47 protein-coding genes and 1 tRNA gene (1 of these 48 cut by a window edge) are annotated in these 54,246 nt (G+C 63.9%); 22 read left to right on the top strand and 26 right to left on the bottom strand.

The features are described 5' to 3' along the window. The 3 genes from OJB03_RS14510 to OJB03_RS14520 all read left to right on the top strand — a co-directional run. Positions 1-1,068 carry the 3' portion of a class II fumarate hydratase gene (locus tag OJB03_RS14510; RefSeq protein ID WP_263788711.1) on the top strand. The gene continues 342 nt to the left of window position 1, outside the view, so the window shows 1,068 of its 1,410 coding nt (coding positions 343-1,410); its start codon lies off the left edge, out of view; the stop codon is at positions 1,066-1,068. A 196-nt stretch (positions 1,069-1,264) separates the two neighbouring features. After that, a complete protein-coding gene (locus tag OJB03_RS14515; protein WP_263788713.1) occupies positions 1,265-2,824 on the top strand; it encodes a trypsin-like peptidase domain-containing protein in 1,560 nt (519 codons plus the stop codon). A 115-nt stretch (positions 2,825-2,939) separates the two neighbouring features. Continuing rightward, positions 2,940-3,179, top strand: coding sequence for a hypothetical protein (locus OJB03_RS14520; protein ID WP_263788715.1), 240 nt, complete (start codon positions 2,940-2,942; stop codon positions 3,177-3,179). Positions 3,180-3,717: 538 nt separating this feature from the next. Here OJB03_RS14520 and OJB03_RS14525 read toward each other — a convergent pair. Then, positions 3,718-4,017: an isoamylase early set domain-containing protein gene (locus OJB03_RS14525; protein WP_263788717.1), complete on the bottom strand. Its 300-nt coding sequence runs from the start codon at positions 4,015-4,017 to the stop codon at positions 3,718-3,720. A gap of 359 nt (positions 4,018-4,376) precedes the next feature. Here OJB03_RS14525 and OJB03_RS14530 point away from each other — a divergent pair, with 359 nt between their 5' ends. The 7 genes from OJB03_RS14530 to OJB03_RS14560 all read left to right on the top strand — a co-directional run bounded on the left by OJB03_RS14530 (position 4,377) and on the right by OJB03_RS14560 (position 14,384). Then, entirely contained in the window at positions 4,377-5,489 is a 1,113-nt protein-coding gene (locus OJB03_RS14530; RefSeq protein ID WP_263788718.1) for a prephenate dehydrogenase, read from the top strand. Between the two features lie 125 nt (positions 5,490-5,614). After that, entirely contained in the window at positions 5,615-6,739 is a 1,125-nt protein-coding gene (gcvT, locus tag OJB03_RS14535; protein ID WP_263788720.1) for a glycine cleavage system aminomethyltransferase GcvT, read from the top strand. A 52-nt stretch (positions 6,740-6,791) separates the two neighbouring features. Continuing rightward, complete coding sequence (locus tag OJB03_RS14540; protein WP_263788722.1) at positions 6,792-7,529, top strand: 2-phosphosulfolactate phosphatase; 738 nt, start codon at positions 6,792-6,794, stop codon at positions 7,527-7,529. A gap of 174 nt (positions 7,530-7,703) precedes the next feature. Continuing rightward, positions 7,704-10,448, top strand: a complete 2,745-nt coding sequence (locus OJB03_RS14545; RefSeq protein WP_263788724.1) for a DNA translocase FtsK 4TM domain-containing protein — start codon at positions 7,704-7,706, stop codon at positions 10,446-10,448. Between the two features lie 70 nt (positions 10,449-10,518). Then, the gene (locus OJB03_RS14550; RefSeq protein ID WP_263788726.1) at positions 10,519-11,658 is read left to right on the top strand and encodes a 5-(carboxyamino)imidazole ribonucleotide synthase; all 1,140 of its coding nucleotides are present in this window, start codon (positions 10,519-10,521) and stop codon (positions 11,656-11,658) included. Between the two features lie 135 nt (positions 11,659-11,793). After that, positions 11,794-12,306 (top strand): 5-(carboxyamino)imidazole ribonucleotide mutase, encoded by a 513-nt coding sequence (gene purE / locus OJB03_RS14555; RefSeq protein ID WP_263788728.1) that lies wholly within the window; start codon positions 11,794-11,796, stop codon positions 12,304-12,306. Positions 12,307-12,365: 59 nt separating this feature from the next. Then, positions 12,366-14,384 (top strand): trypsin-like serine peptidase, encoded by a 2,019-nt coding sequence (locus OJB03_RS14560; protein ID WP_263788730.1) that lies wholly within the window; start codon positions 12,366-12,368, stop codon positions 14,382-14,384. A 22-nt stretch (positions 14,385-14,406) separates the two neighbouring features. On the opposite strand, the gene tyrS is transcribed toward OJB03_RS14560, so the two are convergent. The 8 genes from tyrS to ffh form a co-directional block, all read right to left on the bottom strand. After that, a complete protein-coding gene (tyrS, locus tag OJB03_RS14565) occupies positions 14,407-15,636 on the bottom strand; it encodes a tyrosine--tRNA ligase (protein WP_263788732.1) in 1,230 nt (409 codons plus the stop codon). 57 nt (positions 15,637-15,693) lie between these two features. Then, on the bottom strand, positions 15,694-16,158 hold the full coding sequence (gene smpB / locus OJB03_RS14570) for an SsrA-binding protein SmpB (RefSeq protein WP_263788735.1): 465 nt from the start codon (positions 16,156-16,158) through the stop codon (positions 15,694-15,696). Between the two features lie 96 nt (positions 16,159-16,254). Further along, positions 16,255-17,067 (bottom strand): MqnA/MqnD/SBP family protein, encoded by an 813-nt coding sequence (locus OJB03_RS14575; protein ID WP_263788738.1) that lies wholly within the window; start codon positions 17,065-17,067, stop codon positions 16,255-16,257. Between the two features lie 66 nt (positions 17,068-17,133). Beyond that, positions 17,134-17,490 carry a 50S ribosomal protein L19 gene (gene rplS / locus OJB03_RS14580; RefSeq protein ID WP_263788739.1) on the bottom strand — a complete coding sequence of 119 codons (357 nt, stop codon included), beginning with the start codon at positions 17,488-17,490 and terminating at the stop codon, positions 17,134-17,136. 59 nt (positions 17,491-17,549) lie between these two features. Beyond that, the gene (trmD, locus tag OJB03_RS14585) at positions 17,550-18,272 is read right to left on the bottom strand and encodes a tRNA (guanosine(37)-N1)-methyltransferase TrmD (protein WP_263788740.1); all 723 of its coding nucleotides are present in this window, start codon (positions 18,270-18,272) and stop codon (positions 17,550-17,552) included. A gap of 45 nt (positions 18,273-18,317) precedes the next feature. Next, the gene (gene rimM, locus OJB03_RS14590; RefSeq protein WP_263788741.1) at positions 18,318-18,914 is read right to left on the bottom strand and encodes a ribosome maturation factor RimM; all 597 of its coding nucleotides are present in this window, start codon (positions 18,912-18,914) and stop codon (positions 18,318-18,320) included. 30 nt (positions 18,915-18,944) lie between these two features. Beyond that, a complete protein-coding gene (gene rpsP / locus OJB03_RS15665) occupies positions 18,945-19,547 on the bottom strand; it encodes a 30S ribosomal protein S16 (RefSeq protein WP_263788742.1) in 603 nt (200 codons plus the stop codon). 71 nt (positions 19,548-19,618) lie between these two features. Beyond that, entirely contained in the window at positions 19,619-21,004 is a 1,386-nt protein-coding gene (ffh, locus tag OJB03_RS14600; protein WP_272507365.1) for a signal recognition particle protein, read from the bottom strand. 362 nt (positions 21,005-21,366) lie between these two features. On the opposite strand from ffh, the gene OJB03_RS14605 reads away from it, so the two are divergent. After that, entirely contained in the window at positions 21,367-21,945 is a 579-nt protein-coding gene (locus tag OJB03_RS14605; RefSeq protein WP_263788744.1) for a 5-formyltetrahydrofolate cyclo-ligase, read from the top strand. 40 nt (positions 21,946-21,985) lie between these two features. Next, complete coding sequence (locus OJB03_RS14610) at positions 21,986-22,663, top strand: PspC domain-containing protein (protein WP_263788745.1); 678 nt, start codon at positions 21,986-21,988, stop codon at positions 22,661-22,663. A gap of 10 nt (positions 22,664-22,673) precedes the next feature. On the opposite strand, the gene OJB03_RS14615 is transcribed toward OJB03_RS14610, so the two are convergent. From OJB03_RS14615 to polA, 3 genes are all read right to left on the bottom strand, one after another. Continuing rightward, complete coding sequence (locus tag OJB03_RS14615; protein ID WP_263788746.1) at positions 22,674-23,993, bottom strand: M16 family metallopeptidase; 1,320 nt, start codon at positions 23,991-23,993, stop codon at positions 22,674-22,676. 78 nt (positions 23,994-24,071) lie between these two features. Then, positions 24,072-25,385, bottom strand: a complete 1,314-nt coding sequence (locus OJB03_RS14620; protein WP_263788747.1) for a M16 family metallopeptidase — start codon at positions 25,383-25,385, stop codon at positions 24,072-24,074. A 118-nt stretch (positions 25,386-25,503) separates the two neighbouring features. Continuing rightward, entirely contained in the window at positions 25,504-28,284 is a 2,781-nt protein-coding gene (gene polA / locus OJB03_RS14625; protein WP_263788748.1) for a DNA polymerase I, read from the bottom strand. 258 nt (positions 28,285-28,542) lie between these two features. Here polA and OJB03_RS14630 point away from each other — a divergent pair, with 258 nt between their 5' ends. Beyond that, positions 28,543-29,226 (top strand): HAD hydrolase-like protein, encoded by a 684-nt coding sequence (locus tag OJB03_RS14630; protein WP_263788749.1) that lies wholly within the window; start codon positions 28,543-28,545, stop codon positions 29,224-29,226. A gap of 15 nt (positions 29,227-29,241) precedes the next feature. Here OJB03_RS14630 and OJB03_RS14635 read toward each other — a convergent pair whose 3' ends face one another. Further along, positions 29,242-32,052, bottom strand: coding sequence for a PAS domain-containing sensor histidine kinase (locus tag OJB03_RS14635; RefSeq protein WP_263788750.1), 2,811 nt, complete (start codon positions 32,050-32,052; stop codon positions 29,242-29,244). A gap of 584 nt (positions 32,053-32,636) precedes the next feature. On the opposite strand from OJB03_RS14635, the gene purN reads away from it, so the two are divergent. The 8 genes from purN to OJB03_RS14675 all read left to right on the top strand — a co-directional run bounded on the left by purN (position 32,637) and on the right by OJB03_RS14675 (position 40,820). Then, positions 32,637-33,290, top strand: a complete 654-nt coding sequence (gene purN, locus OJB03_RS14640; RefSeq protein ID WP_263788751.1) for a phosphoribosylglycinamide formyltransferase — start codon at positions 32,637-32,639, stop codon at positions 33,288-33,290. A 19-nt stretch (positions 33,291-33,309) separates the two neighbouring features. Beyond that, entirely contained in the window at positions 33,310-34,896 is a 1,587-nt protein-coding gene (purH, locus tag OJB03_RS14645; protein WP_263788752.1) for a bifunctional phosphoribosylaminoimidazolecarboxamide formyltransferase/IMP cyclohydrolase, read from the top strand. Positions 34,897-35,056: 160 nt separating this feature from the next. Next, positions 35,057-36,064 (top strand): rod shape-determining protein, encoded by a 1,008-nt coding sequence (locus OJB03_RS14650; protein WP_263788753.1) that lies wholly within the window; start codon positions 35,057-35,059, stop codon positions 36,062-36,064. A gap of 55 nt (positions 36,065-36,119) precedes the next feature. After that, positions 36,120-36,941 carry a rod shape-determining protein MreC gene (mreC, locus tag OJB03_RS14655; RefSeq protein WP_263788754.1) on the top strand — a complete coding sequence of 274 codons (822 nt, stop codon included), beginning with the start codon at positions 36,120-36,122 and terminating at the stop codon, positions 36,939-36,941. 223 nt (positions 36,942-37,164) lie between these two features. Continuing rightward, positions 37,165-37,728 carry an ATP-dependent protease subunit HslV gene (hslV, locus tag OJB03_RS14660; RefSeq protein WP_263788755.1) on the top strand — a complete coding sequence of 188 codons (564 nt, stop codon included), beginning with the start codon at positions 37,165-37,167 and terminating at the stop codon, positions 37,726-37,728. Between the two features lie 102 nt (positions 37,729-37,830). Continuing rightward, positions 37,831-38,928 (top strand): NYN domain-containing protein, encoded by a 1,098-nt coding sequence (locus tag OJB03_RS14665; RefSeq protein ID WP_263788756.1) that lies wholly within the window; start codon positions 37,831-37,833, stop codon positions 38,926-38,928. Positions 38,929-38,983: 55 nt separating this feature from the next. Beyond that, positions 38,984-40,432 (top strand): ATP-dependent protease ATPase subunit HslU, encoded by a 1,449-nt coding sequence (gene hslU, locus OJB03_RS14670; RefSeq protein ID WP_263788757.1) that lies wholly within the window; start codon positions 38,984-38,986, stop codon positions 40,430-40,432. 28 nt (positions 40,433-40,460) lie between these two features. Then, positions 40,461-40,820 (top strand): phosphoribosylaminoimidazole carboxylase, encoded by a 360-nt coding sequence (locus OJB03_RS14675; RefSeq protein ID WP_263788758.1) that lies wholly within the window; start codon positions 40,461-40,463, stop codon positions 40,818-40,820. 28 nt (positions 40,821-40,848) lie between these two features. Here OJB03_RS14675 and OJB03_RS14680 read toward each other — a convergent pair whose 3' ends face one another. Further along, positions 40,849-41,700, bottom strand: coding sequence for an alpha/beta hydrolase (locus tag OJB03_RS14680; protein WP_263788759.1), 852 nt, complete (start codon positions 41,698-41,700; stop codon positions 40,849-40,851). 101 nt (positions 41,701-41,801) lie between these two features. After that, positions 41,802-42,347 carry a gamma carbonic anhydrase family protein gene (locus tag OJB03_RS14685; protein WP_263788760.1) on the bottom strand — a complete coding sequence of 182 codons (546 nt, stop codon included), beginning with the start codon at positions 42,345-42,347 and terminating at the stop codon, positions 41,802-41,804. Positions 42,348-42,431: 84 nt separating this feature from the next. Between OJB03_RS14685 and OJB03_RS14690 the strand changes: the two genes are divergently transcribed. Then, positions 42,432-43,487, top strand: a complete 1,056-nt coding sequence (locus OJB03_RS14690; RefSeq protein WP_263788761.1) for an AI-2E family transporter — start codon at positions 42,432-42,434, stop codon at positions 43,485-43,487. A 22-nt stretch (positions 43,488-43,509) separates the two neighbouring features. Here the strand turns inward: OJB03_RS14690 and OJB03_RS14695 are convergent, their stop codons facing one another. The 11 genes from OJB03_RS14695 to OJB03_RS14745 all read right to left on the bottom strand — a co-directional run. Beyond that, positions 43,510-44,997 (bottom strand): SLC13 family permease, encoded by a 1,488-nt coding sequence (locus OJB03_RS14695; protein ID WP_263788762.1) that lies wholly within the window; start codon positions 44,995-44,997, stop codon positions 43,510-43,512. A 130-nt stretch (positions 44,998-45,127) separates the two neighbouring features. After that, positions 45,128-45,200: transfer RNA gene (locus OJB03_RS14700), tRNA-Thr, on the bottom strand. A 62-nt stretch (positions 45,201-45,262) separates the two neighbouring features. After that, complete coding sequence (locus OJB03_RS14705; protein WP_263788763.1) at positions 45,263-45,922, bottom strand: DedA family protein; 660 nt, start codon at positions 45,920-45,922, stop codon at positions 45,263-45,265. A gap of 42 nt (positions 45,923-45,964) precedes the next feature. Further along, positions 45,965-46,438 (bottom strand): 2-C-methyl-D-erythritol 2,4-cyclodiphosphate synthase, encoded by a 474-nt coding sequence (ispF, locus tag OJB03_RS14710; RefSeq protein WP_263788764.1) that lies wholly within the window; start codon positions 46,436-46,438, stop codon positions 45,965-45,967. Between the two features lie 28 nt (positions 46,439-46,466). Next, complete coding sequence (gene ispD / locus OJB03_RS14715; RefSeq protein WP_263788765.1) at positions 46,467-47,219, bottom strand: 2-C-methyl-D-erythritol 4-phosphate cytidylyltransferase; 753 nt, start codon at positions 47,217-47,219, stop codon at positions 46,467-46,469. A gap of 54 nt (positions 47,220-47,273) precedes the next feature. Further along, the gene (gene queA / locus OJB03_RS14720; RefSeq protein WP_263788766.1) at positions 47,274-48,323 is read right to left on the bottom strand and encodes a tRNA preQ1(34) S-adenosylmethionine ribosyltransferase-isomerase QueA; all 1,050 of its coding nucleotides are present in this window, start codon (positions 48,321-48,323) and stop codon (positions 47,274-47,276) included. A 149-nt stretch (positions 48,324-48,472) separates the two neighbouring features. Continuing rightward, positions 48,473-49,429, bottom strand: coding sequence for a cobalamin-binding protein (locus OJB03_RS14725; protein WP_263788767.1), 957 nt, complete (start codon positions 49,427-49,429; stop codon positions 48,473-48,475). A 60-nt stretch (positions 49,430-49,489) separates the two neighbouring features. Continuing rightward, the gene (locus OJB03_RS14730) at positions 49,490-51,202 is read right to left on the bottom strand and encodes an amidase (RefSeq protein ID WP_263788768.1); all 1,713 of its coding nucleotides are present in this window, start codon (positions 51,200-51,202) and stop codon (positions 49,490-49,492) included. Between the two features lie 228 nt (positions 51,203-51,430). Then, positions 51,431-51,967 (bottom strand): hypothetical protein, encoded by a 537-nt coding sequence (locus tag OJB03_RS14735; RefSeq protein WP_263788769.1) that lies wholly within the window; start codon positions 51,965-51,967, stop codon positions 51,431-51,433. A 48-nt stretch (positions 51,968-52,015) separates the two neighbouring features. After that, entirely contained in the window at positions 52,016-53,269 is a 1,254-nt protein-coding gene (locus tag OJB03_RS14740) for an inorganic phosphate transporter (protein WP_263788770.1), read from the bottom strand. A 254-nt stretch (positions 53,270-53,523) separates the two neighbouring features. Beyond that, on the bottom strand, positions 53,524-54,246 hold a 723-nt coding region (locus OJB03_RS14745; protein ID WP_263788771.1), incomplete at its 5' end, for an EF-Tu/IF-2/RF-3 family GTPase.

Raw genomic sequence — 54,246 nt, forward strand, 5'->3', positions numbered from 1 at the left:
GCGTCGGTGCTCCTGGGGGCCGACCGGGGCAGCAAGGCGGTCCACCCCAACGACGACGTCAACATGTCGCAGTCGTCGAACGACACCATCCCGACCACGCTCCACGTTGCCGCCCGGATGGGGATTGAGCACGACCTACTGCCGGCCCTGGAGGCCCTTCAGGGGGCGCTCGAGGAGAAGGCCGATGCCTTCGACGACGTTCTCAAGAGCGGCCGGACGCATCTGATGGACGCTACCCCGGTACGGCTGGGCCAGGAGTTCGGCGGGTACGCGGCCCAGATCGAACATGCAATCCAGCGGATTGAGCTGGCGTCGAACCGCCTCTCAGAGGTAACCCTCGGCGGCACCGCTACCGGCACAGGCCTCAACTGTCCGGAGGACTTTCCCGAAACGGCCCTCCAGCACCTCAGCGCCGCCACCGAGCTCTCGTTCTACAAGACGGACAACCACTTTGCCCAGCAGGCCGGCAAGGAGCTCTACGTGGACGCCCACGGCGCTCTGAACACGCTCGCCACAGCCCTGCTCAAGATCGCAAACGACCTGCGCCTCCTCTCCAGCGGGCCCACGAGCGGCATCGGCGAAATCAAACTTCCGGTCATCCAGCCCGGCTCCTCCATCATGCCCGGGAAGGTCAACCCGGTACAGAGCGAGCAGGTCATGATGGTCGCCACGCAGGTGACAGGCAACCATCAGACCATCACCGTCGCCAACACGCACGGCAACTTTGAGCTCAACGTGATGATGCCGGTGATGGCTCACGCCATGCTGCAGAGCATCGACCTGCTCGCAAACAGCGTGGACGCCTTTCGCAGCAAGTGCGTGGAGGGCATCGAGGCCGATCGGGAGCGCTGCCGGGAGCTTCTGGAGCTGAACCCCTCCGTTGCGACGGCCCTCAACACGGCCATCGGTTACGACAAGGCCAGTGACGTGGCCAAGACCGCCGCCAAGAACCGCGAAAGCGTCCGAACGGTCGTGAAGCGGATGGGGCTGCTCGACGAGGACGAACTCGACGAGTACCTGGACATTCGACGCATGACGGAACCGGGCGTGCCCGGAGACGAGTCGTAAGGCGCTCTCGTCGAGCGTCCGTCCGCCGCCGTGGCACTTCCCGGGGCGCACCCGCGTTGTTACAACTCCCACACAGAGAGCGGTACGAAACGCCGGGGGCCGTCCGTTCAAGGAAGGTGAAAAACACGGTCGAGGCGATTTAAGAAAGACCTCGCTCCTTCATCGCGTTCTTTCCCTACGACTGTCCGTACGTCTAATGAGCACGCAAGGCAAAGTCTCTCTCGCCGTCGTTGTTGGTGGCGCTTTTCTGGCCGGCATCCTGTTCGCCACCGCGGGGGCCAACCTGTTCGGGGTGGGCGACGCCGTCGGCACCTCTAGCCAGGCCGCAGACCTCGATGGGTCAACACAGATCGAGCAATCCACCCCCAGCACGCTGGACGGGTTCGAGACGGCGTTCTCGGAGGTCGCCCAGTCCGTCAACCCGGCCGTCGTCCAGATCCGTGCGGCCAAGGTGGTCGACCGCCGGATGCAAAACCCGTTCGAGGGCACGCCGTTCGAGCGGTTCTTTGGCCAGCGCGGGCCGTCGGGGCCCGAAGTCCGACAGGGACTGGGCTCCGGGGTCGTCGTGCGCTCCGACGGGCACATTGTCACCAATAACCACGTGATTGAGGGCGCCGAGCGGTTGAGCGTCCAGACGCTCGGCGGGGAGCAGTACGAGGCCGAGGTCGTGGGGACCGACCAGTACAAGGACCTGGCCGTGTTGAAGGTCGACGCGTCCGACATGACAGCCATCAGCTTCGGCAACTCGGAACAGGTCAGCGTGGGGCAGTGGGTAATGGCGTTTGGCTCGCCACTCGACCCCCAGCTCAACAACAGCGTCACGGCCGGCATCATCAGTGCCCTCGGGCGCCTTCAGTCCAGCCCACAGCGGGGTCGGGGCTCCAATCAGGGCGGTGGGGTTCAGAACTTCATCCAGACCGACGCAGCCATTAACCCCGGCAACTCCGGCGGTCCCCTCGTGAACCTGCAAGGGGAGCTCGTGGGCATCAACACGGCCATCGTGTCCCGGTCCGGCGGCAATCAGGGCATCGGGTTCGCCATTCCATCCAGTACCGTTGAGCGCATCGCCACCCAGATTATTGAGGAAGGCGACGTGCGGCGGGCCTACCTCGGCATCCGCTACAGGGAGGCGCCCGAGACCCTGGTCGACAACGAGAATCTTCCGAAGGGATCGGCGGTCGTTTCGCAGGTCGAAGAGGGGGCCCCCGCAGATGAGGCCAGCATTCAGTCTGGTGACATCATCACGGGAATCAACGGGACGCCACTAGAAAACTACCTCCAGCTGGGCAACCAGATCGCCAGCATGCGGCCCGGGGAGGAAGCCGAACTCCAGATCAATCGTGACGGGGACGCCCGCACCTTTACGGTCACGCTGGGTGCCCGCGGCGAGAGCATGACGGCGTCGTCTGAGGACAGTGGAGAGAGCGATGGCCCCTCGTCCGCCGAGGCACTTCAGGAGGAGCTGGGCCTCCAACTGGAGGACGTCACGCCCGGAATGGCACGGCGCCTCGGGCTTGATGAGGCCCAAGGGGTCGTCATCACGGGCGTGGACCAGTCCAACCGGATGATTCGGGAATCGGGCCTCCAGCCCCGGCAGATCATCTTCAAGATGGCCGGGGAGCAGATCTCGGACATGGACACCTTCATGGAGGTGTATCAGAGCGTCGAGCCCGGCGATGCGTTCCGAATGGCAGTTCGGAATCCCGACGGGTTTGTCTTCGTCACGAGCCTCCGTCGCCCTGCCGACACCGAATAGTCCAGGGCTCACTTTGCTCCACAGGCGCCCCATCCTCGCCAGAGGGTGGGGCGTTCGTGTGAACTCCGTATTCTTCTCCGCATCTCGTTCCGTTCACCACTCGACTGCTTCTGCGATGACCGACTCTGCCCCCTCCCTCGACGCGCCCCCCGACGCCGCCCGTATTGCGGACCTGCGCGAGCAGGCCGCCGACGAAGATCGCTCGGTTGAGGTCACCTTTCCGGGGCCCGACGGCGAGTCCAAACAGTTCGTCGTCTCCCCACGCGGCACGTGTGTCGTGCTGACGAACCTACGCGAGGACTCATTCAACCCGTCGGAGGCAGCGGAGGACATCGCCTCCGCTCTTCAGACCTGACACCTTTACCGGCGAAGCCCAAACCCTCCCGCCCTGTCAGCTAGAGGAATACATTATCGCGTTTTCCCTAGAGTTTGGGCCGCCGGTCACGCTTACTGACGTCGGGCCAGAAGACCCTACGGGCCAGCCCTCGACACCGTCGCCGAAGCAGCCAGCGAGGATGCAGAGACGATCCACAATCAGCCGTTCGGGGGACCGTCTCAGTGGGTCGGGATGCATTGAGGACGGTTGGCGAGATGGCCGGCCGAGTCCGATAGGTGACCGACCACCGATCCCGGTCTTCTCCGTGAACTGACCCGATTGCCCCGAAGCAGATACTCTAGGAGGACACTGATGCCCAGGAATGGGTCCGGAAGCGCCGTCGTTAAGGGCGGTCGACGCCCGCAGACGGGATTCCGGAAAATTCAGCGGCGGTGCTACCGGGCCCCCATAGAGTGGGCGCCGTGAGGAGAGCACACGCAACGTGGCTCGTGGGCAACTTACCAGCCGCCCGTCTCATGCCTCAGCGGCGACATTTTCCGTCACCGAGGCGGGACCGTTACGTCGCCACCACGCAGTTTGTCGTCCCGAAGCCGTTGGGCTCAAAGTCGTCGGCCTCCTCCTCGTTGATCCACCCGTCCTTCTCGCTGTAGTAGCGGAAGGCATAGTGGGCGTCTTCCGGAAGGAGAACATTTGTGCTGTAGGTTTGGTTGCTGCGGCGCACAAAGCGGTGCTCACCGGGTTCCCAGTCGTTGAAGTCCCCCACGACCGAGACTTCATCCCCGTACGGATGGTTCTCCGGAAGGACGAACGTGACCTTGACGCGATCGCTTGACTGCTTGTTTACCTTCTTGATCATGGTATCGTGCGGGGAAGTGTCATAAACGGGCGTGTCGAAATTCCTGCCCAGCCCCGCTAGTAGGGGCCAGGGCCTCCGCTGAGCCAGCGGAAGACTAGGGGCCCCAACGCCGGGAGGACGTCTTTGTGGCATTTTACAGCAACAAAAAGCGCTTCCTTCGCCTGTTCTTTGTCAACCGATGATCTCGTGGAAGGGCTTTCTCTTCACATGGGAGGCCGTTAACCCGCAATTCGGGCTCACGCCCTCTCTCCCCGCCGAACATCCGTTGCGGCCCCGGCGTGCATTCTCTTCCCTGATTGGGTCCGGTCGGACGGCCCGACAGGGATGTCTCGTCTTTTTCGCCACTCCCTCCCCCGCGCATGATCGAACGTCTTACCATTATCGGAACGGGTCTCATCGGCGGCTCCCTCGGGCTCGCCTGGGCCCAGCGTCAACCCGAGATCACGATCGTCGGACACGACCAGCCGGAGGTTTTGGAGCAGGCCGAGGACCGCGGGGCCATCGACGAGAAAGCGGCCGATCCCATATCCGCCGTGACGGAGACCGACCTCGTCGTCCTCGCCACGCCCCTCGCCACGACAGTCCGGCTGCTCGACACCATTGCCGACGCACTTCCGGACGGGTGCTTCGTGACCGACGTGGCCTCGGTGAAAGCACCCGTGCTCGAGCAGGCCGAGGACGTGCTCCCCGACCACGTCACATTCTTGGGAGGCCACCCGATGGCCGGCGCCGAGAACAGCGGCATTGATCACGCCGACCCGTTGCTCTTCGAGAACGCAGTCTACAGCCTCTGTCTCCCGGAGGGAAGCGACGAGTCGGCCCTGGACGGAGCGCTGGCCCCCGTTGTTGAGTTAATTGAAGCCACTGGCAGCCGGCCGCTCGTGCTGGATGCCCCCCGCCACGACCGCCTCGTCGCTGCCACCAGCCACGTGCCGCAGCTCCTGTCCGTGGCCCTTGTCAACCTCGTGGCCACCACCGAAGACGACACGGACCGCGATCTCGCCCTGCAACTCGCAGGGGGCGGGTTCCGCGACATGACCCGCATTGCGTCGTCTCCCTTCGACATGTGGCGGGACGTGTTGGTGGGGAATGAGCGTGAGATCCACGACGCCCTGAGCCGGCTGCGCCGGGGCCTGCGCACCCTCCGCAACCGACTCATCGAGGAGGACCTGGATGCCCTCGAAGACACCTTCGAGGAGGCGCGCACGGCCCGTGACGCCATGCCCCGGGACAACAAGGGCTTTCTCCACCCGCTGTCCGACGTTTACGTCCGCGCCCCCGACGAGGAGGGCGTCATCCACGAACTTTCGGGACACCTCCTCGACGCGGACCTCAACATCAAAGACATTGAGCTTCAGACCATTCGGGAGGGGACCGGGGGCACCTTTCGACTGGCGTTCGAGAAGACGGAAGACGCCGAGGAGGCCGTCGCGGTGCTGTCGGAGGCCGGCTACGACGCCCGGCGCCCGTAGCGGTGTCCGCAAAATCATTCCTCCTTCGTTGACTAAACTGACGCCATCGGGTATCATAACGACCTGTAGGCCTCCACCTCCGCCTGCGCCCGTTCCTGCTCTCTCGTAGCTTCTCATCTTTTCCGATGGCCGACTCCGCTCCGTCCCTTCAGGTTACCCCCCTCCACGGCGTCCACGAGGAACGTGGCGCGCGCATGATGGCGTTCGGGGGGTTCGAGATGCCTGTGCAGTACGACAGCATTATCGACGAGCACCTGGCCGTCCGTAACGACGCCGGGCTGTTCGACGTGAGTCACATGGGCGAGGTGCTCGTTCAGGGGGAGCAGGCCCTTGCCCTGGTCCAGCATCTCGTGACCAACGACGCCGAAAAACTCTATGACGGGCGGGCGATGTACACGGTCATGTGCACCCCCGACGGCGGCATCATTGACGACGGCATCGTGTACCGCCGCGCCGAGGACGAGTACCTGATGGTTCTCAATGCCGCCAACAAAGAGCGAGACCTGGCGTGGATGCACGACCATAACCCCGTGGGCGCTACACTTCAGGACATCTCCGCCGAGACCGCCCTCCTCGCCCTTCAGGGCCCAAAGGCCCTCGACATCGCCCAGCCGTTCCTCGACGACGACCTCGACGACCTATCGTTCTATCACTTTTGGGAACGGACCGACGGGGCCTTCCTCGACTGTGAGACCGCCCTCATCTCCCGCACCGGTTATACCGGCGAACCCGGCCTCGAACTTTACGTGCCCGCCGACCGGGCCCAGCACGTGTGGACGACCCTGCTGGAGGCGGGTGCGGACCGCGGCCTGAAGCCGGCCGGCCTCGGCGCCCGCGACACACTCCGCCTCGAGGCGGGGCTCTGCCTGCACGGCAACGACATCACGGAAGAGGTGAACCCCTACGAGGCACGGATGGGGTGGCTCGTGAAGCTGGACAAGGGCGACTTCATCGGGCGGGAGGCCCTGCGGGACGTGCACGAACGCGGCCCGGAGCGCAAACTCGTGGGCTTCGTGGCCACGGAGCGGGGCATCCCGCGCCACGACAACATTCTCCAGTCATCGGAGGGCGACGCCATTGGGGTGGTGACCAGCGGTACGCAATCGCCCATCCTCGATGCGGGCATCGGCCTCGGCTACGTTCCCAATGAGCCGGCCTACACCGAGCCGGGCCGGTCGCTACAGATCGCAAGCCGGCGCCGCACGTTCGACGTGGAGGTGATGGAGCCTCCGTTCCACGAGGACGCGTGAACTCGTCGCACCCGCATTTCCGCCCTTCCTCTCCCTGACTCTCGCTGGTCCGATGGACGCTGAAGTTTTCTTGACGCACTCGAACATTTCGGAAGGCGATGTCCAAGACCGGACGGTCATTGTTATCGACGTGCTCCGGGCCTGCTCCACCATCGTAACGGCCCTGGACCGGGGCGCTCGCGCCGTGATGCCGGTTGCCGACATGGCCCAGGCCGGCAAGATCGCCAGCAACCTCGACCCCGATATGTATCGGCTCGGGGGCGAGCGCAACGGGGAGCAGATCGAAGGGTATCACCTTGGCAACTCGCCGGGCGAGTACACGCACGATGTTGTGCAGGGGCGGGACATCATCCTGAACACCTCCAACGGGACGCAGGCCCTGGAGCAGACGAAAGAGGCCGACACCCTCGTTGTGGCCTGCTTCCTAAACGCGGAGCGCGTCGTCGACTTTGTCCGTCAGACGGCCGACGCCGTGACCATCGTCTGTGCGGGCCGACAGAACCGCCTCGCCCTCGAGGACGCCCTCTGTGCAGGCCTTCTTCTCGATCGCCTCTGGGATGGGGACGAGCCATACCCGGTTACGGACTCGGCCCACACGGCCTACACGCTCTACCACACCGATCGGGACAACCTCGACAATGCCCTTCGTGGCGCCAACCACGCTGAATGGCTCGCCGATCAGGACCGCGAGGCAGACCTGGACTACTGCTTCCGGATTGATGCGTTGTCGGTACTGCCGTACTACACAGAAAACCGGCTTCTTCTGTACGAGGATGTCGTGTCGGCGTAGCCTGCCCTCTCCCTCACACGTGCACAGAGCGGTTGCAGTTGCGCCGGTCCGTTGCATTTGTGCCGCATTGGGCCCACCTTACGACCGTGTGGGCACTGTCTAGACAGTGGATACACATATACACTACGCGCCCCATCGCCGCCCCTCTTTTCTCCGCCTCGCCTGTTCGGCTGTATGGCTGCCTCGGGTTCCGACACGAATACGGAGGAGGCCTTTCTGATCTCTCCGCGTCGAAAGGTAGAGATTCTTGGGCTCGTGCTGATGGTGTTCGCCCTGCTGGTGTCGCTTGCCTTCGCTAGCTACCATCCCAACGATGCCGGTGTCCTTCGATCCGCGGAATGGGCCGAGGTCCTCCTCAACCCGCAGAGCGCCCAGGCCGACGGGCCCGTTCAGAACGTGCTCGGGCTGCTCGGCGCTCAGCTTGCAGACACATTTGTGCCCGGCTTCATCGGCTACGGCGTACTGCTGTTGAGCGGCCTGCTCATGGTGTGGGGCTACGCCGTCTTTCGCCACGCCTCGCTGCACCGGCTCCTCTACCCGTCGCTTCTGACGGCCTTCTCCGCCTTCATTCTGTCCTGCTTCGTCGGCTGGGTCCACCACACGGTGGACGCCTCCCTCCAGGCCTGGGCGGGGCTCATTGGCATCGGGACTGCGGGCTGGATGCAGAATGTATTCGGTGAGGTTGGCTCCTTCATCCTTCTGCTCCTTGCAGGGGCGGTCCTGCTCCTGCTGGTGGTCGACCACGACATTCAGCGCACAGTGGATCGCGTCATCGAGGCGGCTCACGCGATCGTAGCGGGCGTCTCGGCCGCCGGGGCCTACATCGGTGACCAGTGGACCCGGGCCCGCGCACATGACAAGCGGCCGAAGGGGACCTCTCCCTCGTCCGATCGGGCTTCATCCACGTCCACCTCGGCTTCTCCGTCTACATCTTCCACGGATCCCTCCTCATCCTCCCCCACGGAACAGGACGCTTCCGCCTCCCCTTCGCCAGCCTCCCCACCGACCCGCCCCGACGACTCGGGCCTGCAAGACCCATCCGTTCGCCGGAACGACCTCTTTCGGCCGGGGAGTGACCCGGCCCTGTCCGCCGCCGAGGACAGCACGGCGTCTCCGGAGCCGTCCCCCGATGCCTCTGCCCATCCGTCCGACGACGATCCCGCCGAGGACGTGTCCGACGAGACTGCGGCGTCGGCGTCTGCGGAGGAGGTGCGGACAGCGGAGTCTTCCCCGGAACCCGACCCGCCGTCTCCTTCCTCCGACGAGGATCCCCCCCGCGAGGAGCCAGAAGCACCCGCCCCCGACGACTCCCCGGGCCCGGACGCCCCCGACGACGATGTTTCGATGACCATCCAGGAGCAGGTCGAGGAGGAAACGACCGACGAGATGAAGCGGACCGCGGAACTGCCCGAGGACTTCGAGTACGAGCCCCCCTCCCTCGACCTCCTCGACGAGTCGGTGGACACCGACCCCACCATCAACCGGGAAGAACTCGAGGAGAACAAACGGGTGCTCCTGGACAAGCTCGACATGTATAACATTGAGATCGAGGAGATCAACGCCGTGGTGGGTCCGACCGTCACGCGCTACGAGCTCACGCCCGCCCCCGGGATCAAGGTCAGCCGCATCAAGTCGCTCGAAGACGACCTGGCGATGGCGATGGCGGCGCCCGGCATCCGCATGATCGCCCCCATCCCGGGCAAGTCGGCCGTGGGGGTTGAAATCCCCAATCGGAACCGCGAGCTCGTCCGTCTTCGTAACGTAATCGGGACCCGAAAATTCCAGGATACCGATCTCAAACTCCCCCTTCCCCTCGGCAAAAACATCGAGGGGGAGGTCCACGTGGGCGACCTGGCAACGATGCCCCACCTGCTCATCGCCGGGGCCACCGGGTCTGGCAAGTCCGTGGGCCTGAACTCCATCATCACGGGCCTCATCTACGCCTGCCACCCGGCGAACCTGCGGTTCGTCATCATCGACCCGAAGAAGATTGAGCTGCAGCAGTACACGGCCCTCGAAACGCAGTTCGTGGCCGTGCCGGAGGACATCGATCAGACGGTCATCACCGACATCGACGAGGCGTCCGGCGTCCTCAAGAGCGTGGAGCGCGAGATGGAGACCCGGTACGATCTTCTCTCAGACGCCAGCGTGCGCAACATCACCGGGTACAACGAGAAGTTTCAGGCCGGGGAGCTCGACCCCACCGACGGGCACCGGCACATGCCCTACCTCGTGGTGGTGGTCGACGAGCTGGCCGACCTGATGATGGCGGCCGGCGATGACGTGGAGGGGCCGATCTCACGACTCGCCCAGATGGCCCGAGCCGTTGGCATCCATCTCATTCTCGCGACCCAGCGGCCGTCGGTCGACGTGGTAACCGGGGTCATCAAGGCCAACTTCCCGTCCCGCATTGCTTTTGAGGTGGCGTCCCGGGTCGACTCGCGAACCATTCTGGATCAGGGCGGCGCCGAGGACCTCGTCGGGAACGGCGACATGCTCTTCCTCAGCGGCAGCGACCTGAAGCGCCTGCAGGGCCCGTTCGTGAGCGTGGAGGAGGTGGAGGAGGTCGTGGATCACGTTGCCGACCAGCCCGGGGTCACCCCCTACACGTTGCCCTCCTTACAGGACGCCGGCCACGGCCCGGACGAGACCCTGGGCGTGGAGGACACCGACGAGAAATTCGAGGAGGCGGCCCGTGTCATCGTGCGCCGCCAGCAGGGCTCCGTGTCGCTCCTCCAGCGCAAGCTGGCGGTCGGGTACACGCGCGCCGCCCGCATCGTCGATCAACTGGAGGAGGCCGGCATCGTAGGCCCCTTCAATGGCACCAAGGCTCGCGACGTGCTCGTCGACACCGAACAAGAACTCGACGGGCTTCTGCACGGCGAGGACGCGGAAGAGGCCGGTCCGGAAGAGGCGTAGTGCTGTGCGCCTCAGCTCTCTAGGCCTGCCCCCATTTACACGCAATTTCGTTCCGACTGAATTTTCTCGCATGAGCTCAACGTTTCCGACAATCGGCATTCTTGGCGGTGGACAGCTCGGCAAGATGATGGCGGCCGAGGCCGTCCGCATGAGCATAGATGTCCGGCTGTTGTCTCCGAAGGAGGCCGGCCCGATGCAGTCCTACGCCAGAACCCAGGTCGGCGACTGGACCGACCCGGACGTACTTCGCCCCTTCACGGCCGACTGCGACGTGGTAACGGTCGAGAGCGAGTGGGCGCCCGCCGACGCCGCCGCCAAGGTGTTGCCGGACGACGCTGCCCTCTGGCCCTCCACCAAAACCCTTTCCCTCATCAAGGACAAGGGCGTACAGAAACAGCACCTCGCCGACGCCGGGTGCCCGGTGCCGGCGTTTGCACGCTGCGAGACCCTCGACGAGGCCTTTGACGCCGCGGACGAGCTCGGCTACCCGGTGGTTCTCAAACAGTATCGCGGGGCCTACGATGGCTACGGAAACGCCACGGCCGCTTCCGAAGACGAGCTCCGCGAGGCCTGGCCCGACTTGGCCACCGAGGATGGCGCGATGGTCGAAACGTTCGCGGACTTTGCCCGCGAGCTCGCGGTGCAGGTGGCCCGGCGGCCGGGCGGGAACCAGGTCGTGTATCCGGTCGCCTACACCGAGCAGCGCGACCACCGGTGCCACGCCGTGGAGGTGCCCGCGGACATCGACGCTGAGATTGCCGAAAAGGCCCGACACATCGCCCAAAAGTCCGTCGATGCGGTCGAGGGCGTTGGGCTTATCGCCGTCGAGCTTTTCGAAATGCCGGATGGGCGTGTGCTCGTCAACGAACTCGCCCCGCGCCCCCACAATACCGGACACTACTCGATTGAGGGCGCCGCCACCTCTCAGTTCGAAAACCATGTGCGGGCCGTTCTAGACTGGCCCTTGGGGGATCCCTCACTTCGAACCCGCGTGGCCGTAATGGTGAATGTGCTGGGCCGCCGCGAGGGCACGCCCCCACGGACGACGGGCCTCCCGCGTGCCCTCGACACCGAGGGCGTTACTCCACACATCTACGGCAAGCCCGACGTGCGTCCCGGCCGCAAGATGGGCCATGTGACCGCCCTCGGCACCGACCGCGCCGACACGCGAAAGCGAGCCGAAATGGCTGCCAGCGCGATTGAATTATAGTCGCTTGTGGATGCTCCTCGACGGCGTGATGGGCCTTTTCCCACACACAATCCGCTCCGTCGCCTGAGCCTTGCCACGCCCCGAGCAGTCTCCACGAATCTATGTCGTTTCTCTCCACATCCACCTCGACCGACCATGTCTACTTCCCCCGCACCGCCCGTCGGCATCGCCATGGGCAGCGACTCTGATCTTCCCGTCATGGAGGACGCCGCCGAGGTGCTCGACGAGTTTGACGTGTCCTACGAGATGCGGGTCCTCTCCGCCCACCGCACTCCAGGCGTCATGAAGGAGTACGCCGAGGCGGCCCACGAGCGCGGCGTGGAGGTCATTATCGCCGGCGCCGGCGGGGCGGCCCACCTGCCCGGCATGCTCGCCGCCACCACGCCCCTCCCCGTCATCGGCGTGCCCGTAAAAACCAGTACCATGAACGGCATCGACTCGCTGCTGTCCATCGTCCAGATGCCAGGCGGCGTGCCCGTCGGGTCCGTCGCCATCAACGCCGCCGACAATGCCGCCCTGCTGGCTGTTCAAATTCTCGGCGTTGAGAACCCCGACCTCCGGTCCAAAATGACCGCGTACAAGGACGACTTGACGGAGAAGGTGGGGGAGATGGACGAGCGCGTGTCCGACCGCTCGAGCAGCACTTAACCTGGATCTTCCCTAAGTCCCCAATGTCTTTTCGGAGATACACACTCGCTATAATCGGGGTGCTGGTGGGGTACGCGTGGGTGACAGGTGCCGCTACCGCCCAGGAGCGGACGGCGCTTCCGTCGCGCCAGCACGCCACGGCTCGATCGACGGCGGATATCGCCATCCAGACGCTGCCGACCGTCGATGTAGAGGCGCTCCGAGCCAAGGCTGAAAAACGAGCGGATAAGGGAGAGCCATACCGCTTCGGAAAAGCATTTGATACCGACTATTCGCTTCACAAAAATGGCACTTGGGAGCAGCTCCCGTCGGGTTCCTGGCTCTGGCGTCTTCGTATCCGCTCCGAAAATGCAGTTTCTCTCAACTTTGGGTTTAAGAATTTCCTACTACCCAGAGGTGCCAAGCTATATGTTCATGATCCAAGAGGTGAAGTTATACATGGCCCTTACACCCGAGAGGATGCCACGAAAGGGCAACTCTGGACACCCATCGTGCCCGGCAATCAGGCAATTATTGAACTTGAAGTGCCCGAAGGGAAACGGGAAAGAACATCTGTTCTCGTATCAAGAGCTAATCACGGCTTCCGCCCCTTAAGCCCAAAACCTACTAAGAAGGCCGATGTAGGTTCACGATCCTGTAACATTGACGTTGCATGTCCTGAAGCCGATCCCTGGCGGAATCAGATCCGCTCTGTGGGACTCTATTCCATCAACGGTACCGACCTCTGTTCAGGATCACTCATCAACAATACAAGCGAAGATGGAACGCCGTACTTCCTCACTGCTGAGCACTGTTTGGAAGGAAGTGAAGAGAAGGTTACCTCGATGGTTTTTTACTGGAACTACCAGCATCCAACGTGTCGTCCACAAGGAGGAGAAGAAGAAATACCTCCTACTACTGACGACAAAACCGACCAGACATCATCCGGTGCCCTTCTCCGAATGAGCTACGGAAACTGCGAAAATACTAATGGCTTCTGTTCTTCGAATGACATAGCAGGTAAGCCGGATATTACTCTTGTCGAAATCGACGAGCCAATTCCAGCAAGCTATAATCTTTTTCTGAACGGGTGGAATCGAGAGGAAGAATTTGCCCCATCAGAGGCTGTAAGCATCCACCACCCGAGCACTTACGGAAAGCGAATCACCTTCGAATTCGACCAGACCGCTATTACGGGCTTGTCGAACTCTTCCAATGACACTCACATCCGCGTCAACTGGGATAAGGGCACTACGGAAAGGGGCTCATCAGGTGGGCCACTATTCGATTCTTCTCAAAGAACTGTCGGGGTACTCTCGAGCGGCGGCCTGGGGTGTGAAGTTCAAGACTGGTACGGACGAATTTACAATGCCTGGGAAACGGGAGGTCCGATTGGTGCGCAACTCCAAGGTTGGCTAGACCCCAGAAATACAGGCTCGAAGACTCTAAGCGGTAGGCCTTTGAATGGAGAAACTGATGTCGCTCCGCCTGCGCCCGTTCAGGACTTCCAGATCAGCGAGGTTGACACTCGTGAGCCATCCGTGACACTGCGCTGGACAGCCACCGGCGACGATGGGCGGACTGGATCAGCCCAGCGGTATCTGCTCCGTTACGACACGACTCGCATCGAATCTGCGGCCGACTTCGAGCAGGCCCGGCCTGTGAACGTGCCGCTACTTCCTGCCCCCGCGGGTCGAACGGAGATCGCCACCGTGACGTCGTCGGACGGACTCGAAACGGGTCGCACCTACTACTTCGCGCTCGTCGCCGAGGACGACGCCGGCAACCGATCGTCTCAAGCATCCCCCGGCCGCGAGGCCGTACTGACGCGAGAGATTCGAATCGATGAGGGGGGCGTTGCCTCCGGGCCTACGTCTTCTTCAACGACCCGATTCGTCCTCGACAAAACCCAGGAAGTGCGCGTCGAGCTCTATGATCTGCTTGGGCGGCGCCTCCGGATTCTGCTCGATAGAGAAATTCCGGAAGGCTTTCGGCAGAGCGTGCGCATTTCAACAGGCTCCCTCTCCAGCGGTCCCTACTTTCTGCGATTCAACGGAGAGACCTTCACGGAGACGCGGAAGATCACAGTCGTGAATTGAGGGCGCTTCTCTCCAGCCAAGGTTATTCCTGCCCGTTCCAGACCACGCGCGCGAACCGGCGCTTTCCCACCTGGAGCACGAACGGCGCCTCCTCCGACACGTCGATGTAGCGACCGGTATCGGTGACCTTCTCCTCGTCGATCGTGACGGCCCCCTGCTCGATCATGCGGCGGCCCTCGCTGTTCGAGTCTGTGAGGCCAGCGTGGCGCATCAGGTTCAGAAGGCCAACCTCCTCCCCGTCCTCTGGCGCCGGGGTGTATTCCGGCATGTCGTCCGGCACACCGCCCTTCACCACGGTCTGTTCGAAGTGCTCCTCGGCCTGATCCGCGGCCTCTTCCCCGTGGTACATGGCCACAATGCGGCGCGCGAGCTGGGCCTTGGCCGCCCGCGGGTTGCTCTCGGCGAACTGCTTCACCTTCGGAAGCTGCTCGGTCGGGATGTCGGTGACGAGCTCCACGTAGCGGTAGATCAAATCGTCGGGCACCGACATGGTCTTGCCGTACATGTCCTCCGGCGCCTCGGCGATGCCGATGGCGTTGTCGAGCGACTTCGACATCTTGTCGGAGCCATCCGTGCCCTCCAGAAGCGGAAGCATCATGCAGACCTGGGCCTCCTGGTCATTGGCCTCCTGCAGGCGCCGCGCCAGGAGCAGGTTGAAGCGCTGATCGGTGCCGCCCAACTCCACGTCCGCCTCGATGTGGACGGAGTCGCGCGCCTGCGCCAGCGGGTACAGAAACTCGTGCAGGCTGATGGGCTGGCCGGCCTCGTAGCGCTTCTTGAAATCATCGCGCTTCAGCATCTGCGCGACCGTCTGCTGGGCCGCCAGCTCGATGACGTCGCTGAAGCTCATCTCGTCGAGCCACTCCGAGTTGTACCGGATCTCCGTCTTGTCCGGGTCGAGCACACGGGTCGCCTGCTCGTAGTAGCTCTGGCCGTGCTCGCGCGTCTCTTTGAGGGTGAGCTGGGGGCGTGTCTTGGAGCGGCCGGACGGATCGCCGATCATTCCCGTGAAGTCGCCCACAATCAGGATCGCCCGGTGGCCGAAGTCCTGAAACTGGCGCAGCTTGCGGAGGACCACCGTGTGCCCGAGGTGAAGGTCGGGGCGACTCGGGTCGCACCCCAGCTTTACGATTAGGGGCGTGTCCGTCTCCCGCGACGTGCGAAGCTTCTCGGCTAGCTCGTCTTCTGGGACAATCTCCTCCACCCCACGGCGGAGAACTGTCATCTGCTCGTCGACCGGCGGAAATGCCATGCGTACGTCCTCGTCGTCAATGATACAACGCGCTTCGATTCCCCCGTTTGGGCTGACCTAGAAGTTGTAGTCACTCTGCTCCCGCTCCAGTCGACGCTCCATCTCCCGCTCCTTGATGGCCTGGCGCTTGTCGTGCTTCTGGCGACCCTTCGCGATCCCAACCTTCAGCTTTGCCCATCCATCGCGGAAGTAGAGCGACAGCGGGACAATCGTGTAGCCCTCCTGCTCGGCCATCTGGCCCCACTTCCCAATCTGCTGGTCGTGGAGCAGGAGCTTCCGGTTGCGCCGCGGCTCGTGCCCAAACGGCCCGGCTTCCTCGTAGGGCTTGATGTACATCCCGTGGACCTTCATCTCCCCCTCCCGGTCAACCTGACAGTACGCGCCGTCCAGGCTTGCCTTGCCCTGGCGCACCGACTTTACTTCGGACCCCTCCAGAACGAGCCCCGCCTCCAGGGTCTCCTCGATGTCGTACTCGAACTGCGCCTTCTTATTGCGCGCAACGACCTCGGTGCCTTCAGCCATGGCAACATGAGACTTGAATTCGACAGTGGGTCCGGCGATCAGCTTTGCGTGGACCGGATCGGACTGCTCCGCGACCCCGCAGCAAGGCGTCCCGTGTTACGATTCCTCCTTTTCCTCCTCCTCGTCCTCATCGAGGTAGACGAGTGGGAGGTCGGGGACATCCTCCGTCACGTCGTAGTAGAAGAGGTATTTCCGGAACTCCGTCAGGCTCGCGATGGCGAGCTTGTCCAGCCCGGTGCGGAGGTCCTCGCGGTAAAACTCGTTCAGCGAGGCGGTGGTCTCCTGTGCCTGCACCCACACGTCACGGTTGTCGTCGGCCGCCTCGCCCGAGGCGATGAGCGCCTCGATCATCTCGTCGGTCGACTGGTCCCGTTTGGTGACGTACATCCCCCACACCATCGGGTAGTTGGAAAGCTCGTACCACTCGCGCCCGATGTCCATCGTAAAGGGCTCGGGCTGGAGCGAGGGCACGTTGGGGCCGACCAGCAGTGCCGCGTCCTCCTCCGTATCAAGCAGGGCCCGTGGGGGCCGGCCGTCGTAGGGGACGAACGTGGGGTCGACCTGATAGTGTTCGTGCAGGATGATCCGGGTGGCGATGCGCTCCTGCGCGACACGCCGGTCGTAGGCGATCGTCTCCGGAAAGTCATGCAGCCCTCCCTGCCAGACGAGCCGTGCGTACGGGTACCGCCACGAGACCATCCCCACACTCGGAAGCACGTCGATGGCGTTGCTCGCCTGCAGGGCGAGCATCGTGGGCATCAGGGCCACGTCGACCTCGTCCTCGACCAGCATCGCCGCACACTGTTCGGGACGATGCCGCGTAATCCGAAATGGATTTTCAACGGCACCGGACGTAAAGCCCGACGCCAAAAACTCAGCGGGCGGATAGTCCCAAATTGCGAGATCCATGGGGACGCAAAACGAGTCCGAAGTCTACGAGCAGGAGGACGCGTGCAGGCGCTTCGCAGCCCGCGACTAGTTCCCCCGAATCTGCTCCTGAATCCGGGCGTCCTTACCCGACAGGCCACGGAGGTACGAGAGCTTCGACCGGTTCACGGACCCGCGACGGACGACGTCAATCTGCGCCACGCGCGGGGAGTGGACTGGGAAAATGCGCTCGACGCCCACGCCTTCGGACACCTTGCGGACCGTGAACGTCTCGTTTGGCCCAGAGCCGCGACGCGCGAGGCATACCCCCTCGAACTGCTGGATGCGCTCCTTCTCGCCCTCAACCACTCGAAGATGAACGTTTACCGTATCGCCGGAGTCAAAGTCCGGCACGTCGTCGCGAAGCTGCGTCGCCTCGACGACGCTCATAAGATCAGTAGCCATGTCACTATTGCGTTGTTGGGTGGAACAAACAATGGTCGGTCAATGCCAGGGGCGTGCACTTATTGCGAGGACGCCCCGGTCGAATCGTTGGGGTCTGGAAGGAGGTCTGGCCGGCGGTCGCGGGTTTTCTCGAGCCGCTTCTCGTCTCGCCAGCGGGCAACGGCCTGATGGTCTCCGGACCGGAGGACGGATGGCACCTTTTGCCCCCGAAACTCCGCCGGCCGTGTGTACACCGGCGCGCCCAGAAGCCCATCCTGAAACGCATCCGTGAGGGCCGAGGAGCTGTCGCCCAGTGCGCCCGGCACAAGGCGGACCACCGCGTCGACCAGCACTAGTGCCGGCAGCTCTCCGCCGCTGAGAACCACGTCGCCAATTGACAGCTCACGCGTGACGAGGGCATCTCGAACCCGCTGGTCGATGCCCTTGTAGTGCCCCGCAATCAGAATCAGATGGCTCTCCATTGAGAGGCGGTTGGCCATCGACTGGTCGAGTTCCTCCCCATCGGGCGTGAGATAGATGATGTCGTCCGCCTTTCCGGCCGCCTCTTCGATCGCCTCCACGGCCCGAAACAGCGGCTCCGGCTTTAGCACCATGCCGGCGCCCCCACCGAACGGGCGATCATCAATCTGACGATGCTTATCGGTCGCATGCTCCCGGAGGTTGTGAACCTGGAGGGTGGCCACGTCCGACTCCTGTGCCCGCTTCAAGATGCTGTGCTGCAGGGGCTCCTCCACGAGCGACGGGAGGGCCGTTACAATGTCAATGCGAATGTGCCCAGGCATGCCGGTAAACAACGGTCGTCAAAGTGTGCCGCGGACTGCAGTGCCCTACGCGTCCATCAGTCCATCGATGGGGCGCACGACAATTCGCTCCGCTTCTTCGTCGATCTCGACAATAAAGTCGTCTATGGCCGGAATCATTGCTTCCGTGTCGTCGGGGGCCCGAACCACGAAGAGATCCTGTGCGGGCATCTCCATGAAGTTGACGACGGTGCCCTGTGCCGCCCCCTCCTCCGTCACGACGGTCCAGCCGACCAGGTCGTCGGCAAAAAGCTCGTCGTCGTCCAGTCCCAGGGCCTCTTCCGTGGCGAACACGTCCATCTTGGCGACCGTCTCGGCGTCGTCCCGGTCCGCAATGCCATCGAGCCCCAAAATCACCGTGGTGCCCCGTTTCGTCTTCTGGTAGCGGACCGAAACGATGTCGTGCCGGACGACGCGACGCGGGTGCGGCCCCACAAAAACTGTAGGCAGCACCTCAAATCGCGCCGGATTGTCAGTCGCGGACGGATCAATCTTGAGCTCTCCATCCAGCCCATGGGGGCGGAAGATGAACCCCACCTTCACAAGGTCGGTCGGCGGGACGTCCGTGAAGTCGGGACTCGGGTCCGTCGAATCGTCGGGCGCAGAAGCCATTGGGGGAGACATAGGGGGAGGAATCAGGGGACCCGCTCAAGACTACTCGTCCTCAGGCTCCTCTTCGTCGTCGGCGTCGGCCGACGCGTCCGTATCTTCCTCCTCATCCGCAGCGGCCTCCGGCTCGTCCGCCTCGGGGGCGGCGTCTTCATCTTCCTCCGCCTCGGCGTCTTCGGCCGCCGTCTCCTCCTGCACGTCCGACAGCGGAGTGGCCTGGGCGCGCAGGCGGGCTTCTTCGTCGATCTCTTCGGCCCGTTCGCGCTCGCGCTCCAAGGGGTCTTTGCCGCGTGTGCCCACGGCAATCTTCACCTCCTCGTCCTGCTCGGCTATGCGCTCGCGGAACTCCTCGACGGCCGATTCAATCTCGTCCGGCGACTCGCCCTTCTTCTTCAGGTGGTGATGAAGCAGGAGGCCCCGGCGACGCAGAATGGACCGTACCGTGTCACTCGGCTGCGCCCCATTTTCGAGCCAGTAGAGGGCCCGGTCTTCCTCCAGGTGCACCTCGGCAGGTTCACGGAGCGGGAAGTAGCGACCGATGTCCTCGATGTAGCGGCCGTCCCGCGCGTTGCGCTGGTCGGCGGCGACAATCGAATAGACCGGAATCTTTTTGCGCCCAATGCGGCGCAGTCGAAGCTTAACAGACACGTGTTCGTTCGGGTGTGTTCAGTTCAACAATCGTGAAAGGTGTACAAGCAATCGTACCAATGGGTCTCAGTCTAGCGTGGGCTGCGACTCTGGCCGCCACCGCCCCCGGTAATCTTATCCATGAGGCTTGAGATGTCTACATCCTGCCCCTTGCTCGTCATCTTCTGCATCGTCTTCATCATGTCCTTCATCTCCTCAAACTGGCTGACCAGCTGATTCACGTCGCGAACCTCGTTGCCGCTCCCCCGGGCGATACGGCGCCGACGGGTGCCGTTCAGAATGTCGGGGTGGGCCCGCTCTTCCGGGGTCATCGACTGGATGATTGCCTCGATGTGCGTAAAGGCTTCTTCGTCGATGTCGAGGTCGCTGATCTTGTTGCCAACCCCCGGGATCATGCCCATGAGCTCTTTAATCGAGCCCATTTTCTGAATGCGCTGGAGCTGGTCATAGAAGTCCTGGAGATCGAACTCCTCGGAGCGGATTTTCTCCTGCAGGCGCTCGGCCTCCTGCTCGTCGTACTGCTCCTGGGCGCGCTCCACGAACGAGACCACGTCGCCCATGCCTAGGATGCGCTGGGCCATGCGGTCCGGGTAGAACGGCGTGAGCGCATCAAGCTTCTCCCCGGTGGAGGCAAACTTGATCGGCTTGTTGACCACCGTCCGGATCGAGAGCGCCGCCCCGCCGCGCGTGTCCCCGTCCAGCTTGGACAAGACAACCCCGTCGTAGTCGATGCGCTCGTTGAACTCCTTGGCCGTGTTCACTGCGTCCTGCCCCGTCATGCTGTCGACGACGAACAGGGTTTCGTTCGGCTCCACCGTCGTCTTGATGTCCTCCACTTCCTGCATCATCGACTCGTCGATGTGCATGCGTCCCGCCGTGTCGATGATGACGATGTCGCGGGCCGTGTTCTGAGCCTCCGTGACGGCCTCGTCGGCGACGCGCACGGCGTCCTCGACGATCTCGCCGTCTTCTTCGACCGAATACGCGGGCACATTCACCTGGTCGGCCAGCGTCTTGAGCTGGTCGACGGCGGCCGGCCGGTACACGTCCGACGCAGCCAGGAGCGGCGCATGCCCTTCCTTGCGGAAATGGCGGGCCAGCTTGGCGCAGAAGGTCGTCTTCCCGGAGCCCTGCAGGCCAGCGACGAGGATCACGGTGGGCGGCGTTTCCGCCATCGCAACCCCCTCGTGCTCGCCACCCAGCACCTGAGTCAGCTCATCATGCATGATCTTCGTCAGCTGCTCCCCCGGGGTGACCGAGGTGAGAACATCCTCTCCCGTAGCCGCCTCCTTGACGTTCGCAGTGAACTCCTTCGCAACCTGGTAATTGACGTCCGCGTTCAGCAACGCACGACGGATCTCCCGCATCGTCTCGGCGACGTTCACCTCGTCGATGCGGCCCTGGCCCGTGACGGACTGCAGGGCGCCCTCGAGTTTTTGGGACAATCCTTCAAACATGATGGTGTGCGTTAACTCGTCTCGCCAATGTTGGGACCCGCCGCCGAGAGAAGCAGAACAGCGGGGCGGGTTGTCAAGCCAATGCCTAGTGCCAAATTTGCATCAGAGATTGGTCCCCTGAATTCTTGACTCAACCGGTCCCTATACGGGTTGGACGCCACGATTCGATCCATTCCTGAAGGGGTGTTCATCCATAATTCGCCACCCCATCTTCGGGACGCGGAGGCCTCTGTAACAATCCCCTCGCGGCGTCCGCTACACCGCACCCAAAAACAGGGATCGTTTTTAGATGGCAGCGCGTAGCTTTACACAAGATCTTGACCGAATCAATCGCTGGCCTTTTTCGACCATTGACGGGCTCGATGGGCACCCAAACCAAAGCCTCATGGCGCCGCCAGTTTCGGACCTATCGGCGTTCGCTGTCGGCCCGATCGTATCATGCCCGCAGCAGCCTGATCGTGCACCGGGCCTTGACCACGGCGGCTGCGGCCTCGGCACGCGTCGTGCACGTGTACTGGCCGATCACGACCCAACGCGAAGTAGACACGCGTCCCCTCATCGCATTGCTTCGAGGCCGGGACGTGGAGGTAGTGCTGCCGGTCGTCACGAGCTTCGAGGCGGATACCCCCACGCTGGAGCATCGCCGGTACGACGGGCCGGGATCACTGACGCCCAACCGGTGGGACATTCGAGAGCCTGAGAACACAAAACGGGTCCTCCCAGACGTGATTGACGTGGTGTTCGTTCCGGCCCTCGGCGTTGGCCGAAATGGACACCGGATCGGCCACGGGTCGGGATACTACGACGCGTTCCTCCAGTCGGTCACCTGTCCGCGCGTCGCACTGACGTACGAAGCCTGCCTGGTTCCCTCCCTGCCAAACGCCTCGCACGACGTGCCGGTGACCACGATCGTTACCGAACAACAGGTTCTCGCCCCGTAGGCGCATCTCACAGGCCTTCCCTCACAACGACTTCTCTGACATGTCTTCTCAACACTCCCGGTCTCGACGCTCCTCCGACACGACCGACGGGTCTTTTGAGCAGCCATCGGCCTTCGAGGTGGGCGAAACCACGCTCGACCTGGACGACATCTCCGAGGAGGAGTTGGACACCCTGTACTTCAAGGACGACACGGACGAGGCGGGCCTCTTCAGCCTACCCACCGTGACCGGGCTGACGCTGATCCTGGCCGGGACCATTTACCTGCTAAGCGAGCTTGGGGCGTGGACCGGCCTGGCCTTTTCCAGCCTCATCCTCCCCTGGCTGGTGGGAATCGGGGTCATCCTGCTCGGGTTCGGCCTTCTGACGTGGCGATCGTCGGGTGGAGACGACGACGCCGACTCCACGACGACCAAAAAGAAGGCAGTGGAGGCGAACACCGGGCAGACGAAGGTGGTGGAGGAGCCGAAAAAGTCAAGCAGCAAGAAGTTGACGCGCTCCCGCACCGACAAGAAGCTGTTCGGCGTGTGCGGCGGGATTGCGGAGTACCTGAGCCTGGATTCCACCCTCGTCCGCATCGCGTTCGTCGTTGGGGTGATTGGATCCGGGGGGCCGTTCGTGTTTGGCTACTTCGCCCTGGCCTTCATTATGCCAAAGGAGTCTCCTCTTACCCCGGAGGAACGACTCTCGATCATCCGGGACGAGGTGGACGAGTCGTAGCAGTGTCCGCTCACGCGCCCGCTGCTGCCTCCACGGGGTTGGGACGGGTCCCCGCGAGGGCCTCTTGAATCGACGCCGGATCGAGGTAGTCCTGAATCGCGGCGTTCACCTCGTCCAGCGTCAGCGCCCGAATCTCCTCCGGAAAGTCGTCGAGGTAGGCGACGTCGAAGCCCCGCTCGGCATTGGTCAAGATGGACTGGGCGAGGCGTTGGGTGGTAGCGAGGCCGACAGAGTACGAGCCGGTGATCGTCGTCTTCTTCGCGTCGAGTTCCTCTGCCGTCGCCCCGTCCGCGACAAACTCACGGATAACGTCCTTCGTCGCCGCGATGCCCTCGTCCAGGGTGTCGTGGCTAAGGGTGACGCTCGTCTGCCACGACCCGGCGTAGCGGGTGCTCACCCCAGACAGGCTCGACCGGATGCTGTAGGTAAGGCCCATCTCATCGCGGACGGTGGACATGAGACGCGCCGCAAAATTGCCCCCGAGGATGTAGTTGCCGACGTAGAATGCGGGGTAATCGTCATGGTCCCGTCGGATGGGCACCGCATGGCCGAGGCGCACATCCACGTTCGACTTGTCCGGCATCGGAACGGTGGTGCGGCCGACCTCCGCGGACACCGCGTCGGTGTCGTGGGTGGCCGGGGTATCGTGCGGCGCCCATCCGGAGAACGTCTCGTCGACGACCGAGGCGACTTCGTCGTGCTGAAGGTCCCCCACCACGGCGAGGGTCCACTCGTTGGCCCCGAAGTGGGCCTCGTGGTAGTCCCGCACGTCCTGTACCGTGAGGCCCTGCAGCCACTCCAGCACCGTTTCCGGGGCGGGCGAGTAGTTCGGGTGCCCTTCTGGGAAAAGGCGCTGCGAGAGGGCCGTGGAGGCCTGTGCCGACGTCTTCTCCATGCGGCGCTGCAGGTCGGCGGCCACCTGAGCCCGGGCCTTCCGAAATTCCTCGGGGTCGAACGCCGGGGCCCGCAGCATCTCGGCCGCGACCTCCAACACCCGCGGAAGGTCGTCCACCAGCGCCCGGCCGGACATTTCCACGAACAGGCCGTCGCTCGACAGGTCCAGCTTGGCGCCGCACGCTTCTAGCACGCGGGCCAGCGCAAAGCGGTCGCGGTGCTCCGTGCCTTTGTCGAGCAGGGACACCGTGAGTTGCTGGCGCAGCGCATCCCCCGCGGCGAGGTCCGGGTTCGTTACAAACGACCCCCGGAAGGAGACCACGTCGTCCACCGGCGTACGGAGCGTCAGAAGCCGTCCGGGGCCGGCCGTGCGGTCTTGAATGCGGGGGGCAAGATCTGGATCGGGGTGGGGAGGCGTGGAGGTGGAGTCGGACATGGACGGAGTGATCGGTGAAGGGCAGTGGGCGCGGAGACAAGACGGCGTCCCAAATGGAGAGGCCAGAATGAGGGGCTATCAGGATGTGGGGACGTACCGGCCGATGGTGACGCCGTCACTGGTCAGGTACGTCTGGGCAACGCGCTGGATGTCTTCCGCGGTGACGTCATTGAGGCGGTCGAGGTACTGGGTGTACAGCTTCCAGTCGCCCGCCGCGAGGGCTTCGTTGAGCTGCGAGGCGACGCGCATCGGCCCGTCGCGGTCGAACGCAATTTGGGCACGGAGCTGGTTGCGCGCCCGGTCGAGCTCCTCCTGTGTGACGCCGTTTTCCTGTACGTCCTCGATCGTCTCGTGGATGGCGTCCTCGACCGTCTGGTGGTCCTGGTCAGGGGCGAGGTACGCAAACACCGAGAAGAGGCCGGGGTCGCGGAGCCGGAAATTGATGCCGAAGACATCGCTGGTGAGGCCGCGGTCGGTGCAGCGCCGGAAGAGGCGACTGCCCTTGCCCGACGCCAGAACGCGCGCCAGCACATCGAGCACGTCGGAGTCGGCCTCCAGCGCCGGGGGGGACTTGAACCCCATGAGGACCGCGCCGAGCTGGCCGTCCTGTTGCACCGTCACGCGGCGGGGGCCGGACTGCTCCGGCTCTTCGGTGGTGACCTGCGGAATCTCGCGCGGGGCCGGGTCAATGTCCCCAAAGTGATCGGCCACCTCGGCCAGCGTCTCGCCACGGTCAAACTGACCGACGATCGAGAGCGTCGCGTTGTTGGGCCAGTAGAACGTGTCGTAGTACTCGCGCAGCCCATCGGGCGTGATGCGCTCGATGTCGCTCTTCCACCCAATTGTGGGGTGGTGGTAGGGGTGCGCCACGAACGCCGCCCCCCACACCTCGTCGAACAGGCGCGACACCGGATCATTCTGATTCCGGTCCCGCTCGTTCAGAATGACGGTGCGCTCATCCTCCACGTCGTCGGCGTCAATCAGCGCCCCCCGCATCCGGTCGGCCTCGATGTCGAGGGCGAGCGGCAGGTGCTCGGTGGGGAGCATCTCGTAGTAGTTGGTACGGTCGAGCCAGGTGGACGCATTCACCTTGGCCCCCACGGCCTGGAGCGTTTCGAAGATTGAGGTGCCCTTCCGCTTGTGGTACCGCTCGGTGCCCTTAAACATGAGGTGCTCCAGCATGTGGGTCGCCCCGGTGTGCCCCGTGCGCTCGTTGCGGCTTCCCACGTGGTAGGTCACCATCGAGGTCGCCACTTGCGCCCCGTCCTGGGGCAGCAGGAGAATACGGAGGTCGTTGTCGGTGAGGCGGTAGCACTCGATGCCGTCCGACGCCTCCTGAAAGTCGACGGCGGCGGGAAGATCACGGGGGGGAGCGGGGACAGTTTCGGTCATACGTATGGTGGGGCGGGAACGGAATGCGGTCGGGGGAAGACAAATCGGGTTCGTGACCAGAATGCACAGAATGCGTCGATTGTCCTCGCGCATCCCGTGTCACGAATTGCGCTGAGGCTCAGTGTGCTTCGAGCCAGTTGTCGCCGGAGTCCATGTCGACGACCACGGGCACGTCGTCGAGGGGCAAGGCCTCGCGCATCTCGTCGTCGATCAGGGTCTGTACGGCCTCCAGCTCGTCCGGGGGCACCTCGAAGACGAGTTCATCGTGCACCTGCAACAGCATCTGCGTCGCCCAGTCGTCATGGGCGAGCCGGTCGTGGATGCGGTTCATCGCGATCTTGATCATGTCCGCCTGCGTGCCCTGAATGGGCATGTTCACCGCCACCCGCTCGGCGGCACTGCGCGCGTTGCTGTTCGAGCTGTCGATGTCGGGCAGGTAGCGACGGCGCCCCAGAAGCGTCTCTGCGTAGCCCTTGTCCTGGGCCTTCTCCACCAGCTCGTTCAGGAGCTGCGAGACCCCAGGGTACGACTTCCGGTACTGCTTGATGATGTCCTGCGCCTCATCGACCGGCATGCGCATCCGCTGGGCAAGGCCCCACGGCGAGATGCCGTACGGAATGCCGTAGTTCACCTCCTTTGCCTTGCTGCGCTGCTCGGGCGTCACGTCCTCAGGGTCGATGCCGTACACCCGGGCCGCGGCGTCGGTGTGAATGTCGCCCCCATCCTGAAAGGTCTCCTTCATGGGTTCGTCTCCACTCATGGCGGCGAGGATGCGCAGTTCGATCTGTGCGTAGTCGGCCGAGAGCAGGGCCCACCCGTCCTTCGGCACAAAGGCGCGCCGGACCTGCCGGCCCATCTCGGTGCGGATGGGAATATTTTGGAGGTTCGGATCGCTCGACGAGAGCCGTCCCGTGGCCGTACGGGTCTGGTTGAAGCTGGTGTGCAGACGCTCCGTCTCGGGGTGGACAAGCTCGCCGAGGCTGTCGAGGTACGTGCTCTTGAGCTTGTACGTTGAACGCCAGTCCAGGACGAGCCCTGGAATTTCGTGCTCGGTGGAGAGCTCTTGCAGCACGCTCTCCTTGGTCGACGGCTTGCCGGTCGGCGTCTTGGAGACGACCGGAAGATCGAGCTTCTCGAACAGAATTTCGCCGAGCTGCTGGGTGGAGTTGATGTTGAACTCTTCCCCGGCGAGCTCGAACACTTCATCTTCGATGCCGCTGAGGCGCTCTTCCAGCCCGGCCAAGATGTCGTCGAGCACGTCCGTGTCGAGGCGAATGCCGGTGTGCTCCATCGTGGCGAGCACGTGCACGAGCGGAAACTCGATGTCGTGGGCCACGTCGAGCACGTTTCCCTCGTCCAATTGCGCCTCCAGCTCGTCCGCCAGGCGGTACGAAATGTCGGCGTCCTCGCAGGCGTAGGGGGCGGCCGTCTCCACGTCCACCTCGCGCATCGAGTCCCGGTCGGTGTCATCCCCAATCAGGTCCGCAATCGGAACCATCTTGTAGTTGAGGACCGACCGCGCCACGTCGTCCAGGTTGTGGTTCTCCTCGGGGGCCACCAGGTAGTGAGCCACCATCGTGTCGAACAGCGTCCCGCTCACCTCGACGCCGTGCTGCTTCAGCAGGAGCAGGTCGTATTTCAGATTGTGTCCGAGCTTTTCGGTCTCACGCTCCAGCACCGGCCGCAGCACGTCGAGGACCGTATCGGTCGGGGTGTCGTCGGGGAGGGGGGTCGGGACGTAGGTGGCCGTCTCCGCCTCAGAGCTGAAGGACAGGCCCACGAGGCCCGCCGTCATGGGGTCTCGGGAGGTCGCCTCCGCATCGAACGCATAGCGGGTCTCGTCCGCGAGCCGATCGGCGAAGTCACGGAGCTCCTCCTCCGTCCGGACGACGTCGTAGTCGACGGACTCCGGATCGAGCTCTTGAACCTTCTCGTAGGGGCCGAAGTCAAATTGCAGGTCCGGATCGTCCTCATCCGTCTCGTCCTCGAACCCGTCCTCCCCTTCGATGCCGAGACGGTCGCCGAAGGAATCAAACTCCAGCTCCTGAAAGAGGGACGTGAGCTTCTCCTCGTCCAGCTCGCGCCGCTGGAGCTCGTGCCAGTCGAGGCCCACGTCCAACTCGGTGCGGATGCGAACAAGTCGCTTGCTGAGGCGCGCCTCCTCGGCGTGCTCCTGCATGCCCTCTCGTGCCCGCTTTCCGCTCAGGTCGTCGGCGTGGTCGATGAGGTTTTCTACGGAGTCGTACTCCCGCAAAAGCTTCTGGGCGGTCTTCTCCCCGATGCCGTACACGCCTGGCACGTTGTCACTGCTGTCGCCCATCAGGGCCAGCATGTCGACAAATTGGGCCGGATCCAGGCCGTATTCCTCCCGAAAGGTGTCTCCGGTCTTAATTTCGAAGTCCTGGTCTCCCTTGGCCGGCTTATAGATCGAGACCTTGTCGCTGAGCAGCTGCTTGAAGTCCTTGTCGGGCGACACGATGACCACGTCCGCGTCGTCCGCCTCGGCCTGTTTTGCGAGCGCACCAATCACGTCGTCGGCCTCCACGCCCGGCTCTTCCAGCACCGGAATGTCGAGCCCCTTCACGATCTCCTTGATGTAGGGGATGTTCTCCAGCAGTTCTTCCGGCGGCGGATCCCGGTTGGCCTTGTAGTCGTCGTACATCTCTTTCCGGAAGGTGTCCTCCTCCCCCTCGTCGAACACCACCGCGGCGTGCTCGATGTCGTGGTCCTCGATCAATTTGAGCAGGGAGTTCGTGAACCCGTACGCCGCGGAGGTATTCTGCCCCTTCGAGTTGATGAGGGGCCTGCTGATGAAGATATAGTGCGCCCGGTAGGCCAACGACATCGCGTCGATGAGGTACAGAGCATTGTCATCCGGGGCGGCATCGGGGGCGGACATTCGGGGTGGTGCAGACTGGCGGGAGAAACGATGCGACAGGGCCGAGTTGCCATGATCCAAATGAGGCGAGTGACAACGACCGCTCCCTCTAATGTCCGGCGAGAGGACGAGGTTCAAGGATGCCCTTGTAGCACTCGTGCGTTTCTCATTGTTGCTGAATTCTTCCAAGCCGGTGCCCGGCCGGATCTACCGACGGCCGAGGATGGTATGTTCAGCGGCGACCGCCAATCTCTCTTCCCCCCGAATTTTCTGTACACGATGAGGCTTCTTCTCTTCGACATCGACGGGACCCTTGTTCGGGTGAATGGGCGTGGCCGTGAGGCCGTCAACGCCGCCCTGTCGTCGCTCATGGACCAGCCGATTTCCGCGGACGGCGTGACGTTTTCCGGCCGGACGGACCCGGCCATCGTCGAGGCGGTGCTGACGCACAACGGCCTGTCCGCGACCGACGCCATGATCGAGGACGTGATTTCGACGTACGTGGAGACTATGCGGGACGTCCTTACGCCGGCCGACGTGGAGGTCCTGCCGGGGGTCTCGGACCTACTGACCAAGCTGGACACCCACCCGGACGTACACCTCGGACTGGTCACGGGGAACGTCGAGCCCATCGCGTACGAGAAGCTGTCCACGCACGGCCTGGACGAGTATTTCCCTGTTGGGGCCTTCGGCAGCGACCACGCGGAGCGGAACCGCTTGCCGGAACTGGCCACCCGACGGGCCGCCGACCACACGGGCCACGCCTTCCGCACCCACGAGCACGCCGTCGTCGTCGGCGACACAGCGCATGACATCGAGTGTGCGCGGGCCGCCGGCGCACAGGCGGTGGCGGTCTGCACCGGTCGCTACGGACGAAACGACTTGTCACAACACGACCCCGATCTGCTGTTCGATTCTCTTCCGGGACCGGCTGCCTTTCTCCGTCAGACGCTGTCGGACTGAACCGGGGCCGTGCCTTCACTCGACATCGTGGGCTTTCGGGAGCCAGACCGTAATTCGCGTCCCCTCCCCCTTTTCGGTCTCCACATCGATGGTGCCCTCCATCTGCATGGTGGTCTCCTTCGTCACCGCAAGCCCGATGCCGGTGCCCTGATACTCGCGCGAAAATCCTTCTGAGGCCTGCCGAAACGGCTCAAAGAGTCCCTCAGCGGTTTCGGGATCCATGCCGATCCCCGTGTCTTCGACCTCGAAGGCAACGGAGCGCCCCTCACGGTACGTCCGGATCCACACACGCCCGCCCTCCTCGGTGTATTTGACGGCGTTGGAAAGGAGGTTTCGCGCCAGGATTTGAACGCCTCCCTCGTCGGCCTCGGCCCATGCCTCTTCTGTCTCCAAGTGGAGAAGGACCTCTTTTTCCTCGGCCCGCGGCCGGAGCTCTTCGGCAACGGCCCCCGCTTCCTCAACCAGATCGACCGGGTGGGCTTCTAGCTTCATCTCCCCGGCTTCCAGCTTGGAGAGATTCAACACCCCCTCCAGGGTCTCCAGCAGGCGCTTCCCGCTCTGCTCGATCAATTCGGCGTACCTCTGCAGCGGACTGTCGTCCGGCAGGTCGAGTTCTTTGGCCTCGGCATTGGTCGCCTCGGCAAATCCGATAATCGAGGTGAGCGGCGTGCGGATCTCATGGCTCATGTTAGCGAGCATCGACGACTTGAGTCGGCTCGCCTTCTCCGCCTCCTGCTTTGCCTCACGGAGGGCCCGCTCGCGCCGCTTCCGTTCTGTGATGTCCTGAATCGTCCCCCGGATGCGCACCACCTCTCCGTCCTCCCACTGCGGCTCCCCACGGATGCGCGCCCACCGGAGCCCCTGGCCGGCTTTCAGCCGCACTTCCAGGTCCGACGACGTGCCCTCGTGGAGGGCCGTGCGCAGTGCCTCTCGGACGCGGGACTGGTCTTCCGGATGGTAATACTTCACCGCCTCTCTCGGATTCGGATCCGCGTCGTAGGGAAACCCGAGAATCTCGTACGCCTTCTTCGTCCAGTTTCCTTCGTCGGCCCGCACGTCGTACTCCCAGGCCCCGACGTCCGCAATCTCTTGTGCACGGTCGAAGAGATCATTCTGTCGCTCCAGGTTCTCCTGGCGTCGATGCTGCTCGGTGATGTTGCGTGTGGTCCCCACGATCTGGCGCACATTCCCCTCGACGACCACAGGGGCAATGCGGGTCTTCCAGTACGTCGCCCGCTCCCCCAGCGGGATGGTCTCCTCGTACAAAAAGGCCTCTTGGTGCCGCACACACTGCCGACACTTCTCCATCATGAAGTGCCCGATGTCTCCTCCAAACACCTCCCATGGAGAGCGCCCACGAACCTCCGCTTCGGTGTAGCCAAACTGTTGCTCGTAGACGGGATTCACACGCCGATACTTGAACGTCCGCCCGTCCTCCCCCTCGTGCACGTCGAGAAGAAAAAGGGCATCCTGGGCATTCTGAAAAAGCGTTTCGGACTGTCGAAGGCGCCGTTCTCGCTCCTGCCGCTCGGTAATGTCTTGAGAAACCGCGAGTCCGGAGGGGACGTCGCCTTCTTCCCCCCGAATTGGAAGCGTCTGTACGCGGTAGCGCTGCCCTTCGTATTCTTGTTCGTAGACACACTTTTCCCCGTTCAACGCGCGCCGGAAGTGCCTGACGTGTTCCTGGGCGATCTCATCGGGAAACAGGTCATGCGGGGTCTTGCCTTCGACCTCCGACCGGGAGAGTCCTGCGCTCTCCAGCCCCTGCCCCCCGGCAAGCCGAAATCGGAGGTCTTCGTCGAAAAGGAACACCCCCCCGTCCGGAAAATTTTCGACCAGCGTCTGGTATCGTTCCTTTACCACCTGGAGGGTCTTCTCGCGCCGCACCCGATCCGTGATGTCACGCAGGTGAAAGACAGCCTCCCGGCTTTTTTCCTCCGTCTGGAGGGGGGCCCCGCTTACCGATAGAACCCGTTGGGTGCCATCGGGCCATTGGATTGAGAACTCCGCGTCGCAGACCGACCCATCCGTCCCCAAGACACGGTGGAACGGGACCTCCTCCTTCGACATGGTCTCTTCCCCGAACGGCGTCAGGGTCCACTCCAACTCCCCATACGTCCGACCAAGGAGTTCATCTTCACTGCTCCGGAGGACCTCTTTCACTCGCCCATTCGCCTGGACAAAGGTCCCCTCCTGATCGAGGCGAACGATCGCCCCTGGACTGGTCTCCACGAGGCGGTCCAGGAGATCGCGCTGTTGTCGAATCGTCATCCGGCCCCGGAGGGAAAAACTGACCGTGAGCCCCACAACGAACATGATTGCGAGCAAGACCGAGGGCTTTAGTTCCGGGGCAGGGGTCAGGAGCAGCCCTCCAGCCGTGGCCAGGCCCCCAAACCCGAGGAACCAGAGAACCGGCCGCAATGACTGAGCGCCGAGTTCAATGACGACCCCGATGGAGGCGTACACGAGCAAGAGGGCAAGCCCATACTCGCTTTCGAAGTCGTTTGCGGTGGCGATGGCCGTAACCCAGATCATCTGGAGATACATCAGCCCCCACACCAGCGGCACGTAATGGCGTCGGATCCACATGGAGGCGTAGGACAGCAGGAAAAGCCCTCCGAACAGGCCCGACAGGCCGAGATACGCCCACATGGGACTCGCCGACTCAAGCCCAGACAGCCGATAGAGAATGCTGAGGGACGTAATCAGGAACGCCCCGAGGAGACTCATCAGACGATAGAGCTGGATGCGATCCCCCTCATCGGACGAGAACGCTCCGTCGTCGGGGCGAAGCAGCGAAGAAAACGTCAGGACAAGCCGAACCATGTCGTTCTCGAAAGAGAGGATGACGCTCTCAACAGCCGGAGTGTTTATTCCACTTTTTAGCGACTGTATAGAAAAGGTATGATTGCTTAACTTATCTCCTCTTTTGGATAATGTTTAAACGTGAGGAGAAGTTCTTTTCGATATCGGTTTCTGCGCTGCCCTGACCCCGACAGTTGGTTGTCGGGATTCTCCACCAGCACGATCGTCGCCCCACTTGACTTCTCGCTGAAATGACCGGTGAGGATCATCTGCCTGATGGCTTCTTCTTCCCCCGAGCCCCCTGCCCGCTAGGGCGATCGACCATGGCCCGTCCTCCCCCACTGCGATCTTGATGAAATGAGTCTGGGATCTGCGCATCCCCATCGGAGTTTGCTGTTGCGACGCCCCCAGAACGGTCGCCCCAAGGGTCTTCTGAGGGGTGTTCTCCCGCCCCACAGGGGAATGCAGAAGATTCCCGCGCAGATTCCTGCGCACGATCTTACGGCAAATTTGCCGGGAACGTGCTAGCATTTTCTCTTCTCCACCTACATCTTGATCGACGCACAAGACTAATTCCTCCTCATTGTCCGACCGCCGGCCGACCAATGCGTCTCGCTGTTTTTGCCTCCGGGGAAGGGACGAACTTTCAGGCCATCCTCGACGCGGTCAGCGGTGGCGCCCTGCCGGCCGAGGTGGCGTGTTGTATCAGCAACACCCCGGACGCCGGAGCGCTTGAACGGGCGGAGCAGCACGACGTCCCAACAGAAGTGATCCCGCCTGCGTCGTTCGAAAATCCTGAGACCTTCGGGCGAGCATTGCTCGACTCCCTGGCCGCACAGGATGTGACCTTCGTCGCACTCGCGGGGTACATGCAAAAGATTCCACCGAGCGTGGTCGACGCGTACCGGGGGGCCATGACGAACATCCACCCGGCCCTCCTCCCCGCCTTCGGTGGCCAGGGCATGTACGGAATGCACGTCCACCACGCTGTGCTCGACTACGGCGTCCACTGGACTGGGGCCACCGTGCACCTCGTGGACGAGGAGTACGACCACGGCCCCATCGTGCTGCAGGAACCAGTCCCCGTCTACGCCAACGACACCCCTGAGGCTCTCGCCGATCGAGTTCGCAAGGTGGAGCATCGCCTCTACCCGGAGGCCCTCCGCCTCTTCGCCGAGAACCGGGTGCACCAGAACGACCGTGCGATCGAATTCGACGATCCCGGCCACCCCCGCCGCTCCCCCACTGACTCGGAATAAATTCCTCTCCCCCCTTCGCATGCCCACTGACGTCCCTTCGCCCGTTCGCCGCGCCCTCCTCTCCGTTTACGACAAGACCGGCATCGCCGATTTCGCGCGGCGGCTCCGGGCACTCGACGTAGAACTTATTTCAACCGGTGGAACCGCCGAGGCGCTCCGCGACGCCGGCGTTTCGGTTACCGATGTGGCCGACGTGACGGGTGTGCCCGAGGTGCTGGAGGGGCGCGTCAAAACCCTCCACCCGGCCATTCACGCCGGCATCCTCGCCCGCCGCTCACGTGAGGACGACATGGCGGCGCTAGACGAGCACGACTACGCCCCCATCGACCTCGTCGTCGGCAACCTCTATCCCTTCTCCGAAGCGGTTCAGGATCCAGACGCCGACCCGGAGACGGTCATGGAGTACGTCGACATCGGCGGCCCGACGATGCTGCGCGCCGCCGCCAAAAATCACTTTGACGTCGGTGTGGTCTCGGCACCCGACCAGTACGCCGCCGTCGCCGACGAGCTGGAGCAGAACGACGGGCACCTGTCCGCCCCCACGCGTCGGGACCTCGCCGAGGCGGCCTTTGCCCACACCTCCGCCTACGACCAGGACATCGACGCGCACCTGTCGCGTTCCTCCGGATCAGATGCGGACGGCGACACCGAGCCTCCACAGACCTACGACGCCTCGTTGCCGCAGGCCCAATCCCTCCGGTACGGCGAGAATCCACACCAGCAGGGCGCCCTCTACGGCGATCCGTCCGCGTTCTACGAAAAGCTGCACGGCAGAGCCCTTTCCTACAACAACCTGCTCGACACGAGCAGCGCCCTCGCGCTCATCGACGAGTTTCGCGACGCAGGGCCCACCTGTGCCATCCTCAAGCATACCAATCCCAGCGGCGTCGCCACCGCCGACACCCTTGAGGACGCGTGGCACCAGGCCTTCGCCACCGACACCCAGTCTCCCTACGGCGGCATCGTCGTCGTGAACGAGGCCCTCGACCGGGCCACCGCGGAGGCCATCGACGAGATCTTTACCGAAATCGTCATTGCACCCGAGTTTGAGCCCGGCGTGCTCGAGTTTCTCACAGAGCAAGACCGGCGCCGCGTTGTTCGTGCCACGCAGCCTGCTCGAGGCAGCGACCGGCTGGACGTCCGCTCCGTGCTAGGCGGGCTGCTGGTGCAGACGCGCGATCCTGTGCTGCCCCCCGCCGCCACCGCCCAAAACGACTGGGAGGCCCCAACTGCCCGCGCCCCCTCCGACGATGAGCGCGCCGACCTCGACTTTGCCTGGCGCGTCGCCAAGCACGTAAAAAGCAACGCGATCGTCTACGCCCGCGACCAGGCCACCCTCGGCGTCGGGGCCGGGCAGATGAGTCGCATCGACGCCTCCGAACTCGCGGTGTTTAAGGCCGAGAAGTCGGAACTTGACCTGACCGGTTCCGTGGTAGCGTCAGACGCGTTTTTCCCGTTCGCCGATGGCCTAGAGGCCGCCGCAGACGAAGGAGCACGCGCGGCCATCCAGCCCGGCGGATCCATCCGCGACGACGAAGTCATCGAGGCCGCCGACGCCCACGACGTGGCCATGATCCTTACCGGCCAGCGTCACTTTCGGCACTGAGTGCACGCCGGCGGTCGGGTCTCCGGCACGGCCGTCGGTCACGCGTCCTCGCCAGGGGTGGGCCCTTCTCGACCGCCGCCCCTCCAGTCTCTGCCCAACCGGCCGGTGCAGCCACAACACGTCTCTTCCCCCTCCGGCCCTCATCCGTACAGAACAATCGATGTTTTTCAACCTCTCTCAGGACGTCGCCATCGACCTCGGGACGGCGAACACCCTCGTGTACATTCGTGGTGAGGGCATCGTCCTCAACGAGCCGAGCATCGTCGTGGTCGATTCCGATACGAACGAGGTGCAGGAGATCGGCCACGAGGCCCTCCAGATGCACGAGCGTACCCATCAGGACATCGAGACGATCTGGCCGCTGCGGGACGGCGTCATCGCCGACTTCAAGGTTGCCGAGGAGATGATCCAGGGCCTCCTCCGAAAGGTGAAGAACAACTGGCTCACCTCCATCCGGAGCATGGTCGTGTGCGTCCCCAGTGGCATCACGGAGGTTGAAAAGCGCGCCGTGCGGGACTCCGCCGAGCACGCCGGCGCCCGGAAGGTCAACCTCGTGTCTGAACCGATGGCGGCGGCCGTTGGCATTGGGCTCGACATCCAGGAGGCCGTGGGCAACATGGTCGTGGACATCGGCGGCGGAACGACCGAGATCGCGGTAATTGCCCTCTCCGGTATTGTGCTGGACGAATCGCTCCGGGTCGGAGGGGCCGAGCTCGACAAGGCGATCGTGCAGTACTTCAAGCGCAACCACAACCTTCTCATCGGCTCCCGGACTGCCGAGCGCATCAAATGTGAGGTTGGCAGCGCGATCGAGCTCGATACAGAGCTGGACCTGTCCGTGAAGGGACGTGATCTCGTCAGCGGGATCCCCAAGGTGCGCACGATCTCTTCAGTCAATGTGCGCGAGGCCCTCCACGACAACCTCGAACAGATCAGCGCCGCGGTCCTTCGCACGCTCGAGCGCACCCCCCCAGAGCTCGGGGCGGACGTGCTGGAACGCGGCATCATGATGACCGGTGGCGGGGCCCTCCTCAAGGGCATCGACCAGATGCTCCGCGACCGCGTAGAACTTCCCGTGTACGTCGCCGAGGACCCCTTGAAGGCCGTGGTGCGGGGCACCGGCGAGGTGCTGGAGAACCTCGAAAGCTACGAGCGCGTCCTCACCTGAGACGGCGCGATGTGCTCTGTCGGCGCCCCTTTGGACCCGATGCTCCCTTCCCCCCATGGCGTCTCAGAATCGCCCCGCCGATTGGCTTCTTCTGGGCGCCGTTCTTCTGGTGGCGGCGACCCTCATGCTGACTCAGAACCAGCCCCTGGTGCGTTCCCTGCGGGCCCAGGCCATGGGGTGGACCGCCCAGGTCGAGAGCACCTTCGCGTGGATGGGCCGTTATTTCCGCGTCCTCGAACGCAATGACGAGCTGCGGCGTGAAAACATTCAGCTCTCCAGCCAGGTCGCCCGCACCCGCGACGTCCGTCAGCGCAATGAAGAGTTGCGGCGCCTGCTAAACCTCACGGACACGACCGACGCCCGCCTTCGCCCGGCCCGCATCGTCACGAAGGACATTTTCCAGAAGGACAACTTCCTCGTCCTCAATGTCGGCACCGCCGACGGCGTGGCGGAAGGAATGCCGGTCGTTCACGAACAGGGCATTGTCGGCACCGTCGTCCTGACCAACGAGCACTATGCCCGGGTCATGCCCATTCTCAACACGGACTTCCGGGTGCCGGGCACGGTCCTCCCGCTTCGAGCCGAAGGCATTGTCCGCTGGGATGGCGAGCGCCTCGACCGGCTTCAACTCGACCACGTCGTCAAAACCGAGCCCGTAGAGACGGGCCAGCGCGTGGTGACCAGTGGGCACAGCAGCATCTTCCCCCCGGGGCGCCGCATTGGGACCATCGACTCCGTCGCCGCCCCCGCTGGCCGAAGTGAGCTCGACATTTTCCTTCGTCCCGCCGTTCCTCTCTACAAGATCGGCCACGCGGTCGTTATTCTGCGGGAGCCTTCCCCTGCGCAACAGGCACTCGAAGACCCGCCCACGCGGTAGCGCCGTCCTCCACGACGCCGCCGCGTGTGAATGCGATGGGTCCTCGGACGCAGGCCCACCGACGCCACGGCTAAAGTTTGGCGAAAAACGCGGTGCATGAGGTTCTGGCCAGTCAGTCTCGAACCGCCCCTCGCGCGAGTCGTACATGTAGGGTACAACTTTACAGCCTGTGACTCCCTCGCAGGACACGTCCTTTCTTACTGCGATGCCCCCTTGCTCGTACATGACCGCCGACACCGACTCCCCACACGCAACGACCGTCCTTGGCGTCCGCCACAACGGGCAGATTGCCCTCGGATCGGACGGCCAGGCCACCATGAATGAGACGGTCGTCAAGCACAAGGCCGAGAAGGTTCGATCGTTGTACGACGGAGAGATTCTGGCCGGGTTTGCCGGGTCCACCGCCGACGCCTTTACCCTGTTTGAGCGCTTCGAAGAGAAGCTTCAGGAATACGGTGGGAACGTTGCCCGGGCGGCCGTGGAGCTGGCGAAAGAGTGGCGCACCGATAAGTATCTTCGCCGCCTGGAGGCCCTACTGGCCGTGGCCTCGCCCGGGGAGCTACTCTTGATCAGCGGGGCGGGCGACGTCATCGAGCCCGACGACGACATCATCGCGATTGGGTCTGGGGGCTCGTTCGCCCTTGCCGCGAGCCGCGCCCTTCTCCAAAACGCCCAGGGGCTCACCGCGCGCGACATCGTCGAGAATGGCCTCTCAATCGCTGCGGATATTTGCATCTATACGAATCACAACCGCACCATCCGCGACATTGAGGCCGATTCGGACTAGCGGCAACCATCAACTGTTGTATTTTCTTGGGGGCTTTACTCGTGAATGACTGCCCCCGAGGCGCCCACATTATATTCTTTTAGATCAAGGACACACTTGTCTATGTCCTACGATTCTCCGACCGACGGCGTCCCGCCCCGACAGGCCGCCATGTTTGTCGATTACGACAACCTCTACACCATCTTGAAGTCCCAGAGCGAGCGGGACCGGTCGACCAGCGCGTACGCGGAGGAAATCTTTGAAGAGGTCCGCCGCTACCTCGAAGAGGGGGACGATACGCCCACCATTTACGGCCGCGCCTACGGGACTTTCGACACGCTGCTCGACGAGAAAGACGCACAGGTTCCTTCTTCCCTGCACCGCGAAGGCATCAATCCGATCCACGTGCCCGCGGGCATGCAGGACAACACCTCTGAAGTCCGGCTCACGCTCGACGTCACCCAGGCCCTGACGCAGCGCTCGGACCTTCAAACGGTGGTCATCGTCACGGGAAATCGCCCCTACCTTCCCCTCGTCCGCTGGATTCGGGAGCAGGGCTGTCGCCCCCTGGTGGCCGCCGTCAACCCTCCGCAGACGGCAGACACGCCGTCGTTCGCCGAGGACAGCCGGTACCTCGATGCCCGCAATCTCCTCAGTGAGGAGTCGCGGGAGGACCTGTTGGCGAACGCCCCCACCAGCGGGTCCGCTTACACCCGCGCCCAGACGCCCGACACCCCACCCCCTCAGCAGTTCCAGTCGCTCGACAACCCCGCGGCACAGCGGGCCATCAAGATTACAGAGGAGCACTTTGGGCAGTACGACGAGGTGTACCTGACGCCCCTGCTCCGCAAGCTGTCCGACCTCATGGGGCCGGACGAGGACCCCAAATCGCTCGTGAGCGAACTGGAGGCCGCCGGGGCCGCGCGTCTGGAGAAGCGAAACGGCTACCCGTACAACTACACGGTCCTCATTGTCAACGACGAGCATCCCGACGTCCAAGACCTTGACGAGACGGCCGACCACTCCTCTTCGACCGCATCGGAGTCCTCCGGCGACAGCGCCGAAAGCGGACCTTCCGGTTCGGGCCGCAACGACGACGGAGACGGCTCCGCCGACGCATACGACATGGACGAGGCCGTCCCGTCGCCAACCGCCCCAGCCTCTACCGTCGCGGGCGAAAACGGAGACGAAACGTCGTCCCGCACAGACGCTGAGGAGTGAGACGACCGCCTTTCCCCCCTAGTATCCTTCCGATCACCGCTGAGTCCGATCCTGTATGCCTGACGTCACCCAGCACGTTGAAGATCTCACCCCCCGCCAGATCGTCGACGAGCTCGACAACTACATCATCGGGCAGGACGACGCCAAGAAGAACGTGGCGATTGCCCTCCGCAACCGCTGGCGCCGCCAAAACGCGCCGAAGGACATGCGGGACGAGATCGTACCCAACAACATCATCATGATCGGCCCCACCGGCGTGGGCAAAACCGAAATCGCCCGCCGTCTGGCCCGCCTCGCCCGAGCCCCCTTTATCAAGGTTGAGGCCTCCAAGTTTACGGAGGTCGGCTACGTGGGGCGCGACGTGGACAGCATGATCCGCGACCTTACCGACATCGCGGTCAACATGGTGGAGAAGGAGCACAGGGAGGAGGTGCAGGACCGGGCGCGGGAGCTGGCCGAGGAGCGCATCCTAGACATTCTCATTCCCCCCGACGAGGATACGCAGTCTCAGGCCGGCGGCGACGGGGCCTCCGACGAGCCGGGCTTCACGGTGCGCGACACGGACGAGGACGAGTCGGAGGGCGAGCAGACGAGCCTCCGGGAGCGCACCCGCGAGAAATTTCGGGACAAGCTGGAGCGGGGCGACCTCGACGACCGGGAGATTGAGATTGAGGTGACGTCCGACTCGCAGTCGATGATGCAGATGTTCGGCCCCATGGGCATGGAGGAGATGGGCGTCAACCTGGAGGAGCTCTTCGGCAGCCTCGGGGGCGGACAGAAGCGCAAGACGCGGCGCGTGACCGTAGAAGAGGCCCGCGAGATCCTCACGCAGGAGGAGGCGCAGAAGCTGATCGACATGGATCAGGTGAAGGAGGACGCCCTGGAACGGGTCCAGCAGGCCGGCATCGTGTTCGTCGACGAGATTGACAAGGTGGCCTCCGGCACCCGAACCCGCGACGAGGGCGGCCAGGGCGCCGGCGTGTCACGCCAGGGCGTGCAGCGGGACCTCCTCCCGATCGTGGAGGGCTCCACCGTCACTACCAAGCACGGCATGGTGGAGACCGACCACATTCTCTTCGTCGCCAGTGGGGCCTTCCACGCCTCCAAGCCGAGCGATCTCATTCCCGAGCTGCAGGGCCGATTTCCCATTCGGGTGGAGCTCAACAACCTCGACGAGGACGACTTCTACGAGATCCTCACGAAGCCCAAGAATGCGCTCGTCAAGCAGTACCGCGCCCTCTTCCGCTCCGAAGACGTCACGATTGAGTTTGAGAAAGAAGGGGTCAGCGAGCTCGCGCGAATCGCCGCCGAGGTGAACGCCGACGTAGAGAACATTGGTGCGCGGCGCCTCCACACGGTACTGACGACGCTTCTGGAGGACCTTCTCTTCGATGTCCCTGAGGAAATCCCGCCCGGCTCCAAGATCACCATCGACGCCGACATGGTGCGGGACCGCTTGAGCTCGATCGCGTCGAGCCGTGATCTCAGCCAGTACATTTTGTAATCTGCGGCCGTAGCTGGTTCGCCCCACCATGTCGGAGGCCGATCATTCTGCAACCATTCTCCACCCTGCCAGCGGGGCCCTTATCTTGGGGCTCGACTGGCTCCTGTTTTCGGAGAATGCAGTTACACTCGGGCTCTCTACGTTCCTCGTCGCAGCCATCGGGTTCGTCGTCGCCGGTTTCAGCGTCGGCATTGTCCAGCGTCGCTACGGGACGGACGGGGTGGGAATCGCAGTTTTGAAGGGTCTCTTGGCCGGCATCACGGTGGGCATCCCCCTCCCCGTGGCCGGCACGGCAGTGGGCGGCGGCGTTGTCGCCCTCAGCGGACTCAACGCGGTCTGGCGCTCCTCATCCGAGAACCTCCCTTCGTCTCGCGGAGACGATACCTGACAGTTCCACGCCCCCCGGCCGCGTCGACCTACCGGGATGACTGTGCTGGGGGCTCCGTGGTAACCTCTTCGATCAAAGCGCGGTATGCCGCTCGTACTTCCGAGTCTTCGTAGAGGTCGTTGTGCCCCCCGCCGTCTACGATAACGAGCCGACGGCTCTCGCTCGCTGCTTCGGTGTGTAGGCGCCGGGCCATAGCCGGGTTCGTGACCTGGTCCTCACTGCCCCCGACCACAAGCAGGGGCACGTCGAGGGACCGAACCCGCTCCAAGTTGTCATCCTGCTGCAGGGCTGGATCCACCTCGACGCCGAGGAACAGCCGGACGTACCATGGAAAGAGGTAGCTCTTCCAGTCGTCGACATTGGTGGCGGGATTTTCGAGCACGACCCCACCCACCGTGCGCTCGGACGCGACGTGCGTGGCGAGGAAAGTGCCCAGCGAGTGCCCCCAGACCAGAAGTTGGTCCGGCGAGACCCCCGGACGCGCGACCAGGGAGTCGTAGACCGCGAGCGCATCGTTGCGGACGTTCATGGCACCAGGCGTGCCGTCGCTCCGCCCGTACCCACGGTAGTCCCAAAGAAATGCGTTCACCGGGGGGCGCGTCAGGGCGCGCAAATACCCCTGAGACTGGACGAGATAAAACCCGTTGCCCCCAAAGAACAGGACGGTTGTCTCGGCATCGGCCTGTGTGAGGTGCCAGGCATTGACCGAGGCGCTATCCGAAACCGGAATGTCGCGGACCGAAAGGTCAACATCGTCAACAGAAAACGACTCGGGCGTCACCGACGGCTTCGGCTGGAAGACCGTCTCTTCGTCGATCGTGATCGCGGAGCATCCCGCAAGTACGACCGACAAAACCAGCAAAAATACTGTGGAGCGCATAGATTGGGAGACTCAATGCGGGAGCAAGAGCAGTGGTGCGCCGAATGTCAAGCCTCCGGAGTGGGTCCCCTTCGATGCAACCCCGCCGTAACTCTTTCCGGCTACACCGGATCGTACCATGGATTCTCCGCCGGCGTCTCCGTCCCGGCGTGCACGTCGCCGTAGCATAGGTAGTTGTCCGCTCCTGCTTGGATATTCGCCACTTCCTCGTCCGTCAGCGACCGCACAACCTCGGCGGGCTGACCAAGGACAAGCGACCGGGGCGGGATCCGGGTCCCCTTCGTCACGAGCGCCTGGGCCCCCACGATGCTGTGACGACCGATCACGGCGTGGTCCAGAATCGTTGCCCCCATGCCGACCAGCACCTCGTCTTCGACGGTGCACCCGTGCACGATGGCCCCATGTCCGATTGTAACCCGCGCGCCGATGTCGGTCGGCGCCGTGCCGTGCGTGACGTGGACGACCGTGTGGTCCTGCACGTTGGTTTCGGGCCCCACGCGGATCCAGTTCACGTCCCCTCGCAGGGTGCAGTGATGCCAGATGCTCGCGTCACGCCCCAGGGTGACGTCCCCGATGAGGACCGCCGTGTCCGCGATGTAGTTCGTATCGTCGTGCGTGGGCTCGATGCCCAGGAAAGACTTGATCATGGTCTGGCTGAGGAAGATGTTTTGGAAAGACTTCGAAGCCGCACTTCACTGTGGGTCCACTCCACCACGCTGCTCTCTTCGCCCATGACTGCCCCCTCCGACTCGTACATCTCGCGTCGCCCGTACGTGACGACGGGACTGGCCGTTGCGGGAGTGCTCTTGCTTGTCGTCGCAACGCAGTTAGTCGAGGTTCTGTTTACCGTTTTCGCCGGCATTCTACTGGCGGTGTTTCTCGCGGGGGTGACCCAGGAGCTGACCGAAGACACGATCCTCCCTCGCCCCCTTGCACTTGCCCTCACACTGGTCGGACTGGTGGGCATACTCATCGGCCTCTGGGCCCTGGCGGGCCCCGACATTTCCGAACAGGCCAGTGCCCTGGCGACCCTCTTGCCGGACGCCGCCGAGCGCCTCGCCGCCCGCGCCCGCGCTGCCGTTCAGCAGTACGGCTGGATGCAACGGTATGTGGATCCCAGCCAGCTTTTGCCTCCAGTCTCCAGCGTCCTGGGTCGCGTGACGAACGTATTTCGGGACACCCTCAACCTTCTCGTCAACGGCTTTATCATCCTTTTTATTGGCATCTACGGCGGGGCAGCCCCGCAGTCATACCTCAACGGCGTGGTTCAGATGGTTCCTCCATCCTCGCGCCCTCGGGCCCGAGAAGTTCTCTCCGCGCTTGGGCGGGCCCTGCGCTGGTGGCTCACCGGCCGGCTGATTCTCATGCTGATCGTCGGGGTGCTGACGGCTGTCGGATTGCGGATGGTCGGCATCCCGTCCCCCATCGCCCTCGGGCTTCTTGCCGCCCTCTTTTCCTTCGTACCTTATTTAGGGCCCGTCCTGTCTGTACTGCCCGCCCTGCTCGTTGCCTCCCTGATCGGTCCCACGGAGGTGCTCTACGTCATTCTGGTCTACGGGACGGTGCAGTTGCTGGAGAGCTATCTCATTTCTCCACTCGTGCAGCAGCAGGCCGTCCATATCCCACCCGCCACCGTCATCACGGCCCAGTTTATCGGGGGCGTGAGCGCCGGGGCCGGAGGGGTGCTTCTTGCCACCCCCTTCGCCATCGTTGTGATCGTACTCGTGCAGACGCTCTACGTGGAGGACGTACTGGGCGACGAGGTCTCGCTTCTGGGCGAGCACTGAGCGGGATCGGCCCCCTGCTGCGCTACCGGCCAGCCGAGGCCCACACCGGAGTCGTTCCGAGTTCGACCCCGAAGGCCACCCCGAGCAGCCCGTACGCAACCAGGGTGACCAGGACGACAAACGCGAGGTTGAGCCAGATGCCGGCCCGGCTCATTTCGGGGATGGAGAGCAGTCCGCTTCCGTAAACGATGGCGTTCGGCGGGGTGGCCACCGGAAGCATGAACGCACTGCTCGCACCGAGGGCGGCCGGCACCGTGAGCAGGAACGGATTCTCCCCGAACCCCACCGCTACCGCTCCCAGAATGGGCAAAAACGCCGCTGTGGTGGCCGTGTTGCTGGTAATTTCAGTAAGCAGGACGATCAGGGCCACCGCCCCCAGCACCACGAGGAGCGTGGGCCATCCGCGAAGGGCATTCACCCCTCCCCCAATCCAGGCGGCCAGCCCGGTGTCACTGATGGCGGACGCCAGACTGAGCCCCCCGCCGAACAGCAGGAGCACGCCCCACGGGAGCGCCTCGGCGTCCTCCCAGACGAGGAGCGCGCGCTCTTCGGTCCCGGCCGGCAGGGCGAAGAGCAAGAGCCCGGCCCCAATCGCAATTCCGGCGTCAGAAAGCCCCGGAAGCAGGTCGGCAAGGAGGGGGCGCGTCATCCACAGGGCCGCGGTCAACGCGAAGACCGCGGCCACCCGCCCTTCCGCCGTCGTCATGCGTCCCAGCTTCTCCCACTCGGCGTCGATGACCCGAGTGCCCCCGGGCAGCCGATCCAGTTCAATGGGATAGACCCACGTGAGCACGACGTATACGAGCGGCAGTGCCACAGCCACGAGCGGCAGGCCGACGACCATCCACTGGGCAAAGCCGACCTCCACACCGTACGTCTCGGAGAAAAAGCCCGCGAGCAACGCATTCGGGGGCGTGCCGATGAGGGTCCCCATGCCGCCGATATTGCAGGCGTACGCGATCCCGAGCAAAAGCACGATCGGAAAGTGCGGCGGCATCGTTTCGCCTCGGGCCTCCAGCTGATCCCGAACGAAGTCGATGATCGAGACCCCAATCGGCAGCATCATGAGCGCCGTCGCCGTGTTGCTTACCCACATGCTCAGAAGGGCCGATGCGAGGAGAAATCCGACCACGATCGACCGGGGCTTTGTCCCAACTCCCTGTACGATTCCGAGTGCCACACGGCGATGCAACCGCCACCGCTGCATCGCTTGTGCCAACAGGAAGCCCCCTAGAAAAAGAAAGATGAGGGGATTGGCGTACGGGGTGGCGGCGCCCCCGATGTCGGTGATTCCCAACGGGGGAAACGCGACGAGGGGCACCAGGGCGGTCGCCGAAATCGGAAGGGCCTCCGTGATCCACCAGACGGCCATCAGCACCCCCACCGCGGCGGTACGCCATCCCGCCGGGTCGAGACCCTCGGGGCCCGGCACCGTCAATAGGACGATGCACAGGAGCGGGCCGCCCACGAGACCCACCTGCTGACGGAACGGTGTGGAATCGAAGGCCATGGCCGGGAGTAAAGAGCCAACGCCGGGCAGCAGTGGACGTGCAGCCGGGCCCTTCGACACGGGCACGGCTCTAGAGTCGAAAATAAAATCCCTCAGACGCACCAAGCGTCCGAGGGATAATTTTCTACGGAGCTGACGGGCGGACTCGAACCGCCAGCCTGCGCATTACAAGTGCGCTGCTCTACCAGTTGAGCTACGTCAGCAGGCATGGGCCAATTCTCAATCACCAGCACCAACTGTTCGTGTGGCACCGAGTTTCAACCAGTCAGCGAGTTCCGGGGGAGGCCTCGTCGTCGGATCCGGTCGTCTCTGCGCTGCCCTGCCGCTGCCAGTACCACCGCACGCCCAGCCCGACCGCAACCAGGACCAAGATCGTCGCCATGATGCGCCCGTAGGCTCGGAGGTAGGTCACGACGAGGTCCCAGTTTTCCCCCACGGCGTACCCGGCATAACTGATAAGCCCCGTCCACACCAGCGCGCTCACTGTGCACCACCAGGCCGTACGGACCACCTCCATCCGAAACATGCCCGCCGTCAGGGAAATCACCGACCGGGCCCCGCTTAAAAACCGATTGGCCGCGATGACGCCGTAGCCGTACTGGTGAATCCAGCGCCGCGCACGGTCGAACCCCTCTCGGGGCAGCCACTGCAGACGATTGGGGTTCAAGACCGAACGCCCGAGCGTGTACCCGACGGCATACATCGTCATGAAGCCCAGTGCCCCCCCGATCGTGGAGAGGAGAATCACAATGCCGAGGTGCAACTGCCCAAGGCCCGCCATGTACCCCCCGAAGACCACGACCATGTCGCCCGGGATGGGGGGCAACACGTTCTCGCCGTACGCGATCACGAGCAGCGTGACGTACGCCCAGATCGGCGAGAGCGCCTCCATCCAGGCAAAAAAGTTGGAGAATCCGTCGAGCATACCCGGCAACAGTGCGCTCAAGTCGGTATCAGAATTCCCTCCTCACACGGGCTGGAGTGAGCAAACGGCCTGTGCCGCCACGCCTTCCTCCCGTCCCACGAAGCCGATCCCTTCCGTCGTGGTCGCCTTCACGGACACCCCATCACGGGGAAAAGAGAGCGCATCGGCGACGTTTGCACGCATCTCATCGACGTGGGGGCGCAGCTTCGGGCGCTCCAGAAGGACCGTCACGTCGACATTGTGGGGATCATAGCCGGCGTTCTGGACCTGCTGCGCGACCTGCCGGAGCAGGGCTTGACTGTCGGCCCCCTTCCATTCAGCGTCGGTGTCCGGAAAGTGAGCCCCGATGTCTCCGAGCGCAGCGGCCCCGAGCAGGGCGTCGGCCACCGCGTGCAGGAGAACATCCGCGTCCGAATGGCCCGCGAGGCCCTGATCGTGCGGCACCTGTACCCCGCCCAGAATCAGGGGGCGATCCTCAACCAGGCGATGCACGTCGTACCCAAAACCGATGCGCATGAGATGTCCTCAACTACGGAAAGCAACGCTACGTCGACGCCGACGACGACAGATCAAACCGTTCGGGGGCGTCTTTCCAGGTCGGCCACAGCGCTCGGGCGAGCGCCCAGTCGTCGGGGGTCGTAATCTTGAAGTTGCGCCGACTCCCCGGCACCGGAAGCACCTCGTGATCCAGCCGCTGCACGAGGGCCACGTCGTCGGTCGCTGTCTCGTCCCCTGATGATGCGCGACGGTGCGCGTGCTCAAGCCACTCGCGGCGGAAGCCCTGCGGCGTCTGCATCCGGTAGAGGCCGTCCCGCGAGATCGTGTCGCCGAGACTGTCGGCATCCCCACGGCGGAGCGTGTCGGCCACCGGCACGGCCAGCGACGCCGCCCCGTCGGCGCGGACGGCCTGGACGACGGCCTGCACCTGCGCCGCCGTCACGAACGGGCGGGCCGCGTCGTGCACGAGCACCGTGGTGACGGGATCGGGCACCGCCCGGAGGGCGTGTCGGACGGAAGATTGCCGATTGTCGCCGCCCCCCACGACGGCCGTCAGTACACTGAGGCCCTCTGCCTGTAGGCGATCGGTGACGCCCGTGACCCGGGTTTCGGGGGCCGCCACCACGGCGTGTCCCACAGCCGGGTGCTGCTCAAACGACAGGAGCACCTGCACCAGCACTGGATGCTCACCAAGGGCTCGAAACTGCTTGGGCTGTCCCCCCAGACGGCGCCCCCTCCCCGCCGCCGGGATCAGAACGGCCACTTCGTCCGAACGGGCACGGGCATCAGCAGCATCCATGCGAAACCGGGGCCACGTGCGAGAAGGCAGGTGATTCTCGAGGCTCCGGGGCGCCTACTTGATAAAGATCGCGTCCCCGAACGCAAAGAGTCGGTACTCCTCCTCGAAGGCCTCTTCGTAGGCCTCAAAAAGGAAGTCATATCCCGCAAACGCCGCGCCCATCATCATGAGCATGCTCTCCGGGCGGTGGAAATTCGTGATCATCCGCTCCACGATCTTGAACTCGTACTCCGGATACACGAAGAGGTCCGTCCAACTGTGGTCCGGCTTCACCGTCTCGTCGGCCGAGAGGCTCGACTCGAGGGCCCGTACGGCGGTCGTGCCGCTGGCCGTGACGGTATTCTCGTCGGACGCCAGGGCGCGGTTCACGGCCTCGGCGGTCTCTTCCGGGATGTGGTACTCCTCCGAGTCCGTGCGGTGCTTGGAGAGGTCCTCTACATCAACCGGCTCGGACTTCTTCCGGCCGATGTGCAGGGTAATGGGCACCACATTCACGCCCTTCTCCTTCAGGCGCTCCAGCACGTCCTCAGTAAAGTGGAGGGTCGACTTCGGGGCGGCCACTGCCCCTCGCTCCTCGGCGAAAATGGTCTGGTACCGGTCCCGGTCCTCCTTCTCCACGTCCCGGTCGATGTAGGGAGGGAGCGGCATCTCGCCGATGTCGCGGATTTTCTGGTACAGCGCCTCGTTCACGTCGTCGAACGAAAAGCGGATTGTCCGGCCGCGCGAGGTCGTGTTGTCGATCACCTCCGCGATCAGGTCGTCGTCGAAGTAGAGTTTGTTGCCGATGCGAATCTTCCGGGCCGGGTCGACCTCTACGTCCCAGAGCCGACTCTCCGGGTTCAACTCACGAAGCAGGAAGACCCGGATGTCGGCCCCGGTCTTTTTCTTCTGGCCGTACAGGCGTGCCGGATACACCTTCGTGTCGTTTACGACGAGCACGTCCCCCTCCGAGAAGTACTCCGGGAGGTCGCGGAATTGTTTGTCGTGGTTGATGTCGTGCGACTCCCGATCCAACACCATCATCCGGGACGAGTCGGGGGGGTCGGCCGGATATTCTGCGACGAGTTCTTCGGGGACGTCGTAGCTGAATTCCGAGCGTTTCATATACGGTCGTCGGTCGGGCAACGGGTGAGTTGAACAAACGCGAGGGCCCACGAATGATGTCCGCGGGCAAACCAAAGTGAGGATGATTCAGGTACCAGCCCTACTACACTCTCGGTCGGGCCAAGTTGATCCCACTCCACGCGGGCTTTCTATGCGGGGGTGGGGTCGGACGCGTGCAGCCATTGGCGCTCCCAGTCCGCGACGGGCGGCTCTGGACGGAATGCCTCGGGGTGGAGCACCGACGCAAGCACCTCAATGGCCCGGTAGAGGCGCGGGCCCGGACGGTTGAAGTACGCGTTGCCGTCGAGCAGGGCGACGCGCTGGTCCTCGACCGCAGACATCGCGTCCCAGCCGGGACGGTCGGTCAGGTAGTGCAGATCGCGCCGCGTTTCGTCGACGGTGAAGCCGCAAGGCATGAGGGCCAGGACGTCCGGGTCCGCCTCTCGAACCTCCTCCCACTCGACCGGCGAGGTGGGATTCCCGGCGGTGCCGATGAGGGGGCGTCCCCCTGCCATCTCCACCACGTCGGGCATCCAGTGGCCCGCCACCATGAGCGGCTCCAACCACTCGACGCAGGCCACAGAGGGAAGCGATTGCGGGTTGGTGGAGCGGTCCACGCCGATCTGGTCACGCAGCACGCGGAGGCCGGTTTCGAGATTGGCAATGACTTCCATCGCCCCCTCAAGGGCCTCCATGGCACGGGCGAGGCGAAGCGCCTCGTCAAGCACCTCTTTCAGCGTCTGCGGCCGCATCGAGACGACCTCGGGGCTGCCCCCAGCCCACTCTCCAAGTTGCGCTTCCAGCTCCGGCAGGCTCACCGCGCACACTTCACACTGATCCTGCGTCACAATCAGGTCGGGCTCCAGGTCCCGCAGCCGCTCCAGGTCCACGTCGTAGAGACTGAGCCCGTTCTGCAGTTGCCCCTGCACCGCGTCGTCGATGGCGGCGGAGTCGCCATCGGACTCGTAGGTCGGGGCCGTCACGACGGGCACGTCCTGCACGCTCTCCGGATAATCACACTCGTGGGAGCGCCCGACGAGTTGGTCCTTTTCTCCGAAGACACAGATCCACTCGGTCGCGGCCGGCAGTAGCGAGACGATGCGCATGGCAAAGCGTGGGGGCTGTGGAGGGGTGCGCGGCGATGGGGGCCTCGAATCGCCTCCGACCTACTGGATCGGCGGGCGGCGGCTGTGAATGTTGGTCTCCTGCTGCACGGCGTGGGCCAGCGTGAGCGCGTGCTGGTCCCTGTACAGGGGCGCCACGAAGCTGATGCTGCCCGGCTGCCGGCGGGCGTCCGGGCCCTCGTCCACCGGGCGCAGGGCATTGGGAAGACACACGCACGGGTGCCCCGTCAGGTTCGTGATGCCGAGGGTCCCGCCACCGAAACTGGGGCTCACCAGCACGTCGAGGTCCTGCATGACCGCGTGGGCCTGTTCCATGAGGTCCGCCCGCAGCCGATCCATCTGGACGTGCTCCACCGCCGGGACGAAACGGGCGGTGCGGAAGACGTTCGGCCACGTGTTCTCGCCTTGCCGGACCAGGTCGTCGACGCCGCCTGTGCGCGTCAGTTCATCGAACGCCGCGGCCGCCTCCACGTCGAGCGTATTCAGGAGCGCCCCCACGGGGACGTCGACGTCCCACGACACCGGCTCCAGATCCACGCCGAGCCCCCGGAGAACATCGAGCGTCTTCTGGTCGGCGGACTGGTTGTCGTAGTCTTCCTCGAACGCCTCTTGCAGATACCCCACGCGCAAGGACGCGGCGGAGCGTTCCGCGTCAAACGGAAACGGCACGTCCACCGAGGCGGGATCCTCCGGGTCGGCCCCCCGGATCGCGTCGTAGACGTGTGCGCAGTCGAGCGCCGAGCGGGCGATGGGACCAAGCTTGTCCATGGTCCACGAGAGCGCCATGGCCCCACCCCGTCCCACCGCTCCGAAGGTGGGGCGGTGACCCGTGACGCCACACCGGGTGGACGGCGACACGATGGAGCCGAGCGTCTCGGACCCAATTGCGAACGGCACGCAGCCCGCCGAGACCGCCGCGGCCGGCCCCGCCGACGAGCCGCTGGAGCCTTGGTCCAGGTTCCAGGGGTTCTTGGTGGTGGCGTCGTACCACACGTCTCCCCACGCCAGTGCACCCAGCGACAGCTTGGCCACGAGGACGGCGCCGGCTTCGTCGAGCCGCTCGATGACAGTTGCCGTCTCGTCGATTGTCTGGTTCTTGTACGGCTCCGCCCCCCATGTTGTCTTCGTGCCCTCCACGGCCAGCAGGTCCTTGGCCCCGTACGGCACGCCATGGAGGGGGCCGCGCCACGTGCCCGCGTCTAGCTCGTCGTCGGCCTGGCGGGCCGCCGCCAGGGCGCGCTCCTCGGTGTACGAGATGACCGTGTGCAGCCGATCGTCGTACCGACGGAGGCGCTGCAGGGCCAGCTCGGTCAGCTCCACGCTGGTCACCTTGCGGGCGCGGAGCAGATGGGCCAATTCCGCGATGGAGGCAAAGGCCAATTCCTCGTCGGAGGACGGGCGGTCGATCGGGGGGAGAGGGGCCTCTGCCCCGTCCGCGGACGGCGACACCTCCGGAATTTCCGCCCCGCCGCGCCGCGGGTCGAAGGTTGTGGCTGGGGCCCGTGCATTGGGCAGCTCATGCGCCCGCATCGCCTCGTACTGCTCGAGGTTCTCGTTCAGGTTCTCAACCAGGAGTTCCCGCTCCTCGCCGGTGAGGGAGAGCCCAGCGATCGATTCCGCGGCCGCAACGTGTTCGGTCGTGATGGGGGACTCGTCCTCCTCTTCGGCCACCTGTGCGTACAGGGCACCGGGGAAAAGGCCGCTCAGCCCCACCGCCGAGCAGGCATCCAAAAACTGGCGTCGATCAATAGACATGGCACGTCCAAAGCAGAAGACAGATCGTGAACGAGATTCATGTAATCAGCCTGGCCCCAATCGTCTGTGAACAAGCCATTCATACGGTAACCACCCACAGATCGAATCTCCATCCGTAGTTGCAACAAGATACAAGCCTTTCATCAGTTTTCTCTTGTCCGGCCCATTGTACCCACGGGGAAGCAAACGTACGACAGCGCGGGCGTCCCGATCGGGCGACGAGAACGTCTATTCTGGGACTACGTCTTCATTCTCGGACGTCCGGTCGTCCCGTTTTTTCTCAACGTGCTCCCCCACTTCTTGAAAACGCTCGTCCATCTCTTCCCCCACTCGCTGCTTGATCTCGTCGGTCATTTCTTCGGCCACTTGCTTCTCGACCTCCGCGGTGACCTCTTCGGGAACCGCGTCCTCGGCCTCCTCGGCCACCGCGCCTTCGACTTTCTTGGCGACCGCCTCTTCTACCTCGTCCGGCATGGTGTCCTTGATCTCTTCGGCCACGGCGTCTTCCACTTCGCCCGGCATCGTGTCTTCGATCTCATCGGCCACCACCTCTTCGGCCTCGGCCGCCACCTCCTCGTGCAGGATGCGCTCATAGACGCTCATGTTCTCCCACACCCGCAGGAAATAGCCCAGCACGAGGCCACTCTGGAAGGCCGCCACCAGCGGATTCATCCCGACGAAGAGCAGGTAGCCGAAGCCCACGGCAAACCCGAGGCCATAGATCAGGTCGATGTAGAACTGCGTTTGGCGCCCACGTAGCTGCATAGGGTACTCGTGCGTCTGGTTGCAATTTCTCGGATCGGCAATGAGGGCTCACCCTCCTATGGGAAGCAGCCAAAAGGTGAGGTACGACCCGCCCGTCGCCAGCAGGGGGACGACGTTCTGCATGAGCACGACCCGTACGCTCGTCCCGGGGTCAAAGAGGTCCGACCGGACTGGATCCGTGTCTTGCGATGACTCTCGGGGTCCGGACCGCGGGCGCACGGTCCCGACCGTGTCGTCGTCCCTCCGCGCCAGGGCGCCCACCGACACCTGTGGAGACACATCTCCACGCACGGCCTCGGCCACCGACACAGCCTGGGTGGAGCGCCCCCAGCCAAGACCGATGATGCAGAGGGTGGCGACCACGACAAAGCTCGCCGGGATTCCAAGGGCCGACAGCACGATGATGATGAGCGAGCTGAGGAGCGCCACCACAATCGCGGCCGTCAGCGGCAGATCGGTGATGTCATTCCCGAGCGTCTCCATGGTCCGGCGGGCAATCGTGAGGGCCCCCACCGCTACGGCCCCGCACCCGATGAGGATGCCGGGGTTCATGGCTAGGGCCCCGCTTCCCACCAGCGGCGCGATGGCGTTGGCAATGTTGCTGGTGCCCGAGCTGAACGCCATCAAGAACCCGATGCTCACCAGTACGGCCGTGCCCACCACCTCACGCCACGACGTGTTGGGCCCACGGGCGGGCCACAGCTTCACGCTCACACGCTCCATCTGTACGACCGGGGACCCGGCGAGGCGGAGCACGGGCCACGTTCCCAGTTCTACGGGCTCAAATCTCAGCAGCGGGCCCTCACTCTGCTCGATGGCCACGAGTCGATCGAGCGACTCGTACCCGTAGCGTCCGACCATGACGGCCAGCCAGAAGCCGATGATGGGGGACAGAATCCACCAGGCGAGAATTTCTCCCACCACGGCGAGATTGAGCTCCCCACTCGCGAGGCCGAGGCCAATGATGGCCCCCACCGCCGTCATCGACGTAGACGCCGGGGCCCCCGAGAGGTTGCCCACGAGCAGCGCCCCGCCGATGAAGAACAGCACGATGATGCTGGCCTCCAACGTAAAGACGGACGGGTCGTGGACCAGCTCTGTGCCCAGCGTATCGACGACCCGCCGCCCGATCGTGTACGCCCCACCGAAGAACGCCACCGCCATGAGAGCCCCCGCGGCCGTCTTCGACAGGACATTCGCCCCCACGGCCGGCCCGAATGCCGGTCCAGTCGTCGCGCCGCCAATATTGAACGCGACGAAGCACGCAATGATGACGCCACCGATGAGAAAAGGGTCGCTCACCGTCGAGTGTCAGGAATGTAGTGCTACGGGTTTCCAGGACTGTATTGAAATGAGCGATTTGCCGTGGAAGATCCGCTTTGAGAGCCCCCTACGGACGTCAGTCGGCCTCCACGCTAGGCTTAAGGGTGGCGAGGGATCGGCACAGTCGCTGTGCGACCTCCTGCCGGACGAAACTGGCGTTCGGTTCCGTGTACGCATACGGCATCGTGGCGCGGGACGTCCCGAAGGAGGATTTGACCGTGCCCTCGGCAGGACTAACTTCCCTCCTCTTCCGCCGTGTGCTGCTTCGTAGAGTTGAAGCTGATGCGGGGCCAATTCTCCATGGTGCGCTCGAGCCGAAAGTCACTGAGGGCCAGGTACGTCAGGTCGCCATCGGCGTCGCGGAAGAGGCTGTCCATGTTTTCGGCCTCGAAGTCTTCCAGGTCCTCACTCGGCCCGTCGATCCAGCGACAGCAGGCGTAGCGCACACCTGTGAGGTGGGCATCCACGTTGTACTCATCCTCCAGCCGATCCAGGGTCACGTCAAACTGCAGCTCGCCGACGGCCCCGAGGATGTAGTCGTTGCCGCGAAGCGGACGGAACGCCTGGATGGCGCCCTCTTCACTCAACTGCTGCAGGCCCTTCCCCAGGTGCTTCGACCGAAACGGATCGTCGAGCCGCACCTTGCGGAAGTGCTCCGGCGCAAAGCTGGGCACCCCCGTGAAGTGGAGGGGCTCGGCCTTCGAAAAGCTGTCGCCGATCTTGACACGCCCGTGGCTCATGATCCCGATGATGTCCCCCGGATAGGCCGTATCCACGCCCTCTCGATCCTGCGCCATGAACGTGGTGGCATTGTTGAGGCGCATCGTTTGCCCGGTGCGGTGGTGGATCACCTCCATGCCCTTCTCAAATTTTCCCGAACAGACACGCACAAACGCCATGCGGTCGTGGTGCTTCGGGTCCATGTTCGCCTGAATCTTGAAGGCGACGCCCGTGAA

The organism is Salinibacter grassmerensis, from assembly GCF_947077765.1.
GTDB lineage: Bacteria > Bacteroidota > Rhodothermia > Rhodothermales > Salinibacteraceae > Salinibacter > Salinibacter grassmerensis.

What these genes read in the sequence shown, in the direction of transcription:
- rimM (WP_263788741.1), bottom strand. Translation starts at nt 18,914, where the DNA reads ATGTCTCCCCCAATGGCTTCTGCGCCCGACGATTCGACGGACCCGAGT.
- OJB03_RS14685 (WP_263788760.1), bottom strand. Translation starts at nt 42,347, where the DNA reads ATGATCAAGTCTTTCCTGGGCATCGAGCCCACGCACGACGATACGAAC.
- purN (WP_263788751.1), top strand. Translation starts at nt 32,637, where the DNA reads ATGCGTCTCGCTGTTTTTGCCTCCGGGGAAGGGACGAACTTTCAGGCC.
- OJB03_RS14610 (WP_263788745.1), top strand. Translation starts at nt 21,986, where the DNA reads ATGTCTTCTCAACACTCCCGGTCTCGACGCTCCTCCGACACGACCGAC.
- OJB03_RS14635 (WP_263788750.1), bottom strand. Translation starts at nt 32,052, where the DNA reads ATGGTTCGGCTTGTCCTGACGTTTTCTTCGCTGCTTCGCCCCGACGAC.
- smpB (WP_263788735.1), bottom strand. Translation starts at nt 16,158, where the DNA reads ATGGCTGAAGGCACCGAGGTCGTTGCGCGCAATAAGAAGGCGCAGTTC.
- trmD (WP_263788740.1), bottom strand. Translation starts at nt 18,272, where the DNA reads ATGCCTGGGCACATTCGCATTGACATTGTAACGGCCCTCCCGTCGCTC.
- polA (WP_263788748.1), bottom strand. Translation starts at nt 28,284, where the DNA reads ATGTCCGCCCCCGATGCCGCCCCGGATGACAATGCTCTGTACCTCATC.
- hslV (WP_263788755.1), top strand. Translation starts at nt 37,165, where the DNA reads ATGACCGCCGACACCGACTCCCCACACGCAACGACCGTCCTTGGCGTC.
- OJB03_RS14725 (WP_263788767.1), bottom strand. Translation starts at nt 49,429, where the DNA reads ATGCGCATCGTCTCGCTACTGCCGGCCGCGACCGAGTGGATCTGTGTC.
- OJB03_RS14680 (WP_263788759.1), bottom strand. Translation starts at nt 41,700, where the DNA reads ATGCGCTCCACAGTATTTTTGCTGGTTTTGTCGGTCGTACTTGCGGGA.
- OJB03_RS14735 (WP_263788769.1), bottom strand. Translation starts at nt 51,967, where the DNA reads ATGCAGCTACGTGGGCGCCAAACGCAGTTCTACATCGACCTGATCTAT.
- OJB03_RS14690 (WP_263788761.1), top strand. Translation starts at nt 42,432, where the DNA reads ATGACTGCCCCCTCCGACTCGTACATCTCGCGTCGCCCGTACGTGACG.
- ispF (WP_263788764.1), bottom strand. Translation starts at nt 46,438, where the DNA reads ATGCGCATCGGTTTTGGGTACGACGTGCATCGCCTGGTTGAGGATCGC.
- OJB03_RS14525 (WP_263788717.1), bottom strand. Translation starts at nt 4,017, where the DNA reads ATGATCAAGAAGGTAAACAAGCAGTCAAGCGATCGCGTCAAGGTCACG.
- OJB03_RS14530 (WP_263788718.1), top strand. Translation starts at nt 4,377, where the DNA reads ATGATCGAACGTCTTACCATTATCGGAACGGGTCTCATCGGCGGCTCC.
- queA (WP_263788766.1), bottom strand. Translation starts at nt 48,323, where the DNA reads ATGAAACGCTCGGAATTCAGCTACGACGTCCCCGAAGAACTCGTCGCA.
- purH (WP_263788752.1), top strand. Translation starts at nt 33,310, where the DNA reads ATGCCCACTGACGTCCCTTCGCCCGTTCGCCGCGCCCTCCTCTCCGTT.
- OJB03_RS14520 (WP_263788715.1), top strand. Translation starts at nt 2,940, where the DNA reads ATGACCGACTCTGCCCCCTCCCTCGACGCGCCCCCCGACGCCGCCCGT.
- OJB03_RS14545 (WP_263788724.1), top strand. Translation starts at nt 7,704, where the DNA reads ATGGCTGCCTCGGGTTCCGACACGAATACGGAGGAGGCCTTTCTGATC.
- OJB03_RS14675 (WP_263788758.1), top strand. Translation starts at nt 40,461, where the DNA reads ATGTCGGAGGCCGATCATTCTGCAACCATTCTCCACCCTGCCAGCGGG.
- rplS (WP_263788739.1), bottom strand. Translation starts at nt 17,490, where the DNA reads ATGGCTACTGATCTTATGAGCGTCGTCGAGGCGACGCAGCTTCGCGAC.
- OJB03_RS14665 (WP_263788756.1), top strand. Translation starts at nt 37,831, where the DNA reads ATGTCCTACGATTCTCCGACCGACGGCGTCCCGCCCCGACAGGCCGCC.
- ffh (WP_272507365.1), bottom strand. Translation starts at nt 21,004, where the DNA reads ATGTTTGAAGGATTGTCCCAAAAACTCGAGGGCGCCCTGCAGTCCGTC.
- hslU (WP_263788757.1), top strand. Translation starts at nt 38,984, where the DNA reads ATGCCTGACGTCACCCAGCACGTTGAAGATCTCACCCCCCGCCAGATC.
- ispD (WP_263788765.1), bottom strand. Translation starts at nt 47,219, where the DNA reads ATGGATGCTGCTGATGCCCGTGCCCGTTCGGACGAAGTGGCCGTTCTG.
- purE (WP_263788728.1), top strand. Translation starts at nt 11,794, where the DNA reads ATGTCTACTTCCCCCGCACCGCCCGTCGGCATCGCCATGGGCAGCGAC.
- OJB03_RS14540 (WP_263788722.1), top strand. Translation starts at nt 6,792, where the DNA reads ATGGACGCTGAAGTTTTCTTGACGCACTCGAACATTTCGGAAGGCGAT.
- OJB03_RS14620 (WP_263788747.1), bottom strand. Translation starts at nt 25,385, where the DNA reads ATGACCGAAACTGTCCCCGCTCCCCCCCGTGATCTTCCCGCCGCCGTC.
- OJB03_RS14705 (WP_263788763.1), bottom strand. Translation starts at nt 45,922, where the DNA reads ATGCTCGACGGATTCTCCAACTTTTTTGCCTGGATGGAGGCGCTCTCG.
- OJB03_RS14695 (WP_263788762.1), bottom strand. Translation starts at nt 44,997, where the DNA reads ATGGCCTTCGATTCCACACCGTTCCGTCAGCAGGTGGGTCTCGTGGGC.
- tyrS (WP_263788732.1), bottom strand. Translation starts at nt 15,636, where the DNA reads ATGGCATTTCCGCCGGTCGACGAGCAGATGACAGTTCTCCGCCGTGGG.
- gcvT (WP_263788720.1), top strand. Translation starts at nt 5,615, where the DNA reads ATGGCCGACTCCGCTCCGTCCCTTCAGGTTACCCCCCTCCACGGCGTC.
- OJB03_RS14650 (WP_263788753.1), top strand. Translation starts at nt 35,057, where the DNA reads ATGTTTTTCAACCTCTCTCAGGACGTCGCCATCGACCTCGGGACGGCG.
- OJB03_RS14515 (WP_263788713.1), top strand. Translation starts at nt 1,265, where the DNA reads ATGAGCACGCAAGGCAAAGTCTCTCTCGCCGTCGTTGTTGGTGGCGCT.
- OJB03_RS14550 (WP_263788726.1), top strand. Translation starts at nt 10,519, where the DNA reads ATGAGCTCAACGTTTCCGACAATCGGCATTCTTGGCGGTGGACAGCTC.
- OJB03_RS14605 (WP_263788744.1), top strand. Translation starts at nt 21,367, where the DNA reads ATGGGCACCCAAACCAAAGCCTCATGGCGCCGCCAGTTTCGGACCTAT.
- OJB03_RS14630 (WP_263788749.1), top strand. Translation starts at nt 28,543, where the DNA reads ATGAGGCTTCTTCTCTTCGACATCGACGGGACCCTTGTTCGGGTGAAT.
- OJB03_RS14575 (WP_263788738.1), bottom strand. Translation starts at nt 17,067, where the DNA reads ATGGATCTCGCAATTTGGGACTATCCGCCCGCTGAGTTTTTGGCGTCG.
- mreC (WP_263788754.1), top strand. Translation starts at nt 36,120, where the DNA reads ATGGCGTCTCAGAATCGCCCCGCCGATTGGCTTCTTCTGGGCGCCGTT.
- OJB03_RS14730 (WP_263788768.1), bottom strand. Translation starts at nt 51,202, where the DNA reads ATGTCTATTGATCGACGCCAGTTTTTGGATGCCTGCTCGGCGGTGGGG.
- OJB03_RS14615 (WP_263788746.1), bottom strand. Translation starts at nt 23,993, where the DNA reads ATGTCCGACTCCACCTCCACGCCTCCCCACCCCGATCCAGATCTTGCC.